Annotated in this window: 46 protein-coding genes, 3 tRNA genes and 2 pseudogenes (1 of these 51 running past the window's edge); 11 read left to right on the top strand and 40 right to left on the bottom strand. The window is 71.9% G+C overall.

Annotated features, from left to right (window positions below; all coding sequences use genetic code 11):
• On the top strand, positions 1–158 hold the 3' end of the coding sequence (locus ACFC1R_RS20320; protein WP_375940432.1) for an NAD(P)/FAD-dependent oxidoreductase. The gene continues 910 nt to the left of window position 1, outside the view; only the last 158 of its 1068 coding nucleotides appear in the window; its start codon lies off the left edge, out of view; it ends in the stop codon at positions 156–158.
• Positions 159–253: 95 nt separating this feature from the next.
• Here ACFC1R_RS20320 and lepA read toward each other — a convergent pair whose 3' ends face one another.
• Entirely contained in the window at positions 254–2125 is a 1872-nt protein-coding gene (lepA, locus tag ACFC1R_RS20315; protein WP_375940430.1) for a translation elongation factor 4, read from the bottom strand.
• Between the two features lie 192 nt (positions 2126–2317).
• Here lepA and ACFC1R_RS20310 point away from each other — a divergent pair, with 192 nt between their 5' ends.
• The 3 genes from ACFC1R_RS20310 (at position 2318) to ACFC1R_RS20300 (ending at position 4373) form a co-directional block, all read left to right on the top strand.
• Entirely contained in the window at positions 2318–2623 is a 306-nt protein-coding gene (locus ACFC1R_RS20310; RefSeq protein ID WP_375940429.1) for an antibiotic biosynthesis monooxygenase family protein, read from the top strand.
• A 252-nt stretch (positions 2624–2875) separates the two neighbouring features.
• The gene (gene rpsT, locus ACFC1R_RS20305) at positions 2876–3133 is read left to right on the top strand and encodes a 30S ribosomal protein S20 (protein ID WP_375940427.1); all 258 of its coding nucleotides are present in this window, start codon (positions 2876–2878) and stop codon (positions 3131–3133) included.
• A 646-nt stretch (positions 3134–3779) separates the two neighbouring features.
• A complete protein-coding gene (locus ACFC1R_RS20300) occupies positions 3780–4373 on the top strand; it encodes a hypothetical protein (RefSeq protein ID WP_375940425.1) in 594 nt (197 codons plus the stop codon).
• A 194-nt stretch (positions 4374–4567) separates the two neighbouring features.
• Here ACFC1R_RS20300 and holA read toward each other — a convergent pair whose 3' ends face one another.
• Positions 4568–5563 carry a DNA polymerase III subunit delta gene (holA, locus tag ACFC1R_RS20295; protein ID WP_375940423.1) on the bottom strand — a complete coding sequence of 332 codons (996 nt, stop codon included), beginning with the start codon at positions 5561–5563 and terminating at the stop codon, positions 4568–4570.
• Between the two features lie 75 nt (positions 5564–5638).
• Here holA and ACFC1R_RS20290 point away from each other — a divergent pair, with 75 nt between their 5' ends.
• The gene (locus ACFC1R_RS20290; RefSeq protein WP_082119488.1) at positions 5639–5911 is read left to right on the top strand and encodes a hypothetical protein; all 273 of its coding nucleotides are present in this window, start codon (positions 5639–5641) and stop codon (positions 5909–5911) included.
• 914 nt (positions 5912–6825) lie between these two features.
• Here ACFC1R_RS20290 and ACFC1R_RS20285 read toward each other — a convergent pair.
• The 8 genes and pseudogenes from ACFC1R_RS20285 to ACFC1R_RS20250 all read right to left on the bottom strand — a co-directional run.
• A pseudogene (locus tag ACFC1R_RS20285) lies at positions 6826–8367 on the bottom strand (ComEC/Rec2 family competence protein); the annotation flags it as partial.
• 803 nt (positions 8368–9170) lie between these two features.
• Positions 9171–10079 (bottom strand): ComEA family DNA-binding protein, encoded by a 909-nt coding sequence (locus tag ACFC1R_RS20280; protein WP_375940420.1) that lies wholly within the window; start codon positions 10077–10079, stop codon positions 9171–9173.
• 556 nt (positions 10080–10635) lie between these two features.
• Positions 10636–11481: a DegV family protein gene (locus ACFC1R_RS20275; protein ID WP_375940418.1), complete on the bottom strand. Its 846-nt coding sequence runs from the start codon at positions 11479–11481 to the stop codon at positions 10636–10638.
• 221 nt (positions 11482–11702) lie between these two features.
• A complete protein-coding gene (locus ACFC1R_RS20270) occupies positions 11703–12545 on the bottom strand; it encodes a hypothetical protein (protein ID WP_375940416.1) in 843 nt (280 codons plus the stop codon).
• Between the two features lie 293 nt (positions 12546–12838).
• Positions 12839–15718 carry a leucine--tRNA ligase gene (gene leuS, locus ACFC1R_RS20265; RefSeq protein ID WP_375940414.1) on the bottom strand — a complete coding sequence of 960 codons (2880 nt, stop codon included), beginning with the start codon at positions 15716–15718 and terminating at the stop codon, positions 12839–12841.
• Positions 15719–15945: 227 nt separating this feature from the next.
• The gene (locus ACFC1R_RS20260; protein ID WP_375940412.1) at positions 15946–17244 is read right to left on the bottom strand and encodes a hypothetical protein; all 1299 of its coding nucleotides are present in this window, start codon (positions 17242–17244) and stop codon (positions 15946–15948) included.
• Between the two features lie 138 nt (positions 17245–17382).
• Positions 17383–17455: transfer RNA gene (locus ACFC1R_RS20255), tRNA-Ala, on the bottom strand.
• Between the two features lie 330 nt (positions 17456–17785).
• Complete coding sequence (locus ACFC1R_RS20250; protein WP_375940410.1) at positions 17786–19306, bottom strand: MFS transporter; 1521 nt, start codon at positions 19304–19306, stop codon at positions 17786–17788.
• Between the two features lie 113 nt (positions 19307–19419).
• Between ACFC1R_RS20250 and ACFC1R_RS20245 the strand changes: the two genes are divergently transcribed.
• Positions 19420–20349: a helix-turn-helix transcriptional regulator gene (locus ACFC1R_RS20245; RefSeq protein WP_375940408.1), complete on the top strand. Its 930-nt coding sequence runs from the start codon at positions 19420–19422 to the stop codon at positions 20347–20349.
• 66 nt (positions 20350–20415) lie between these two features.
• Here the strand turns inward: ACFC1R_RS20245 and ACFC1R_RS20240 are convergent.
• The 8 genes from ACFC1R_RS20240 to ACFC1R_RS20205 form a co-directional block, all read right to left on the bottom strand.
• A tRNA-Ala gene (locus ACFC1R_RS20240) sits at positions 20416–20488 on the bottom strand.
• 37 nt (positions 20489–20525) lie between these two features.
• Positions 20526–20598, bottom strand: a tRNA-Ala gene (locus ACFC1R_RS20235).
• A 104-nt stretch (positions 20599–20702) separates the two neighbouring features.
• Complete coding sequence (locus ACFC1R_RS20230) at positions 20703–21350, bottom strand: histidine phosphatase family protein (protein WP_375940477.1); 648 nt, start codon at positions 21348–21350, stop codon at positions 20703–20705.
• A complete protein-coding gene (rsfS, locus tag ACFC1R_RS20225) occupies positions 21347–21784 on the bottom strand; it encodes a ribosome silencing factor (RefSeq protein ID WP_045302086.1) in 438 nt (145 codons plus the stop codon). Before rsfS ends, ACFC1R_RS20230 begins: the two co-directional genes overlap by 4 nt.
• A 99-nt stretch (positions 21785–21883) precedes the next feature.
• A complete protein-coding gene (locus ACFC1R_RS20220) occupies positions 21884–23608 on the bottom strand; it encodes a LytR C-terminal domain-containing protein (RefSeq protein ID WP_375940406.1) in 1725 nt (574 codons plus the stop codon).
• A 16-nt stretch (positions 23609–23624) separates the two neighbouring features.
• Positions 23625–24254 carry a nicotinate-nucleotide adenylyltransferase gene (gene nadD / locus ACFC1R_RS20215; RefSeq protein ID WP_375940404.1) on the bottom strand — a complete coding sequence of 210 codons (630 nt, stop codon included), beginning with the start codon at positions 24252–24254 and terminating at the stop codon, positions 23625–23627.
• Between the two features lie 129 nt (positions 24255–24383).
• On the bottom strand, positions 24384–24530 hold the full coding sequence (locus tag ACFC1R_RS20210; protein ID WP_375940402.1) for a hypothetical protein: 147 nt from the start codon (positions 24528–24530) through the stop codon (positions 24384–24386).
• A 146-nt stretch (positions 24531–24676) separates the two neighbouring features.
• Positions 24677–24826, bottom strand: coding sequence for a hypothetical protein (locus ACFC1R_RS20205; RefSeq protein WP_197084725.1), 150 nt, complete (start codon positions 24824–24826; stop codon positions 24677–24679).
• 194 nt (positions 24827–25020) lie between these two features.
• Between ACFC1R_RS20205 and ACFC1R_RS20200 the strand changes: the two genes are divergently transcribed.
• Positions 25021–26061 (top strand): M48 family metallopeptidase, encoded by a 1041-nt coding sequence (locus ACFC1R_RS20200; protein ID WP_375940400.1) that lies wholly within the window; start codon positions 25021–25023, stop codon positions 26059–26061.
• A 248-nt stretch (positions 26062–26309) separates the two neighbouring features.
• On the opposite strand, the gene ACFC1R_RS20195 is transcribed toward ACFC1R_RS20200, so the two are convergent.
• The 20 genes from ACFC1R_RS20195 to ACFC1R_RS20100 all read right to left on the bottom strand — a co-directional run bounded on the left by ACFC1R_RS20195 (position 26310) and on the right by ACFC1R_RS20100 (position 50636).
• On the bottom strand, positions 26310–27371 hold the full coding sequence (locus tag ACFC1R_RS20195) for a hypothetical protein (RefSeq protein WP_375940398.1): 1062 nt from the start codon (positions 27369–27371) through the stop codon (positions 26310–26312).
• 69 nt (positions 27372–27440) lie between these two features.
• Complete coding sequence (locus tag ACFC1R_RS20190) at positions 27441–28067, bottom strand: hypothetical protein (RefSeq protein ID WP_375940396.1); 627 nt, start codon at positions 28065–28067, stop codon at positions 27441–27443.
• A gap of 72 nt (positions 28068–28139) precedes the next feature.
• Entirely contained in the window at positions 28140–29456 is a 1317-nt protein-coding gene (locus ACFC1R_RS20185) for a glutamate-5-semialdehyde dehydrogenase (protein ID WP_375940394.1), read from the bottom strand.
• A gap of 261 nt (positions 29457–29717) precedes the next feature.
• Positions 29718–30239, bottom strand: a complete 522-nt coding sequence (locus ACFC1R_RS20180) for a hypothetical protein (protein WP_375940392.1) — start codon at positions 30237–30239, stop codon at positions 29718–29720.
• An 86-nt stretch (positions 30240–30325) separates the two neighbouring features.
• The gene (proB, locus tag ACFC1R_RS20175; protein ID WP_375940388.1) at positions 30326–31462 is read right to left on the bottom strand and encodes a glutamate 5-kinase; all 1137 of its coding nucleotides are present in this window, start codon (positions 31460–31462) and stop codon (positions 30326–30328) included.
• Between the two features lie 133 nt (positions 31463–31595).
• Positions 31596–33068 (bottom strand): GTPase ObgE, encoded by a 1473-nt coding sequence (obgE, locus tag ACFC1R_RS20170; RefSeq protein ID WP_375940386.1) that lies wholly within the window; start codon positions 33066–33068, stop codon positions 31596–31598.
• A gap of 113 nt (positions 33069–33181) precedes the next feature.
• Positions 33182–33439, bottom strand: a complete 258-nt coding sequence (rpmA, locus tag ACFC1R_RS20165) for a 50S ribosomal protein L27 (RefSeq protein ID WP_375940384.1) — start codon at positions 33437–33439, stop codon at positions 33182–33184.
• Positions 33440–33451: 12 nt separating this feature from the next.
• Positions 33452–33769, bottom strand: coding sequence for a 50S ribosomal protein L21 (gene rplU / locus ACFC1R_RS20160; RefSeq protein ID WP_375940382.1), 318 nt, complete (start codon positions 33767–33769; stop codon positions 33452–33454).
• 227 nt (positions 33770–33996) lie between these two features.
• Positions 33997–37632 carry a ribonuclease E/G gene (locus ACFC1R_RS20155; protein WP_375940380.1) on the bottom strand — a complete coding sequence of 1212 codons (3636 nt, stop codon included), beginning with the start codon at positions 37630–37632 and terminating at the stop codon, positions 33997–33999.
• 479 nt (positions 37633–38111) lie between these two features.
• Entirely contained in the window at positions 38112–38876 is a 765-nt protein-coding gene (locus ACFC1R_RS20150; RefSeq protein WP_375940476.1) for a TIGR03936 family radical SAM-associated protein, read from the bottom strand.
• A 150-nt stretch (positions 38877–39026) separates the two neighbouring features.
• Positions 39027–39638 (bottom strand): hypothetical protein, encoded by a 612-nt coding sequence (locus ACFC1R_RS20145; RefSeq protein ID WP_375940378.1) that lies wholly within the window; start codon positions 39636–39638, stop codon positions 39027–39029.
• Positions 39639–39747: 109 nt separating this feature from the next.
• Complete coding sequence (locus ACFC1R_RS20140) at positions 39748–41676, bottom strand: TIGR03960 family B12-binding radical SAM protein (RefSeq protein WP_375940376.1); 1929 nt, start codon at positions 41674–41676, stop codon at positions 39748–39750.
• Between the two features lie 140 nt (positions 41677–41816).
• Positions 41817–43016: a rod shape-determining protein RodA gene (gene rodA, locus ACFC1R_RS20135; protein WP_375940374.1), complete on the bottom strand. Its 1200-nt coding sequence runs from the start codon at positions 43014–43016 to the stop codon at positions 41817–41819.
• Complete coding sequence (mrdA, locus tag ACFC1R_RS20130; RefSeq protein ID WP_375940373.1) at positions 43013–45238, bottom strand: penicillin-binding protein 2; 2226 nt, start codon at positions 45236–45238, stop codon at positions 43013–43015. The genes rodA and mrdA overlap by 4 nt, the downstream gene beginning before the upstream one ends.
• Before the next feature lie 13 nt (positions 45239–45251).
• A complete protein-coding gene (gene mreD, locus ACFC1R_RS20125; RefSeq protein ID WP_375940371.1) occupies positions 45252–45890 on the bottom strand; it encodes a rod shape-determining protein MreD in 639 nt (212 codons plus the stop codon).
• 3 nt (positions 45891–45893) lie between these two features.
• Positions 45894–46955 carry a rod shape-determining protein MreC gene (gene mreC, locus ACFC1R_RS20120; protein WP_375940369.1) on the bottom strand — a complete coding sequence of 354 codons (1062 nt, stop codon included), beginning with the start codon at positions 46953–46955 and terminating at the stop codon, positions 45894–45896.
• A gap of 96 nt (positions 46956–47051) precedes the next feature.
• Positions 47052–48077, bottom strand: a complete 1026-nt coding sequence (locus ACFC1R_RS20115) for a rod shape-determining protein (protein WP_045306348.1) — start codon at positions 48075–48077, stop codon at positions 47052–47054.
• Positions 48078–48413: 336 nt separating this feature from the next.
• Positions 48414–48827 carry a nucleoside-diphosphate kinase gene (gene ndk, locus ACFC1R_RS20110; RefSeq protein WP_375940367.1) on the bottom strand — a complete coding sequence of 138 codons (414 nt, stop codon included), beginning with the start codon at positions 48825–48827 and terminating at the stop codon, positions 48414–48416.
• Between the two features lie 103 nt (positions 48828–48930).
• Positions 48931–49269 (bottom strand): DUF4233 domain-containing protein, encoded by a 339-nt coding sequence (locus ACFC1R_RS20105; protein ID WP_045306052.1) that lies wholly within the window; start codon positions 49267–49269, stop codon positions 48931–48933.
• Between the two features lie 2 nt (positions 49270–49271).
• Positions 49272–50636 carry a bifunctional folylpolyglutamate synthase/dihydrofolate synthase gene (locus ACFC1R_RS20100; RefSeq protein ID WP_375940474.1) on the bottom strand — a complete coding sequence of 455 codons (1365 nt, stop codon included), beginning with the start codon at positions 50634–50636 and terminating at the stop codon, positions 49272–49274.
• Between the two features lie 449 nt (positions 50637–51085).
• Here ACFC1R_RS20100 and ACFC1R_RS20095 point away from each other — a divergent pair.
• The 3 genes and pseudogenes from ACFC1R_RS20095 to ACFC1R_RS20085 form a co-directional block, all read left to right on the top strand.
• Positions 51086–51310 (top strand): annotated as a pseudogene (locus ACFC1R_RS20095) (glycosyl transferase); the annotation flags it as partial.
• A 44-nt stretch (positions 51311–51354) separates the two neighbouring features.
• On the top strand, positions 51355–51810 hold the full coding sequence (locus ACFC1R_RS20090) for a hypothetical protein (protein ID WP_375940480.1): 456 nt from the start codon (positions 51355–51357) through the stop codon (positions 51808–51810).
• A gap of 19 nt (positions 51811–51829) precedes the next feature.
• Positions 51830–52429 carry a UDP-N-acetylglucosamine 2-epimerase gene (locus ACFC1R_RS20085; RefSeq protein ID WP_375940365.1) on the top strand — a complete coding sequence of 200 codons (600 nt, stop codon included), beginning with the start codon at positions 51830–51832 and terminating at the stop codon, positions 52427–52429.
• Between the two features lie 241 nt (positions 52430–52670).
• On the opposite strand, the gene ACFC1R_RS20080 is transcribed toward ACFC1R_RS20085, so the two are convergent.
• Together ACFC1R_RS20080 and ACFC1R_RS20075 are read right to left on the bottom strand one after the other, a co-directional pair.
• On the bottom strand, positions 52671–53204 hold the full coding sequence (locus ACFC1R_RS20080; RefSeq protein ID WP_375940363.1) for a hypothetical protein: 534 nt from the start codon (positions 53202–53204) through the stop codon (positions 52671–52673).
• 515 nt (positions 53205–53719) lie between these two features.
• Entirely contained in the window at positions 53720–56359 is a 2640-nt protein-coding gene (locus ACFC1R_RS20075) for a valine--tRNA ligase (RefSeq protein ID WP_375940361.1), read from the bottom strand.
• A gap of 179 nt (positions 56360–56538) precedes the next feature.
• On the opposite strand from ACFC1R_RS20075, the gene ACFC1R_RS20070 reads away from it, so the two are divergent.
• Positions 56539–57423, top strand: a complete 885-nt coding sequence (locus tag ACFC1R_RS20070; protein WP_375940359.1) for a hypothetical protein — start codon at positions 56539–56541, stop codon at positions 57421–57423.
• Positions 57424–57671 lie beyond the last annotated feature (248 nt).

Genomic DNA, 57671 nt, shown 5'->3' with positions numbered 1-57671 from the left:
ACCGCTACGCCGCGCAGTGCCTCAGCCTCGGCCGCCGGGACGGGCTGCTCCAGCTGATCCACCCGGACGACTCGATGCGGCCGACCGTCCTCACCGGGACGGCGGGCCGACTGGCCAAGGCCGCGATCGCCGGCGGGGTGCTCGCCACCGTGCGGTGACGTTCCGCGCGGCGGCGGTACGAGGGTGACGGGTGCGGGGCGGCGGGTACGCCGACGGGCCCGGAGCCGGTGCTCCGGGCCCGCCCGCGGTGGTGCTACTTCTTCTCGGTCTTCGGGGCGTCCGCGTCGGTGGACAGCGCGGCGATGAAGGCCTCCTGCGGGACCTCCACGCGGCCGACCATCTTCATCCGCTTCTTGCCCTCCTTCTGCTTCTCCAGCAGCTTCCGCTTACGGGAGATGTCACCGCCGTAGCACTTGGCGAGGACGTCCTTGCGGATCGCGCGGACGGTCTCACGGGCGATGACCCGCGAGCCGATGGCAGCCTGGATCGGCACCTCGAACTGCTGGCGCGGGATCAGCTTCTGGAGCTTCCCGGCCATCATCACGCCGTAGTTGTACGCCTTGTCCTTGTGCACGATCGCGGAGAACGCGTCCACCGCGTCACCGTGCAGCAGGATGTCGACCTTGACCAGGTTGGCGCTCTGCTCGCCGATGGGCTCGTAGTCGAAGGAGCCGTAGCCGCGGGTCTTGGACTTCAGCTGGTCGAAGAAGTCGAAGACGATCTCGGCGAGCGGCAGGGTGTAGCGCAGCTCGACGCGGTCCTCGGAGAGGTAGTCCATGCCCTGCAGGTTGCCGCGGCGGGCCTGGCAGAGCTCCATGATCGCGCCGACGAACTCGTTCGGGGCCAGGATGGTGCCGCGCACGATCGGCTCGTACACCTCGGCGATCTTGCCGGACGGGAACTCGCTCGGGTTGGTGACGGTGTGCTCGCTGCCGTCCTCCATGACCACCCGGTAGATGACGTTCGGTGCGGTGGAGATCAGGTCGAGGTTGAACTCGCGCTCCAGGCGCTCCCGGATGATCTCCAGGTGCAGCAGGCCGAGGAAGCCGCAGCGGTAGCCGAAGCCGAGCGCGACCGAGGTCTCCGGCTCGTAGACCAGCGCGGCGTCGTTGAGGCGCAGCTTGTCCAGGGCGTCGCGCAGCAGCGGGTAGTCGGAGCCGTCCAGCGGGTAGAGGCCGGAGAACACCATCGGGCGCGGGTCCTTGTAGCCGCCCAGCGGCTCGGTCGCACCCTTGTGCATCGAGGTGATCGTGTCACCGACCTTGGACTGCCGGACGTCCTTCACACCGGTGATGATGTAGCCGACCTCGCCGACGCCGAGCCCCTCGGCCACCTTCGGCTCCGGCGAGATGACGCCGATCTCCAGCAGCTCGTGGGTGGCGCCGGTGGACATCATCGCGATCCGCTCACGCTTGGTGAGCTGGCCGTCCACCACACGGACGTAGGTGACCACGCCGCGGTAGGAGTCGTAGACCGAGTCGAAGATCATCGCGCGGGCCGGGGCGTCCTTGACGCCGACCGGGGCCGGGATCCGGTCGACCACGTGGTCGAGCAGGTCCTCGACGCCGAGACCGGTCTTGGCGCTGACCTTGAGGACGTCCTCCGGGTCGCAGCCGATGATGTGCGCGATCTCGGCGGCGTACTTCTCGGGCTGGGCGGCCGGCAGGTCGATCTTGTTGAGGACCGGGATGATCGTGAGGTCGTTCTCCAGCGCCAGGTAGAGGTTGGCGAGGGTCTGCGCCTCGATGCCCTGGGCCGCGTCCACGACCAGGATGGTGCCCTCGCAGGCGGCGAGGGAGCGGGACACCTCGTACGTGAAGTCCACGTGGCCCGGGGTGTCGATCATGTTGAGGATGTGCGTCCTGCCCGCGTTCTCACCGGTCCGCGGCGCCCACGGGAGGCGGACCGCCTGCGACTTGATGGTGATGCCGCGCTCGCGCTCGATGTCCATCCGGTCGAGGTACTGGGCACGCATCTGGCGCGGGTCCACCACACCGGTGATCTGCAGCATCCGGTCGGCGAGCGTGGACTTGCCGTGGTCGATGTGGGCGATGATGCAGAAGTTGCGGATCACCGCCGGGTCGGTCCGGCTGGGCTCTGGCACATTGCTGGGGGTCGCGGGCACCTTGGTCCGATTCTCCGTTGGTCCGGGGGCCGGGGTGTCCGGGTCATCGCTGACCGGCTTCCCGGGGACCGGACGGTCTCGTCCGATCGAAATGGTTCCATCCATCTTCCCACGACGCCGGACCTGTGCGCCGTCCAGCTCTTCCCCCGAACTCTTCCGTGGAGGGCTCGGCGTGGGGAAGGATCGGTGCCCATGATCCTGGAGAGTGCGCTGCTGGATGTCACACCCGGCCGCGAGGAGGAGTTCCTCGCGGCGTTTGCCCAGGCCAGGCCGCTGATCGCGGCCCAACGGGGCTTCCGCACACTGGAACTGCGGCGCTGCCTGGACGAGGGGCGCGGCTCGCGCTTCCTGCTCCAGGTCGGGTGGGAGACCCTGGCCGACCACACCGAGGGCTTCCGGGGATCACCGGAGTACCGGGAGTGGCGGGCCCTGCTGCACCACTTCTACGCGCCGTTCCCCGAGGTCGAGCACTACGGGGAGCCGCTGGTCACCGCGTGAGCCGCGGACCGGGCCGAAGCCGCGAGGGCCGGTGGGGCCGGCCGGTGGGGCCGGCCGGTGGGGCCGACCGGCAGGGCCGGTGGGGCCGGCCGGTGATACCTGTGGGGCCCGTGCCGAGGTGGTCGGTTTGGGCTGCTACGGACGCCCCTGGTAGCGTAGGGCGCTGCACCTGGCCTCGGCATGCCCTCTCAGCAGACCGAGGAGCACCGGGTGCGCACCCGAGACCGATCCATCACAGACTGAGGCTCCTTCGTGGCGAACATCAAGTCCCAGATCAAGCGCAACAAGACCAACGAGAAGGCGCGCCTGCGCAACAAGGCCGTCAAGTCCTCGCTGAAGACCGCTCTGCGCAAGGCCCGTGAGGCCGCTGCCGCCGGTGAGACCGAGAAGGCCGTCGAGCTCGCTCGCGCCGCCTCCAAGGCCCTCGACAAGGCCGCGAGCAAGGGCATCATCCACAAGAACCAGGCTGCCAACAAGAAGTCCGCGATCAGCAAGCGCGTCGCTGCCTGATTCGACTCCGGGCCCGGCCCGGAGCGGTCGGTGTGAACCCGCGGCCCTCTACCCGCTTCCCACCCGACCACCTCTCTCAGCTCGCAGACCGGCCCTCTACCCGGTGCACTGAGACGCAAGACTCCGTACCGCACGCGGCCTGCGTTCGCCACGCGGGTGCGGTACCAGCAGCAGAACCGACAGGCGCCACAGTCCAGCCCTCACCGGGCGACTGTGGCGCCTGTCGGCGTTTCCGGCCCGGCATCCTGCGGATCGGACATCGGGGCAGCGGGGCCTTGGGGTAGCGGGCACCGGGGCCTTGGGGCGACTGGCTCCGGTGCCTTCGGACACGAGGGCGCCGGATCCCGGATCGTCGAGGTGGCGTCGAAACGCGCCCGGCGGTCACTCCATGCGGTCGGCCGATCACCGATATCGTTCGGTGGACCGACCACGCAGCACACCTCTGGGGGCGCGTCCGATGTCATCGCCGACCGATGCCGGGCCCGGATACGGTTCCGGATACGGCTACCCGGGATCCCCGGCCCCCTGCGCGCCGCCGCCGGCCGGCCTGTCCCCGTCACCTCCGACGCCCGTTCCCGCGCCGCCCCTCGGACAGCGGCCACGCCGGGCGCTGTGGTGGGGCCTGGCGGGCACGCTGGTGGCCTCGGTGGTGTGGGCGACGGCGGTGGTCACCGTGCCGGGCCTGGTGAGCGGCAGGGGAACCGGACCGCTGAACCCGGGCGGCTACCGCGTGGTGGGTGATCTCTGCGAGACGGCCCGGCTGAGCCGCTTCAGTCGGCTCTACCCGGCCCAGTCCGGCACGCCGTACCACTACTCGACCCGGCACTCGGCTCTCGACGACATGTACTGCAGCAAGTACGTGAAGAAGACCGACAGGGACGGCGAGTACTCCTCGCTCTTCTTGGAGGCGCAACTGCACAAGGTGACCGATCCCCGCCCGGAGTTCGCGGCCCAGCGGGCCGGCCTGGGACAGCGCCGGTACCGGATCGTCGGGGTGCCCAACCTGGGCCAGGAGGCGTACGTCGGCTTCCTGGACGACCCCGCCAGCACCGACCGGTCCTGGCACTACCTCACCCAGGTGCTGTACGTGCGCGACGGCGCACTGACGTACTGCCTAAGCTGGTCGGGCTCGTACCAGGCGGGCAGGACGCCTCCGCCGGACCAGGACAGCATCAGGCAGGCACTGCTAATGGACAGCCGGGACGTGCTCAGGGCCATCGGCGGAGCCGCCGGAGCCTGACCGACCGCTCGGCCGCTCGGCCGCTCAGCTCTCCTCGGCGCCTCGGTCCGGACGGGCCCGCTCGGCCTGGAACAGCCCGTTCGCTCGGGGCAGGGCGCCGGGCGGCGAGCAGGGGCGGCCGGGTGCTCTGTACGGGCGGGAGCTCAGTACGGCCAGGCTTTCAGTACGGGCGGGTACTCAGTACGGGCGGGTGTTCAGTACGGACGGGCGCCGGAGCGGGCGGCGCGGGCCACCGCGACCACAGCGCGCTCCAGCGCGTACGCCGGGTCGTCCGAGCCGCCCTTGACCGCCGCATCGGCCTTGGCAATCGCCGTCAACGCCGTGGCGACCGCGTCGCCCGTCCAGCCGCGCATCTGCTGACGGACCCGCTCGACCTTCCACGGCGGCATGCCCAACTCCCGGGCCAGATCGGCCGGGCGCATGTTCCGGCCGGTCGTCGCCAACCGGCCGATACTGCGAACACCCGAGGCCAGGGCGTACGTGATACCGGTGGGCGGCTGGCCTACCGCCAGCGCCCAACGGAGCCGTTCCAGTGCTTCGGCCGCCCGGCCGGTGACGGCGAGGTCCGCGACCTCGAAGCCCGTCGCCTCGGCCCGGCCGCTGTAGTAACGGGCCACCACCGTCTCGTCGATGGTGCCCTCGACATCGGCGGTGAGCTGACTGCACGCGGCGGCCAGCTCGCGCAGATCGCTGCCGAGCGAATCCAGCAGGGCCTGACACGCCTCCGGCGATGCCGAGCGGCCCAGGGTGCGGAACTCGCCACGGATGAAGGCCAGCTTGTCACCGGCCTTGGTCAGTTTGGCGCACTGCACCTCACGGCCACCGGCCTTGCGGCCCGCGTCCAGCAGGCCCTTGCCCTTCGCGCCACCGGCGTGCACCAGCACCAGGATCACCTCGTCGGCGGGCGCCTCGATGTACGCCTTGACCTCCTTCACCGAGTCGGCGGAGAGATCCTGCGCGGCCCGGACCACGATGACCTTCCGCTCGGCGAAGAGCGAGGGTGTGGTCAACTCGGCCAGACCGCCGGGCTGGAGAGCACCAGGAGCCAGGTCGCGCACGTCGGTGTCCGGATCGGCCGCCTTGGCAGCGGCCACCACCTGGGCCACCACACGGTCGAGCAGCAGCTCCTCCTGGCCGACCGCAAGGGTCAGCGGGGCGAGCAGATCGTCGGGTGCACTCTTCCTGGCCATCGTTACCAGGATCGCACGCTGTACCGACAACAACGTCCGGACCCGCTCTCCCCAGCAAGCCACGGGATCTGCACAATGGTGCGGGTGACCACGAACTTCACCCGTCAACTCCTCGTTCTTCCCGACCGCGACGCCGCCGACGAGGTGGCCGAGGAGCTCTCCGCCCGCTGGCCCGACCTGGGCGAACTCGAAGTAGTCCGGGACTCGCTGGCCGGCGAGGACGACGCCGAGGACGCCCAGTGGCTGGTCGTCGTGGACCCGCCGGAGGAGACCGGCTGGACCCCTGAGCTGCTCTCCGCCCTGGACACCCTCGCCGCCGACCAGGACGGCTGGCGCGAGGAAGGCTGACCCGAAGGCCCGCGAGGGCAGGCGGGAGCACCCGTACGGAGTCGCCGGTACGGAGTCGCCGGTACGGAATCGCCGGTGCACAGGACCTCGGTGCGCAGGAAGGCGGTGCACCACTGTCGACACACAGCGGCGGTGCACGGCTGCCGACACACGTCGGGCTGACACGGCCTCATTCCAGCGCCCCCGCATCCCGCTGCCGGAGCGGTCGACGCCCCGCAGTCCAGGGGGCGTTGCCCGGTCCGGCGGAACGTTGTCCATCTTGTCCGACGGGCGCTGTGCCGGGGGTTGAGAGCTCCCGGTACGGCGCCTTTGAACCAGGGCGGCGGAGCTCGCGCCAGGGACACCTGGCGACGGTGATGCGTCGCCGCCCCGAGAGCGGCAGAGGTGCCGAGAATCGCGATGTCGCCAACCTGATCGGTGCGCAGGACCGTTGAGCCGAGGGAACGCAACCGGGCGACGGTCCGGGGTGCCGGATGCCCGTACGGGTTGTCGCTCCCGCAGGAGATGAGCGCGAGGCGGGGGTGCAGGGCTGCGGTGAACTCCCAGTCCTGGTGGCCCGAACCGTGGTGGGCGACCTTGAGGACATCCACCCGAGGCGGCGTCAGCCGAGTGCGCAGAGCGGCCTGGGCCGGGGGCTCCAGATCGCCCAGCAGGGCGATCCGCAGAGCGCCGTTGGAGGGACCGACCGATGCCAGCAGGGCGATGCTGGCGTTGTTCGCTCCCGGGGTGGCGGGGCCGAGAGTGCCATCGGGCCACAGGACGTCCCAGGAGAGTTCGGGCCCTGCGGAACGGTGTTCACCACGCTGGGCGCGTTGGACCGGCAGACCGGCGGCCGCCGCCCAGGCGAGCACCCGGGAGTACTCCCCCACCGGCGTGTCCAGGGTGGTGACTTGGAGCGCCCCCACCCGGCGGCCACGCAGCACCCCGGGCAGCCCCTCCGCGTGGTCCGCGTGGAAGTGGCTCAGTACCAGCAGCGGAATCCGCGTGATGCCGAGGTCGCGCAGGCAGCTGTCGGCGGCGTGCGGGTCGGGCCCGGTGTCCACCACGATCGCGCTGTCCGGTGTCTCGTCGCCGGTTGAGCGAATGGGCAGAACGGTCATGTCCCCCTGTCCGATGTCGCACATGACGAGCTGCCACCCCTTGGGCGGCCAACCCGTGGCGATCCTGGTGAGCAGCGGCGGGCGCAACAGGACGAGCAGCAGGATCAGACCGAGGACTGCCGCCAGCCCGGCTCTGACGCGGTGCCCGGCGGACCGGGACTGTCGAGTACCGGTGGCCGGAGCCGGTGCATGCGGTGGCAGAACCGCGGCTCGGGCTGCCCCCGGGAGCCGGGTGCGGGTGAGCGGGGCGGCCCGGAAACCGGCGGGGAGCAGGAAGGGCCGGGCCGCCCAGACGAGGGCGAGCGTCGCAACGGCAAGCAGGGCAGCCCCGAACGCACCTTCGGGCCAGGCGAGTTGAGCACCCGGGACGGCGGCCCCCGACCGGGCGACGCCCGCCAGCCAGCCGACGGGGAGCGCAGCCAGATCCGCCAGGAAACGGGCTGCCGCGTGGGAGACCGGGTCGGCCACGAGGGCGGCGAACCCGAGCAGCGTGGTCGGTACGACGGCGGGCTCGGCCAGCAGGTTGCAGGGGAGCGCGACCAGGCTGACCCGGGGCGCCAACAGGATCGTGACGGGCGCGCAGAGTGCCTGGGCTGCGGCCGTGGCGGCGACGGCGGTGGCCAGGTGATGCGGCCAGCGCCGTTCGACCAGCGCCGCCGTCCAGCGCGGGCCCAGGGTGAGCAGGCCGGTGGTGGCGAGCACCGACAGGACGAACCCGTAGGAGCGGGCGAGGTAGGGGTCGAGGAGGACCAGGGCGAGTACGGCTGCGGACAGTGCCGGGAGCGCCCGTCGTGGCCGCCCGGTGCCGAGGGCGAGCAGCCCGACCAACCCCGTGGCGGCGGCCCGGAGCACGCTGGGATCCGGCCGGCAGACCGTCACGAACGCCAGCGTGAGCCCGGTGCCGAGCACGGCGGTGGTGCGCAGCGGTAGGCCGATGCGGCCGGCCAGCCCGCCGCGTCCGGGTGTGCCGGCCTGACCGGGCACGCCGACCAGGACGGCCAGCACGATCATCAGGTTCGCGCCGCTGACGGCGGTCAGATGGCCGAGGTCTGTGGCGTGGAAGGCCTCGTCCAGGTCGTCGGGAATCCGGGAGGTGTCGCCGACGACGAGTCCGGGCAGCAGACCTCCGATGTCGGCGGGCAGGTGCTCGCAGGCGGCGCGGAGGCCGGAGCGCAGTCGGCTGGCCAGCCGCTGCGGCAGGCTCGGCGGGGCGAGCAGGGTCGGTCGGCCGCGCGCCAGCAGGACAGCGGCGGTGGTCTGGACGTCTTCGTGCGCGGGGAGCACGCGTACGTCCGTGCGCAGCCGGGTGGAGGGGATCAGATCGCGCCAGCCGTCGGCGTCCTGGGCGCGGATCATGACGGTTACGGGAGTCCGGGTTCGGACGGTGCGGGAAGCGGGGGTCTGTGCCGTGCCGGAGGGTGCGGGCGCGGAGCCGGTCCGGGCATCGGCCGGTCTCACGGGCTGCGGGAGGGTGACGCTGTCGACGATGGCGTCCACGGTCACCAGGAACTGGCCCGGGGCAGTGCCACGTGCATGGGAGGTGTGCCCCCTGGGATCTCCCGCGATGGTGAGGCTGACGGTCAGTTCCGGTGACGGCCCCGCCTTCGGGGCCCCCGGGTTGCCCGACGGGACTGCGGGAGCGGCGGATCCGGCGACGCCGCCGGGGTCAGCGGGATCAGTGGGGTCAGTGGGATCAGTGGGGTCAGTGGGGTCGACGGAGTCAGGACCGTCGACGGGGGCGGAGGTCTGCGGGTGGGCGAGACCGGGCAGCGGGCCCCGGTGGAGGTCGGCCGTGTGCAGCAGGGTGGTGACCGTCCCGGCGGCTGCGGTGAGCAGGACGGCGGCCAGCAGGACGGACGTGCGCCGGTGCCGCCCGGCCGGCCGCACGAGGAGCAACAGCGCGGTGGCCGCCGCGAGCCCGGCGAGGGGCAGGCACAGTGGTCGGTACTCCGGAGCCAGACCGAGGACGGTGAAAGCAGCTGCCCAGGCCGCGAGAGCCGGAAGGATGAGCCGGAACTCGGCCGGTTCGGGGCAGACGGATGAGCGGGAGAGCCCCGAGGCCTCGGACAGGGTGATCGTGGCGCACCTCCTTCGGACGTTCTGCGGGCGGTAGCCGTCTACAGCGGCGGACGGTTGACGGATGGACCGCTGACCGGGTGTCAGAGCGTGAGCAGGGCGCGGAGCTCGCCGAACTTGCGGGCGCCGATGCCGCTGACCTGTCGGAGCTGGTCGAGCGAGCGGAATCCACCGTGCTCCTGGCGGAAGTGGACGATCCGCTCGGCCAGCGTCGGGCCGATTCCGGGCAGCGCGTCGAGCTGCTCGATGGTGGCCTGGTTCAGGCTGAGCGGTCCCTTCGGGCCGCCGGCAGCAGCGGCAGGAGGCTGCCCGGCCGGTGCACCGACCACGATCTGCTCGCCGTCGGTCAGCAGCCGGGCGAGGTTGAGACCGGTGGTGTCGGTCTCGGGGAGCGGGCCGCCTGCGGAACTCACGGCGTCGGAGACCCGCGAACCGCTGGGCAGCGTACGCAACCCGGGATGCCGGACCTTTCCGGCCACCTCCACGACCACCACTGCGCCCGAGGGCCCCGCACCCGACGCCCCCGCAGCGGACGACGTCGGCGGATCGGCACCACTGTGTGCCGCCGCAGGACTTGCGACGGGCACGGCGGCCGGGATCGACACCGGCTCCGGCCGCCCGAGCCAGAAGTGCTGCACGGCGTAGCCGACAGCGAGCAGGAGCAGCACGGTCAACCCGAGCACCGCCCGCCGGTCGAGTGCCAGGCCGGGGTGGAGCGCCGGCAGCCGTACCCGTCGGCGCCGCAGCCCGGTTGGCCTGGCGGTCGCATCGGGGGGCGACGGTAGCCGGTCGACGGCTGCCGACGCCCTGTCGGTCCGGTCCGGGGCGTCCGGTTCAGCCTCCAGCCGTTCGTCGGTCGCGTAGGCCGCGGACGGCCCTGCGGGCGGGCCCGCCGCAGCACGCTCGTACAACCGCAGCAGTGACGTGGGGCTCCGCTCACGCAGTACGGGATCGGATGACGGCGCCCGCCCGGAGACCGGAGTGACCTGCACCTTCGGCACCCCGGGCGGCCGCCCCGGCTCCGATCGCTCGTCCGGCCCGTCCGAACCCGAGTCCAAATCCGGGCCCGAGTCGGAATCCGGACCCGAGTCGGAATCCGAATCCGAATCCGAATCCGAATCCGCTGACAGCTCGTCCGGCTCCAGGAGCCTGCTCGACTCGAGCAACTCCTCCGGCGGTAGCGGCTCGGGGGTGCCGAATGCTTCCGACGGCTTCGGCGGCTCCTGTGGGCCGGGCGGAGAGCCGGGCCGAGGCGGCGAGAGCGTCCTCCTGGTACCGCGAGCGCCCGATGGGCGGTGGCGCCCGGCCGGGGCCGGCTGCTGCGGCTGCTGGTCGGTCAGGAACAGGTTGGCCATCCGGTCCCGGACGGCTTCGGCGGTCTCACGGCGGCGGGCGGCGCCCGGTGTCATCGTCCTCATGCCGAGGACGGTACGAGCAGATCCGCACCCCGCCCCGAATCCGTCGAATCCCTGTGGACAACTCGGGGTTGTGGATAACTCCGGTCGCCCGAACGAGTGAGTTTCAAACGGGACAGGGCACCTGGACGCCTCAGCGCGGCGAGATCACGACCGCGAGCAGCCCAGGGCCGACATGTGCGCCGATCACCGCGCCGACCTCGCACACGTAAAGGTTCCTGAGGCCGGGGATCCGCTCCCGCAGACGTTCGGCCAGCGGTTCCGCGCGTTCCTCGGCGGCCAGGTGGTGTACGGCGATGTCGACCTCAGCGGTCCCCGCTTGCTCGACCGCGAGCTCCTCCAGCCTGGCGATCGCCCGGGAGGCGGTGCGGACCTTCTCCAGCGGCTCGATCCGGCCACCGGACAGGTGCAGCAGCGGCTTCACCGCGAGCGCCGAGCCGAGCAACGCCCGCGCGGCACCGATCCGGCCTCCGCGCCGGAGGTACTCGAGGGTGTCCACGTAGAAGAAGCTGCTGGTCGTCGCGGCACGGGCGGTGGCGGCGGCAACCGTCTCGTCCAGGCCCTGACCTGCCTCCAGGGCCTGGGCGGCGGCCAGCACGGTATGACCGAGGGCCATGCCGACCACACGGCTGTCGACGACCCGGACCGGGATCCCGGCCTCGGTGGCGGCGAGCCGGGCGGCCTCGTAGGTACCGGAGAGCTCCCCCGAGATGTGCACCGAGACGACCCCGGAGGCACCCTCCTCGGCGGCGGCGCGGTAGGCAGCGGCGAAGGTCTCCGGACTGGGGCGGGAGGTGGTGACCCTGCGCTTGGCGCGCAGCGCCTCGGCGACGTCCTTCGGGGAGATCTCCACGCCCTCAGCCAGCACCTCGTCGCCCACGGCGACGCTGAGTGGGACCACCACGATCCGATGCCGGTCGATGGCTTCCTGCGGCAGATAGGCCGTCGAGTCGGTGACGAGTGCGAGACGGTCGGGCATGAGCCGGAGGTTACTCCCCGTCCGGCGCAGAAGACAGCGCCACCACCTGCGAACGCCCTGCATGGACCGGGCAAGGACCGACCACTCGGCTCACCCCGCAGCCGGGCAGCGGCGCGGGCCACGCCACCCACACGCCCCGCCCCACCCCACCCGCACGACCCGACAGGGGGTCGGGCACACGGCCGACCCGTGCCCCGGCGGCGGCCAAACGGAGGCCGGGCTCAGCCGACGGACGGGTTCCCGGCCGAAGGACCGGCCGAAGGACCGGCCGAAGGCTTGCGCAGCCGCTGGGCAAGCCGGGCGAGTGGTTCGGCGGCAAGCCCGAGCACGTCCTCGGCGCTCTGCTGACGCCCTGCGCCCAACCCCTTGCGCTCCGCGCCGGCCCCCTTCTGCCCCTGTGCGGAGGACGTGAACCCCGTACCCCCGGCCCCAGCCGAAACCGAGCCGTCGCCACCACCGGCACCGAAACCCGCACCCGCAGCACCAGCCGGCTCCCAGTGTCGCAACGACCCTGCCTCGGCCTCACACGCCTCGCTGAGCCGCGCCAGCTCGTCGTCCGCGAAGCGGTGCATCCGGTCCTGCGCGGCCCAGCGCATCGACTCCGCAGAGTGGGTGATCCGCTCGGCCCGCTCGGTCAGTTCGGGCAGCTTGGTCGCGACCCGTCCCTGGTCGGGCTCGCGCTCCAGGATCCGCAACTCACCGTCCAGCTCGACCGCGTGCGCGTCGAGCCTGGTCAGCAGCTGGAGGGCTTCGGCGAGTTGGCCGTCCTCGGGCAGACCGGCCTCCAACACCCTGCGGGTGCCCTCGAGCGAGGTCCGCAGTGAGAGGCGGACTGCGGAGATCCTGCCCACGGGACCGGGTTTGGTGAAGGTCTTGGCCTTCAGCGCGGCGTTCTCGACGGCGCGACGGGCGTTCGCCTCGTGCTCGCCGACCTTCGCCGCCACCCGCCTGGTGGCCTTCACCGCCCCGACGACCAACATGGCCAAGGCGGCCACCACGAAGAGCAGAACCATGCCGAACACCATGCCGATCGCGTCCATCACCAGCCACCTTCCGCCACCCACCAGGGGCTTCCACGGTAGCCGCACCCACATCCGCAGGTCTTCGCAGAACGGACATCCCGACCGAGATCAGGGAACCTTCAGGGACATCCCCCAAGGCAACGACGGCCCTCCCCCGAGAAGGCGGAACGCGGACCACAGCACGGAGAACGCAGAGCACACGCGGACGGAGCGCGGGCAGGGCAACCGCCGGAACGCTCACGGAGCGCGAAGGGAGCAGGAGGGCAGCGAGAAGGGTGGCCCTCCCCCGGAAACCAAGCACCCGGGGAGGGCCACCCTTCGAAGAACCGAACCCGTCAGCCCGTGACGATGTTCACCAGCTTCGGCGCCCGCGCGATGACCTTGCGCACGGCCGCGTCACCGATCGCCGCCACGACGGCCGGGTCGGCCAGCGCCAGCGCCTCCAGCTCGGCGTCGGAGATCGACGGCGCGACCTCCAGCCGGGCCTTGACCTTGCCCTTGATCTGGACGACACAGGTGACCGTCTCGTCCACCACGTACGCCGGGTCGGCGACCGGGTAGTCGGCGTAGGCCAGCGAGCCGTTGTGGCCCAGCCTGCGCCACAGCTCCTCGGCGATGTGCGGGGCCAGCGGGGCGACCAGCAGCACGATCTGCTCGGCCACCTCTCGGGGCGTGGAACCGCGCTTCACCAGGAAGTTGTTCAGCTCGATCGCCTTGGCGACCGCGGTGTTGAAGCGCAGGTCGGCCATGTCGCCGCGGATGCCGTCGATCGCCTTGTGCAGCGCGCGCAGGGTGGCCTCGTCGGCGGGCTCGTCCGTCACCACCAGCTCGCCGGTGGTCTCGGAGACGATGTTGCGCCACAGCCGCTGCAGGAAGCGGTACGAGCCCACCACGGCCCGGGTGTCCCACGGGCGGGAGACGTCCAGCGGGCCCATCGACATCTCGTACAGGCGCAGCGTGTCGGCACCGTACTCGTCGGCGATCTCGTCCGGGGCGACCGCGTTCTTCAGCGACTTGCCCATCTTGCCGGCCTCGCGCTTGACCGGCTCGCCCTGCCAGAAGTACTTGCCGTCGCGCTCCTCGACCTCGGCGGCGGGCACCGGGAAGCCCCGCTCGTCGCGGTAGACGTCGGCGGTGATCATGCCCTGGTTGAACAGCTTGTGGAACGGCTCGACCGAGGAGACGTGGCCCAGGTCGTGCAGCACCTTGTGCCAGAACCGGGCGTACAGCAGGTGCAGCACGGCGTGCTCGGCGCCACCGACGTACAGGTCGGCGCCACCGGCGGGCTTCTCGGCGGTCGCGCCCAGCCAGTACTGCTCGTTGGCCTGGTCGACCACGCGCTCGCCGTTGACCGGGTCGACGTAGCGCAGCTCGTACCAGCAGGAACCGGCCCAGTTGGGCATGGTGTTGGTCTCGCGGCGGTACGTCTTCACGCCGTCGCCCAGGTCCAGCTCGACGTTGACCCAGTCCTCGTTGCGGGACAGCGGGGTCTTCGGCGAGGAGGTGGAGTCGAACGGGTCGTAGGTGTGCGGCGAGTAGTCGTCGACCTCGGGGACCTCGACCGGCAGCATCGACTCGGGCAGCGCGTGCATCACGCCGTCCTCGTCGTAGACGATCGGGAAGGGCTCGCCCCAGTACCGCTGACGGCTGAACAGCCAGTCGCGCAGGCGGTAGTTGACCGTTCCCTCGCCGATGCCCTGCTCGGCCAGCCAGGACGTCACCGTGGCCTTGGCCTCGACGACGCTCAGGCCGTTCAGGGCCAGGCCGTCGTGGGCGGAGTTGACGATGACGGAGTCGTAGGTGTCGAAGGCGTCGTCCCACTCGGCCGGGTTCTCGCCGCGGCCGTCGGTCGGCTCGACCACGCAGCGCATCGGCAGGCCGAAGGCGCGGGCGAAGGCGAAGTCGCGGTGGTCGTGGGCGGGGACGGCCATGATGGCGCCGGTGCCGTAGCCCATCAGCACGTAGTCGGCGATGAAGACCGGCACGTCCTCGCCGCTGACCGGGTTCACCGCGTACGCGCCGGTGAAGACACCGGTCTTGATCTTGGCGTCGACCTGGCGCTCGACGTCGGACTTCGCGGCGGCCTCGGCACGGTAGGCGGCGACGGCCTCGGCGGGGGTCGCGGCGCCTGCGGTCCAGTCCTCGCGGACGCCCTCGGGCCAGGCGGCCGGGACGATCGAGTCGACCAGGCCGTGCTCGGGCGCCAGCACCATGTAGGTGGCGCCGAACAGGGTGTCAGGACGGGTGGTGAAGACGGTGATGGCGTCGCCGTCGACGGCGAAGTCGACCCGGGCACCCTCGCTGCGCCCGATCCAGTTGCGCTGCTGCAGCTTGATGGCCTCGGGCCAGTCCAGCAGGTCCAGGTCCTTGATCAGCCGGTCGGAGTACGCGGTGATCCGCATCATCCACTGGCGCAGGTTGGACTTGAACACCGGGAAGTTGCCGCGCTCGGAGCGGCCGTCCGCGGTGACCTCCTCGTTGGCCAGGACGGTGCCCAGGCCGGGGCACCAGTTGACCGGCACCTCCTTGGAGTACGCCAGGCGGTACTCGCCCAGGACGTCGTCACGCTCGGCACCGGACAGCTCGGACCAGGCACGGCCGCCCGGAACCTCGCGCGAGCCGTCCTCGAACTGCGCGACCAGCTCGGCGATCGGGCGGGCCTTGGCCGCGTCCGCGTCGTACCAGGAGTTGAAGATCTGCAGGAAGATCCACTGGGTCCAGCGGTAGTACTCGGGGTCGATCGTGGAGATCGAGCGGCGCGAGTCGTGGCCCAGGCCCAGGCGGCGCAGCTGCTGGCGCATGTTGGCGATGTTCGCCTCGGTGGACACCCGGGGGTGGGTGCCGGTCTGCACCGCGTACTGCTCGGCGGGCAGGCCGAAGGCGTCGTAGCCCAGGGTGTGCAGCACGTTGTGGCCGGTCATCCGCTGGTAGCGGGCGTACACGTCGGTGGCGATGTAGCCCAGCGGGTGGCCGACGTGCAGACCGGCGCCCGAGGGGTACGGGAACATGTCCATGATGAAGCTGTGCGGCTTCGCGGTGACGTCACCGGCGGTCGGGTCGGCCAGCGCGCCGGCCGGGTTGGGGGCGTTGAACGTGCCCTCCTTCTCCCAGACGTCCTGCCAGCGGGACTCGATCTCCGCGGCCAGGGCCGCGCCGTACCGGAAGGGCTCGCCGGCAGCCTCGACGGCGGCGGAAGCAGGTGTCGTCTCGCTCATGGTCCTTCAAGCTCCATCGATGTCGGTTAGCGAATCGTCAGCCGAGCGGCCACCCGGGAAGCGGGCGGTGCCGTAAAACAAAAAAGCCCCTCGCAGGAGGGGACGCCACGCCGACTCCGGCAACCGCCCGAGGGCTCAGCCGGTCCTGGTCAGCGCGGCCGGCTAAGGAGCAGGCGCACGGTTCGCATGGGCTCAGGGTACCGCACGGTCAAGCGGCGCCCGTCGGGTTATCCGGCCTTGACCGCCGCGTCGAACTCGCGCAGCGCCGCGGCCACCCGTCCGGACTGCATGCCCGCCGCCAGCATCCTCGCCTGGTCGGCGGTCTCCGCGGCGGCGCCGTGCTCGCCGGTCCGCCGGTAGGAGTCGGCCAGCCGGACCATCAGCAGCGCCTTGGTCCTGGCCCGGTCCGGCGCGAGCGCGGCGGTCGCGGCCAGCAGCAGGTGGCGGGCCCGCTCGTGGTCGCCGAGGAAGAGGTAACCCTCCCCCACCATGCCCTCCAGGTCGGCGCGTTCCTGGCGGTGGTCCTCGCCCGTCTCCGCCTCCTCCAGCGCCTGGAAGGCCCGTTCGGCGACCGCCTCGGCGCTGATCTGCTCGCCCTTCTTCCCGTGCGCCCGGGCGATCCGGCCGAGCTGGAGCGCCCGTTCGGCCGGGGTCAGCACCTCGTCGGCGGCGCGCAGCGCGGTGGAGAGCATCGCCACCGGATCCAGGCCCCGCCCGCCGGAGTTGTGGGTGGCCTGTGCGGCCAGGCAGCCCACCACGCTCACGCCCAGTCTGGGGTCGCCGGAGACGTGGGCGGCCCGCAGTGCGGCGACGAAGGCGCGCTGGGCGGCCGCGTCGTTGCCCAGGTCGTAACTGGCCCAGCCGACCAGCCTGGCCAGCCGGCCCGCCACGCCGTACAGGTCCCGGCCGAGCCGCTCGTCGTAGGAGCCGAGTTCCAGCAGCTTGCCCGCCAGCGCCAGTTCGGCCTTGGCGGGGCCGAGGATCAGGCCGCCGCCGTAGGTGCGCTCCAGGCGCTGCTTGCTGTCGTAGGAGATCCGCAGGTCGGCCAGGTGCGCGGGGGCGATCCGCAGGGCGCCCTCGCCGCCGGTGACCTCGGGCGGCGGGGAGGCCCAGTGGCGGGCGGCCTGTTCGAGCTCGGCGCCGCGGAAGAGGTCGGTGAGGCGGACGGGCGTGGTGTCGGCACCGGCCTCGTGCAGGGCGGTCTGGGCGGTGTCCGCGGTCCACGGGTCGGTGAGCAGCCGGGGCGAGAGGATCTTGGCACCGCGCCCGCTGCCCATCCGGCCCCAGAGCTGCTCGTACGTCACCGCGATGCCGACGGCCCGGCTGAGCACCTCGCAGACCGTCTGGTCGTGCGGCGACCTGGGAACCATGCCGCGGTCGCGCCACTTGTAGGGGGCGGTCGAGCTGATCGCCAGTTGGGCGGGGAGGCCGGTGTTGAGCTCGCGGGCGAGGCGCTCGGGGCTCCAGCCGAGCTGGTGGAGTATCCGGGCCAGTTCTTCGTTCCGCTTGCGCGCCAGATCCGCCATGGCACGACCGTAACTGCCGAGCCGGGCAGCCGGGTAGGCCGCTGCGGGCCGAACGCGACGCCGCGGCAAGGGCCTTCGGCCGAGCAAGGACACAACGCGGAAGGCCGCCTCCCGATCCGGGAGGCGGCCTTCCAACTGTGGAGCTACGGGGAATTGAACCCCGGACCTCTTGCATGCCATGCAAGCGCTCTACCAACTGAGCTACAGCCCCTTGTCCTTCTCGTCTCCGGCGGCTCCCTCGCGGTCTCCCTCGGCGACGTGGACAACTGTACACGTTTCTGCGGGCAGTCCCCTAATCCGCTCTTCGGCCCGCCGCCACGGGCTCCGGCGCGCGGGCGGTCACGGACGGTCGCCGGACGGCCACCCCGGAGATCACCATGAAAGCTTCACGGAGGAGCGCCTTCCGCTTACCCGGCCGGTGCCCGTACGCTTCCCGAACCCCCGGCTGCCCCCACACCGGGGGAAGCACCCGGAATGCCGCCGGCCGTCGCTGCTCACCCCCATGGAGCAGCGCCGGCCGGCGTGACGGATCCGCCGCCCGTCAGGCGGCAGCGCGCCGGGTGCGCAGCGAGAAGACCGTGGCCAGCGCGAAGGCGGCCGCGATCGCCGCCGTGGCCACCAGCAGGGCGTGCCCCGAAGTGCCGCGCGAGGACGGGTAGTTGACCTGGTCGAGGAAGACCGTGCCGAGCAGTGCCACCCCGACCACCTGGCCGAGCTGGATCAGCGTCACCATCACCCCGCTGCCGTCGGCGGCGTCCGCCGGGTCGACCCGGCCGAGCGCCCGGGCGAACAGCGGACTGTACGCGCACCCGGCCGCCAGGCCCACGGCCACGAGCACCAGTTCGGCGCCGGGGCCGATCTCGCCACCACCGCGCAGCATCAGTCCGAGGACCAGGTAACAGGGCGCCACCACGGCCAGGGCCAGCGTCGGCAGCGAACGGTGCAGCCGCTGCGGCAGCCGCTGCCAGTGCAGGCTGGAGAGGCCGAAGCCGACCGCGACCGGACCGGAGAGCAGCCCGGCCCGCAACGCGGTGTGGCCGAGACCGGCCTGCTGGTGCAGGGCGAAGGCGAACATGAAGCCGGAGAAGCCCGCCATGATCAGGAAGATCGCCCCGGAGGCCGGGAGCAGCCCGGGGGCGCGCAGCACCCGGGCCGGGATCAGCGGCTGGCCACCACGCGCGGCGATCCGCCACTCGACCAGGCCGAACAGCCCGAACATCAGCACGCTCCCGGCCAGCATCGCCCAGCCCCAGGCGGGCCAGCCCAGCTCGTGCCCGAGCACCAGAGGCACCACCAGCAGCCCGAGCGCCGCCGCCAGCACCAGCAGACCGGCCACGTCGAAGCGGCGGGAGGCGTCCCCCGGGATCACCGGCAGCAGCCGCCGGCTGAAGGCCAGCAGGGCGAGGCCGATCGGCACGTTCACCAGGAACACCGGGCGCCAGCCGCTGCCGAACAGGTCCGCGCTCACCAGCACCCCGCCGACCACCTGCCCGATCGCCATGCCACCCGCCAGCACGGCCGAGTACAGCCCGAGCGCCCGGGCCCTGGCGGCACCGGTGAAGGTCCGCTGGATCAGGCTCATCACCTGAGGCACCATCAGCGCCGCGCCCACTCCCTGGAGCAGGCGGAAACCGATCAGCGCCCCGGTGCCGGGCGCCAGCCCACAGGCGAGCGAGGCGGCGGTGAAGCCGACCAGGCCGTACTGGAACAGCCGGCCGTAGCCGAACCGGGCCCCCAGCCGGGCGCCGGTGATCAGCAGCACCGCGTAGGCGATGGTGTACCCGGCGATCACCAGCTGGAGGGCGGCGCCGGAGGCGTGCAGGTCCGTGCGGATGGTCGGCACGGCGACGTTGACGATGGAGACGTCGAGCAGGGCCATGAACTGGCCGGTCAGGACGAGGGCCAGCAGCAGCCCCGGGCGGACGACGCCGCGCGCGGCCGGACCGGCCGGGGCCGGGCCACCGGCAGGCCGGCCGGTCGGGGACTGCGCTCTCGGGGGCCGCGTGTCCAGGGTCGCGGTCGCGGTCGCGGCGATGGCCGTTCGGGGCTGAAGATCCGTCATGGGTACCAGCCTGCTGGCTTGCGGATACTGGTGGTTAGAGCCTGCTGATCCTGGTATCGGCAGCACCCCCCAACGGGCTGCCGTCCGGTCCGAGGATCCGCCACGATGGGGGAATGACCGTGCTGGACACCCGTACCGAACCCGCCGCCGCCACCGCCTCCGCTGCCGCCAGCCGGGACCAACGCCGTTCCGAGCTGGCCAACTTCCTCAAGGCCTGCCGGGCCCGGGTCAGCCCGGAGGCGGTCGGGCTGCCCGCCGGGGCGCGCCGCCGCACCCCGGGGCTGCGCCGCGAGGAGGTGGCACAGCTCGCCGGTGTCGGGGTGACCTGGTACACCTGGCTGGAGCAGGGGCGGCCGATCAACGCGAGCGAACAGGTGCTGGAGGCGGTGGCCCGCACCCTGCGGCTGGACAGCACCGAACGCGAGCACCTGTTCCGGCTGGCCGGCCTCACCCCGAGCCGCCGGGACGACATGCCCTGCCCGATCCTGGACCCGGTCAGCCAGGTGATCCTGGACGAGCTGAGCCCGCTGCCCGCCGCGATCTGCAACAGCCGCTACGACCTGCTGCGCTTCAACGGCGCGTACGACGCCCTGTTCCCCGGCGCGACCCGCCCGAGCGCACCGCAGGGCCGCCGCAACAGCATGTGGTGCGCCTTCACCGTCCCGGCCTGCTGCAACCCCTTCCTGAACCGGGACGAGGAGCTGCCCCGGATGGTCGGCGTGCTGCGCGGCGCGTACGGGCGCCACGTCGGCGAGCCGGCCTGGGAGGAGTACATCCGGGACCTGGCGGCGGCCAGCCCCGAGTTCCGCGAGCTGTGGGCCCGCCAGGAGGTCGCCCCGCCCCGGACCTCCCGCAAGGTCTTCCGGCACGCCCTGGTCGGCGAGATGTGCTTCCAGGCCTCGTACCTGACCATTCCCGCCGCCCCCGAGGCGTACCTGGTGATCTACACCCCGGAGAGTCCGCGCGACCGCGAGCTGGTGGAGCAGCTCGTGGCGAACCCGAGCGCCCGGGCCACCGACCCCGGCCACGTGCACATCCGCTGAGCGGAGCGGGGCACGAACGCCGAAGGGCGCCCTCCCGAGTGGGAGGGCGCCCTTCGGCGTCTGTTGTGGAGCTACGGGGAATTGAACCCCGGACCTCTTGCATGCCATGCAAGCGCTCTACCAACTGAGCTACAGCCCCGCGGACCGAGCGGCCCTGACGGACCACCGATGCGGAGTGGAGCTACGGGGAATTGAACCCCGGACCTCTTGCATGCCATGCAAGCGCTCTACCAACTGAGCTACAGCCCCTCGGAGGACTTCCCGCCTCCCTGTCGGGCGGCGTTCTTTCCTGCGAACGAGGAAGACTCTAGCTGGTCAGGCCCGGAACTGCGAAATCCCGTCGTACGAGGCCCTCAGGTCTCGTCCCCGATGACCGGCTGCGGGAGGGTTCCCGCGTTGTGCTCCAGCAGCCGCCAGCCGCGCGCGCCCTGGCCCAGCACCGACCAGCAGCAGTTGGAGAGACCGCCGAAGCGCTCCCACTGCGCCGCCTCCATGCCGAGCAGCCGACCGATCATGGTGCGGATGGTGCCGCCGTGGCTGACCACGACCAGCGTGCCGTCCACGGGCAGCTTCTCGACCGCCGCAAGCACCACCGGGACGGAGCGGTCCGCCACCTCGGTGGCCAGCTCCCCGCCGCCGCGCCGGACCGGATCGCCCTTGGCCCACGCCTCGTACTGCTCCGGGAACCGCGCCCGGATCTCGGCGTTGGTCAGACCCTGCCACTCGCCCGCGTACGTCTCCCGCAGACCCTCGTGGTGGTCCACCTCCAGGCCGGTCAGCCCGGCGAGCTCGGCGGCGGTGCGCCGGGCCCGGGTGAGGTCGGAGGAGATCAGCAGGTCGGGACGGAGGCCGGCGAGCAGCTTGGCCGCCCGCTTGGCCTGGAAGATGCCCTGATCAGTCAGGTCGATGTCGGTCGTGCCCTGGAACCTGGACTCCAGGTTCCAGGACGTCTGACCGTGCCGCCAGAGGACGATGCGCGGGCCCCCCGCGGAGCCGCTCAGCGCTCGTCCTCGGCGACGGCGTTGCCCGCGGCGTCGGTGATCACGTTCTCCGGACGGTTCCGGGTGGCCAGCGCGTCGGCGGGCAGCGGCAGCTCGGGGCAGTCCTTCCAGAGCCGGTCCAGCGAGTAGAAGGAGCGCTCCTCGGAGTGCTGGACGTGCACCACGATGTCCAGGTAGTCGAGCAGGATCCAGCGGCCCTCGCGCTCGCCCTCGCGGCGCACCGGCTTGATGTCGAGCTGCTCGCGCAGCTGGTCCTCGATCTCCTCGGCGATGGACTTGACCTGGCGGTCGTTGGAGGCCGACGCGATCAGGAAGGCGTCGGTGATCGACAGCACCTCGCTGACGTCGAAGGCGATGATGTCGTGGGCCAGTTTGTCGGCCGCCGCCTGGGCGGCGACGGTGATCAGTTCCTGGCTCCGGTCAGTGGCAGTCACGGTGTTCTTCCCGCTCGGTGTACACAGATACGGTTTCCAGGATCTCACGAACGCGAGAAGGCCCCGGCGGAGTTTTCCGGGGCCTTCGGTCACGGGTGGCTACTGGTCCTTGCCCGGCTGGTAGTCCTTGCCCAGAACCACCACCAGGTCGGCGTTCTGCGCGTCGGTGGTCTTCTTCACCGCCGCCTCCTTCAACCCGAGCGTGATCGCCAGCGATTTCGCGGCCGCCGCCCTGGAATCGTCGGTGTAGCGGACCTCGCTGAGCGCCTGGGTGCTGTTCGCCTTGCCCCCGCTCGGGATCACGTTCAGACCGGCGTTGGCGACCGCCACCATCGCGGTGTTCGCCGCCTGGTCGCTGCCCGAGGCGTTGACGATGCCGACCCGGGCGGTCCCGCCGCTGCTCTGGGCCTTGTGCACCGTGCCGCCGAGCACCTCCTTGACCTGCGCGCCCGCCGTGGCCTCGTCCAGCGTCCCGTCCGGCTGCACCTTGAGGGTGCTGGTGCCGAAGCTGCCGTCCTGGGCCAGCTTGGCGAGCTGGGCCAGCACCCCGGCCAGCGCCTGCTCGGGCAGCGAGGGGTCGAGCACCGCGTTCATCCGGTGCACGTCGTCCTGCGCCTCGGCCAGATCGGTCGGCATGGTCCGCACCAGAGCGTCCAGCACCTGCCCGAACCGGGCCAGCTGGGCGTCCCGGCCCTCGCCGGGAGCCTGGGTGGTCGCGTACGTGACGGCGGCGTCGCCGTTCAGCGTGACGCCCTTGCCCACCGGGGCGGCCACCTTGCCGTCCGGACCCTTCACCTCGACGTTGGTGTCCACCTTCACACCGCCGAGCTGGGCCACCAGCAGCTTCAGGTAGGGGGTGTCCAGCCGCCAGGTGCCGGCCACGGTCGCTCCGAGCACGGTGCTGAGGCCGTCCCTGGTGCCGGACGCGCCGACCGTGTCCATCGCCTGCCCGAGCGGGGTGGTCGCGGACTCCCCGCTACCGGGCAGCTTGAGGGTGTCCGGCAGCAGCAGGATCGAACCCTTGTGCCCGGACGCGTCGTTGACCAGCAGCGCGCTGCTCACCTTGCCGTTGAGCTCCCGCAGCTGGACCACGTTCACCTGCCGCGGCCCGGCCGCCGCCGCAGCGGTCTTGGGACCGCCCAGCTTGCCGCTCCACCACAGGTAGCCGGCCCCGCCGCCCGCGATCAGGACCAGCACCACCACGGCCGCGATCAGCCGGGTCCGCAGCCTGCGCTTGCGCTCGTCGCGGCGCTCGCTGCGGGACTCGGCGAACTTCAGCCAGTCGATGACGTCCTCGGTCTCCTCCGCCGGTTCGTCGACGAAGGTGAACTCGCCCGTCGCATAGGCGTCGTCCGGCGCCGCCCCGGCCCGCTCGGCCTGCGGCTTCACCACCGGCTGCACGGGCTGCTGCACGGGCCGCCGGGCCTGCGGCGGGACCGGCGCCGCAACCGGCTCCGCGGGACGCGGCGGCGCGGCGACCGGCTGAACGATCGGCTGGGCCACCGGCTGCTGCTGGTAGTAGTACTCCTGCGGCTGCTGCTGGTACGGCTGCTGGGGCTGCCCGTACGGGTCGTGCACCGGCTGCTGCTGGTAGTAGTACTCCTGCGGCTGCGGCTCGTACGGCTGCTGGGGCTGCTGGGGCTGCTGGTAGCCCTGGTACTGCTCCTGGGCGTACCCCTGCTGCTGCCCGTACCCGTACTGGTCGTGCCCCTGGCCCTGCCGGCCCTGGCCCTGGCCGTGCACCGGCTGCCCGTACCCGTCGTAGCCCGGCTGCTGGTACCAGCCGCCGTCCTCCGGTCCCCTGCGGTCTGCCGTTCCGGTCACGCGGCCCCTCCCGGGATCAAGGCTGCTGGGCCGGCGCGTACAGCGCCCGCTTGTGGATGTAACGGACCACGCCGTCCGGGACGAGGTACCAGACCGGCTCGCCCTTGGCGACCCGTATCCGGCAGTCCGTGGAGGAGATGGCCAGCGCGGGCACCTCCACCAGGGAGACCCCGCCCACCGGAAGCCCGGCGTCCGACAGAGTGTGCCCCGGCCGGGTGCATCCGATGAAGTGGGCGAGCTCGAAGAGCTCCTCCGAATCGCGCCAGGAGAGGATCTGGGCGAGTGCGTCGGCGCCGGTGATGAAGAACAGCTCGGCGTCCGGGTGCAGGGCGTGCAGGTCCCGCAGGGTGTCCACGGTGTAGGTGGGGCCCTGGCGGTCGATGTCGATCCGGCTGACCGAGAACTGGGGGTTCTCCGCGGTGGCGATGACCGTCATCAGGTAGCGGTCCTCGGCGGAGGTCACCTCGCGGTGGCTCTTCTGCCACGGCTGTCCGGTCGGCACGAAGATCACCTCATCGAGGTGGAACGCGCTCGCCACCTCGCTGGCGGCGACCAGGTGCCCGTGGTGGATCGGGTCGAAGGTGCCGCCCATCACGCCGAGGCGCTTCTTCATCAGTCCGCCGGGGGTCTCGGCCTGCTGTCCCATGCCGCCACACCTTACGCGACGCTCGTTACCGCCGGATACGCGCGGATATCCGCAGATATCGGGGCAACGGCGAGGAGCGCCCGGCGGCCGCCGGGCGCTCCTCGTCACCGATCAGTGGGACCGCGCTGCTCAGCGGTCGCGGTTGAAACGCGTGGTCACGTAGAGCAGCAGCAGGAGGATCAGGAAGGCGCAGCCGCCGGTCACCAGCGGGTTGAGGCTCTCGTGGTTGCCACCCTCGGCGATCCGGGATACGGCGGGCAGAACGTTATTGCTCATGGTCGGCGGACCTTCTCGGCTCGGTGAGGGACCAGGACGCGGGCCGGTGGCCTGCGTCCCTATCGTACGGGTGGCCTTACGGCAACCGCTCGGCGGCCCACCGCGTCTGACCCCTCGTAGGCGCCCGCCGACGGCCGGTCGCCGTCTCAGTCGTTGCGGAAGGCCCGCGCCATGATCCAGACCAGCAGTCCGACGCCCACGAACGACGCCACCAGGACGATCCGCAGGAACAGCCCGGGGCCCGCTTCGCTGGAGATCGGCCCGGCCAGCTGCGTCAGGCTCTCGACAGGGGACATGTGGGCTCCTCAGGGCAGGGGGCGGTCCCGCGGGACCTCCGGTAGAGCCAGCGTAGACCCGCACACGCGGACGGCGAACGGGACCCCCGGCGTACCGTGGGCGGCGGGGACGAGTACGGACGAACGGGCGTTGTAGCCAACAGCAGCGGGGGCCGGACGGGAACCGGTGCCGGCATCGACCAGGAGGTACTCACATGACCGACATGACCAAGCCGAACACGCCGAGCCGCCGCCGCGAGCGCTTCCCCGGGATCTCCACCCGGGCCTGGGAGCACCCGGCCGACCGTTCCGCCCTGGTCGCCCTGCGCAAGCTCTCCGGCTTCGACGAGGTCCTCAAGAAGCTGGCCGGCCTGGTCTCCGAGCGCAGCATCCGCCTGATGTTCCTGGCCACCGCGGTGCGGACCGGCGAGCGGCAGTTCCCCGAGCTGCACGCCATGGTCCGCGACGCGGCGTACGTCCTGGACCTGGATCGGGTGCCCGACCTGTACGTGACCCAGGACCCCGCGGTGAACGCCATGTGCATCGGCCTGGACACCCCGATCATCGTGGTGACCAGCGGCCTGGTCGAGCTGCTCGACGAGGAGGAGCTGCGGGCCGTGATCGGCCACGAGGTCGGCCACGCGATGTCCGGCCACGCGGTCTACCGGACGATGCTGCTGGTCCTCACCAACATCGCCACCAGGATCGCCTGGCTCCCGCTCGGCAACCTGGCCATCACCGCCGTGATCACCGCGCTCAAGGAGTGGTTCCGCAAGGCGGAGCTCTCCTGCGACCGGGCCGGACTCCTGGCCGGCCAGGACCTCCAGGCCTCCATGCGCGGCCTGATGAAGCTGGCCGGCGGCCACAACCTGGCCGAGATGAACGTGGACGCCTTCCTGGAGCAGGCCGACGAGTACGAGAGGGCCGGCGACCTGCGCGACGGCGTGCTCAAGCTGCTCCAGGTGCTGCCGCAGACCCACCCCTTCGCGGTGGTCCGGGTGGCCAAGCTGAAGAAGTGGGCGGAGAGCGATGAGTACCGCTCGATCCTGGCCGGCGCCTACCCGCGCCGCGAGGACGACCCGGACGCCTCGGTCGGCGAGCAGTGGAAGGCCGCCGCGGACTCGTACTCCAAGAGCGTCAAGGAGAGCAAGGATCCGTTGATGGGCCTGCTCCGCGACGTGGCGGGCGGCGTCGGCAACGTCGGCGGAAAGCTCCGCGACACCTTCACCGGCGGCCGCAACTCCGACCAGGACTGACACCGGCAGGACACGACCGGGCGGCCTCCCGGGGGCACGGGGAGGTACTTGACCGACCACGTGCGCACCCGCCCCCGGTCGGGCTGCGCCCTCGACTCCGGGCCCTGCACCGCCGGGACCGGGGCCGGGGGCGCAGCGGTCGGTGAACGGCGGTCAGCGGTCAGGGCCCTGTGGTCAGGGCCCTGTGGTCAGGGCCCTGTGGTCAGCTGCCGGTGCCCGATGGCGGGATCCGGTGGCGGGGCCGGGCGTCAGTGCTCGGCGGTGATCGGCGCGAGCGCCCCGCACAGCTGCCAGGCCGGCACCGAGTGGTCCGCCGGGTTCACCGCGGGCGGCGCGCCGGCCGACTGCCCGGCCAGCAGCGGCTGCAGGTGGTCGGCCAGCTGCACCCCGCACGCCGTGGGCCCGGCCTGCAGGACCGAGTCGACCAGCCGCACCCTGGCCGCGCCGATGTCCGTGTGGTCGAACTCGAACCGCAGCTCGCGGCGGACGCTGAACAGGCTCACCGGCGCGGAGGTGTCCGTCCCGGCGGTCCGCAGGGCGTAGACGAAGGTGTGGTCGGTGTCGATCTCCAGCGTCCCGCTGTCCGCCTCGGTGACCTTCATGCTGCCGGCGACCTTGACCGAGTCGACGGCCAGCGCCACCCCGGCCGGGTCGAAGCGGACCAGCCAGCCGGTGGCGGCGTGGTGCTGGTCGTCGCCCGGCGAGCTCAGGCTCTGGTCGTACTGCGCCTGCTCGCCGGGTGTCACCAGGGCGCGGACCGCCCCCGTCTCCGCCTGCACCAGGGTGGCGGGGTCCATCGAGGATGCGACCAGGAAGTGCTGGACGGTGTCCAGCGCCCGGGTGACCTCGACCCTGGTGAAATGGGCTGTGGCCGCGCCGGCCGGGGTGCCGAGCCCGGCCGCGCCGTCTCCGTAGCCGGAGGGCAGCCCGGCGAACGGGTTCTTCGGGTCCGCCACCGCGGCGACCGGCGAACTCGGGCTGAGTGCGATCGCACTGACGGTCAGTTGGTTGCCGGTCGGCTGGACCCCCAGCCGGCGCGGCGAGCTCACACCGAAGTAGACGGCCGCTGCGAAGGCCATCACGACGAGCAGCAGCAGCGCCACCGCCTGCCGGGGCAGCGAACCGATCTGTCCGAAACCGAACCTCGGCCGCACTCCGCGCGAGTAACCGCCGAGCCGTTCGCTGGCCGACAGCTCCTGGATCCGGGCAGCCCGGACGAACGACTCGTCGAACACGACGGACCGGTACTCGTCCTCGTTTCCGGAACCTCCGTCGGGCGTACCCTCCGGAGGTTCGCGCGGGTCACCCATAACACCAGAGTAAGACCGGGATGCGACCCGCTTCGAGGGCTGGGACGCAACTTCCCCGGGCGCTGCCCGTCACCCGGTCTGCAACGCCATCGGCGGGGAGCCCACCGGGGCACTCGACGTCGCACCGGGATCGGCTCCCCCGGGGGCGGCCGCACCGGTCTCCGGACGGCTCGTGCCGGTCTCGGGGCGTCGGGGCGAGTCGGCAGCCCCACCGGCACCCCGGTAGATCGCGGCGACCGCCACGGCCGCCACACCGACCACCATCACCACCGCGAGCACCCAGGCCACCGGACGGTGCCAGCGCTGCTGCGCGACGTACCGGCCACGGGCGGGCCGACCGGGGTCGTACCCGAAGGCCCGGGTCTGGCGGCGCCAGCGGGCGGCCCGCCCGGCCCGCCCCGGGGCTGACCAGGGGTCAGGGTAGAGGCGGTCGTCGTCCAGACTGCTCGGGTGCGGGCGCAGCTCCAGTGGGAGCCCCTCCCCGCTGACGGTCGGCTCGTAGCCCCGGCCGAGCAGGCCGGTGTCCGGCTCGAACCTCGCCTCGGCGGCGGCGAGCTGGCGTTCCCTGGCGCTCGGCTCGTGCACGGCGGCGGACCGGACGAAAGCCTCGTCGAGTACCACGGTGGCGAACTCGTCGTCCGCACCACCGTGGTCGGCGCCGTCGGGGTACGGTGAGCCCCCCACATCCTCAGCCACGGACTCAGGGTATTACCGGGCGCGCCGTTTGTCTGTGGCTCCCGTCAGTTGGGCTCGGACGAACCGCCGGGCTCAGCCCTCGGCGGAGCCCACGGTCTGCGTCCGCTCGCCGCGCACGTGCCCGTCACCAGTGACGATGTACTTGGTCGAGGTCAGCTCCGGCAGACCCATCGGGCCCCGGGCGTGCAGCTTCTGGGTGGAGATGCCGATCTCCGCACCGAAACCGAACTCACTCCCGTCGGTGAACCGGGTGGAGGCGTTGACGGCCACCGTGGTCGAGTCCACCAGCTGGGTGAAGCGGCGGGCGGCCGCCTGCGAGGTGGTCACGATCGCCTCGGTGTGCCCGGAGGACCAGCGGCGGATGTGGTCCACCGCGGCGTCCAGCGAGGGCACGACGGCGGCGGCGAGGTCGTAGGAGAGGTACTCCGTCTCCCAGTCCTCCTCGGTCGCCGGGACGACGGTGGCCCGGCCGCCCTCGGCCGCCTTCAGCACCGCCTCGTCGCCGTGCACGGTGACCCCGGCCCCGGCCAGGGCGTCGAGGGCGAGGGGCAGGAAGACGTCCGCGATGTCCTGGTGGACCAGCAGGGTCTCCGCGCTGTTGCAGACGCTGACCCGCTGGGCCTTGGAGTTGAGCAGGATGCCGACGGCCATCGCCAGGTCGGCCCCGGCGTCCACGTAGACGTGGCAGTTGCCGGTCCCGGTCTCGATCACCGGCACGGTGGAGCCCTCCACCACGGTGCGGATCAGCGAGGCGCCGCCGCGCGGGATCAGCACGTCGACCAGGCCGCGGGCGCGCATCAGCTCCTGGACCGAGTCCCGGCTCTCGCCCGGGACCAGCTGGATCACGTCCGCGGGCAGCCCGGCGGCGGCCGCGGCGTCCCGCAGCACCGCGACCAGTGCGGTGTTCGAGCGGTAGGCGGAGGCCGAGCCGCGCAGCAGTACGGCGTTGCCGGACTTCAGGCAGAGCGCGGCGGCGTCCACGGTGACGTTCGGCCGGGCCTCGTAGATGATGCCGACCACACCGAGCGGCACCCGGACCTGCCGGACGTCGAGGCCGTTGGGCAGGGTGTAGCCGCGCACCACCTCGCCCACCGGGTCGGGCAGGCCGATCACGCTCCGCACGTCGGCGGCGATCGCGGCGATCCGCTCCTCGGTCAGCGTCAGCCGGTCGATCACCGACTCGGCGGTGCCCGCCTCCCGGGCGCGGGCGACGTCCTCGGCATTGGCCGCGGTGATCTCGGCGCTCCGGGCCACCAGCGCATCGGCGATCGCCGACAGCGCGGCGTCCTTCGCCCGGCGCGGCAGCGGAGCGAGCACGGCGGCCGCCGCACGGGCTCGGCGCGCAACGGCGAGGACGGGACTGTCGGTGGTGGCGTGGTCGCTGCTCATGCGAGAAAGGGTAGCGACTGCGCGGGCCCGACCCGATCCGTGTGCCGACCGCTGAGACGGCCGGCCGCAGCCGGGCGACCCCTCGGCACCGCCGGGCGTCCCCCTTGGGCGGGGAGCCACGCGGAGCGGAAGGTCCTCACCCCGGCTGGCCCTGCGGAGCGGGCAGCCCGGCCCCGGCCCGGGAACGCCGGGCCGCCCGCTCTCCGGGCCCGGCCTGCCCGCGCGGCTCCCCGCGCCCCGGGCGCTGCCGCCGGCCACCGCTCAGTACGGGTGCACCCCGCCCAGCTGCGGTGGTGGATCGCCGAAGCCCTCCGCCACCCGCTTGTGGTAGGTGGGCCGGTCCACGACCTCCAGGCCGACGATCTCCCACGGCGGTAAGTTCGCCGAGACCTTGTGCTCGCCCCACAGCCGCAGGGCGATCGCCGCCGCGTCGTGCAGGTCCCGGGCCTGCTCCCAGTAGCGGATCTCGGCGTGGTCGGCCGCGTAGCGGGCCGTCAGGAAGAAGGAGTGGTCGTGCGCCAGTCGTTCGAGCGCCACCCGCAGCTCGGCCAGCGGTGTGACCTGCCCGGCCACGCTGAGCACCACGTGCCAGAGTCTGGCCTGCTCCGCCTCGAGGCGCTCTCCGGCGCCCGCCTTCCGGCTCAACTCCCTTACGGTGTCGGGTCGTTCCTCCACCGGACCACCCTCGGTCCGGCCGCCCGCGATGCTGGTCAGCCTCCGCTGGGGCGTCTCTTCGGGCAGCGCTCCGCGCGTGCGTCCCACCGACGGCCTCCTGTTCGGCATCGTGTCCGGGCCGACCGCGCCGACCGCGTGCGGCCCTCCCCCTGGCAGGAGCCGCCCCTGGGCCGCACGCAGGCCCCCACGGGCGGTCAGCCGCGCAGGATGACCAGGTCGTCGCGGTGGATGACCTCACGCTCATAGGCGGCGCCGAGCTCCTGGGCCAGTTCCCGGGTGGACCGGCCGAGCAGACGGGGCAACTCCCTCGCATCAAAGTTGACCAGCCCACGGGCGACGATGTGGCCGTTTTCGCCAAGAAGGTCCACCGGATCACCGGCAGTGAAGTCCCCGTCCACCCGGGTGACCCCCGCCGGCAGCAGCGACTTCCCGCCCGAGACCACGGCCTCGACCGCCCCGGCGTCCAGCTGCAGGGCGCCCCGGGGGGTACTGGCGTGCTCCAGCCAGAGCAGCCGGTCGGCGGAACGGCTGCCGGTACGCAGGAAGAGGGTGCCGGTGGGACGGCCGGCCAGCGCGTCGGCGGCCTGGCTGGCGGCGGTGAGCACCACCGGGATGCCCGCGCCGGTGGCGATCCTGGCGGCCTCCACCTTGGTGACCATGCCCCCGGTGCCGACGCCGGCCTTGCCCGCGGTGCCGATCTCGACGCCGTCCAGGTCGTGCGGGCCGCCGACCTCGGCGATCCGGCTGGTGCCGGGCTTGCTGGGGTCCCCGTCGTAGAGGCCGTCGACGTCGGAGAGCAGGACCAGCAGGTCGGCCCGGACCAGGTGGGCGACCAGCGCGGCCAGCCGGTCGTTGTCACCGAACTTGATTTCGGCGGTGGCCACGGTGTCGTTCTCGTTGACGATCGGCATCGCGCCCATCGCCAGCAGCTGATCCAGGGTCCGGTACGCGTTGCGGTAGTGCGCCCGCCGACTCGCGTCCTCGGCGGTCAGCAGCACCTGGCCGACCCGCACGCCGTACCGGGCGAAGGACGCGGTGTAGCGGGCCACCAGCAGGCCCTGGCCGACACTGGCGGCCGCCTGCTGGCGGGCCAGGTCCTTGGGCCGCTTCTCCAGGCCGAGCGGGGACAGCCCGGCGGCGATCGCCCCCGAGGAGACCAGCACGATCTCCGGTGCGTCCGGGCCGGTACGGGCCTTGGCCAGGGCGTCCACCAGTGCGTCGACCCGGTCGGCGTCCAGGCCGCCGGCCGCGGTGGTGAGCGAGGAGGAGCCGACCTTGACCACGATCCGCCGTGCGGTCAGGACCTCCTGACGCAGTGTCGAAACGGTCATCACTTGCCTCCGCTGGTGCATGCGGCGGGCCCGCCGCCGGATCGTAATGTACGCGATCCGGCAGCGGGCCCGTAACGTCACTCAGCCCGTGGACCAGGCAGGCCCGAGGCGTGGACTCACCCGAGGAGCGGACTCAGTAGTCCTCGTCGCCCTCGATGGCCTGGCGGCTGTTGGAGAGCGCCTCGAAGGCCAGGTACTCCTCCTCGGCCGCGTCCCGGCCCTTCTGCTTCTCGCGGCGGCGGTCGACGGCCGGGCGCTGGGTCTCGAAGCGGTGGTCCTCGCCACGGCGGCCGAGCATCTCGGCACCGGCGGCCATGGTCGGCTCCCAGTCGAAGACCACGGCGTTCTCGTCGGGGCCGATGATGACGGTGTCGCCCTCCTTGGCACCGACCTTCCACAGCTCCTGCTCGACACCGAGCCGGGCCAGGCGGTCGGCGAGGTAGCCGACGGCCTCGTCGTTGGAGAAGTCGGTCTGGCGGACCCAGCGCTCCGGCTTGACGCCGCGCACCCGGTAGGCGCCCTCCTCCTCGAGGACGGTGAAGCCGGCGTCGTCCACGGCCGCCGGCCGCAGCACGATCCGGGTGGCCTCCTCGATCGGCTTGGCGGCACGGGCCTCGGCGACGATCTGCGCCATCGCGAAGCTCAGCTCGCGCAGACCCTTGCGGGAGGCGGCGGACACCTCGAAGACCCGGTAGCCGCGCTCCTCCAGGGAGGCGCGGGTCAGGTCGGCGATGTCCTGGCCGTCCGGGACGTCGATCTTGTTGAGCGCGACCAGGCGCGGCCGGTCCTCCAGACCGCCGTACTGGGACAGCTCGTCCTCGATGGTCTCCAGGTCGGTGAGCGGGTCGCGGCCCGGCTCCAGGGTGGCGCAGTCGAGCACGTGGACCAGCACCGAACAGCGCTCGACGTGCCGCAGGAACTCCAGGCCCAGGCCCCTGCCCTGGCTGGCACCCGGGATCAGGCCGGGGACGTCGGCGACGGTGTAGACCGTCTCACCGGCGGTGACCACGCCGAGGTTGGGGACCAGGGTGGTGAACGGGTAGTCCGCGATCTTCGGCTTGGCGGCCGAGAGCACCGAGATCAGCGAGGACTTGCCTGCGCTCGGGTAGCCGACCAGCGCCACGTCGGCGACGGACTTGAGCTCCATGACGATGTCGCGGGACTCGCCGGGCTCGCCGAGCAGCGCGAAGCCCGGGGCCTTGCGGCGGGCGGAGGCCAGCGCGGAGTTGCCCAGGCCGCCCCGGCCACCGGCGGCGGCGACGAAGCTGGTGCCGTGACCGACCAGGTCGGCCAGCACGTTGCCCTGCTTGTCCAGCACCACGGTGCCGTCCGGCACGGGCAGCACCAGGTCCTCGCCGGTGGCACCGGTGCGGTGGCCGCCCGCGCCCGGCTTGCCGTTGGTGGCCTTGCGCTTGGGCGAGTGGTGGTACTCGAGCAGGGTGGTGATGTTGGCGTCGACGGTGAGGATGACGCTGCCGCCCTCACCACCGTTGCCGCCGTCGGGCCCGCCGAGCGGCTTGAACTTCTCCCGGTGCACGGAGGCGCAGCCGTGGCCCCCGTTACCCGCGGCGACGTACAGCTCGACGCGGTCCACGAAGGTGGTCATTGGTGTGCCTCCAGTGCGAGATAAGAAAAGGTGTCCTGCGATAAAGCATGAAGGGTGGACCGGAACATTCCGGTCCACCCCTCACAGAGAGTCTTGACGCAGTGTCAGAGAACTCAGGCCTCGACGGCCACGATGTTCACGACACGACGGCCACGACGGTTGCCGAACTGCACGGCGCCGTCGGTCAGCGCGAACAGGGTGTCGTCGCCACCACGGCCGACGTTGGCACCCGGGTGGAAGTGGGTGCCGCGCTGGCGGACGATGATCTCGCCGGCGCTGACGACCTGGCCGCCGAAGCGCTTCACGCCGAGGCGCTGGGCGTTCGAGTCACGGCCGTTACGGGTAGAGCTTGCGCCCTTCTTGTGTGCCATCTCGCTATCCCCTTACTTGCTGACGGAGTCGATGCTCGTGATGCGCACAGCGGTGTGCTGCTGGCGGTGACCCTGACGACGGCGGTAGCCGGTCTTGTTCTTGTAGCGCAGGATGACGAGCTTCTCACCCTTGGTCTGGTCGACGACCTCGGCGTGGGCCTTCACGCCGCCGAGCACCCACGGGTCGGAGGTGACGGAGTCACCGTCGACGACCAGGATGGTCGAGAGCTCCACCGAGTCACCCGGCTTGGCGTCGATGCGGTCAATCTCCAGCACGTCGCCGACGGCGACCTTGTGCTGGCGGCCGCCGGCGCGAACGATCGCGTACATGCGGTACCTGCTTTCCATACTCGGTGCGGAACTCTCGATGCCAGCCGCCTGGGTACGGACACAGGGGCCTCTCCCGGCCCTCCTGGCGGAGGTTCGGGAGGTGATGTGCTCGGGAGCATGGCGTTAGACACGCCGAGGGTCAAGAATACGGACCAGCCGCCACAGGGGCAAACCGGACCCCGTACGTGCCCGGGGGCGGGCCGAAGCGCCGCCCCCGGGCAGTGGGCTCACTCAGCCGCGCCATCACTCTCGGCGGCTGCCGCCTTCTTGGCCGCCGCGCTGGTCCGCTTGGTCGCGGTCTTGCGGGCGGTGGTCTTCTTCGCCGCCGCCGTGGTCTTGGCGGCGGTGGTCTTCTTCGCTGCGGTCTTCGTGGTCTTCTTCGCGGCCGTCTTGCGGACGGCGCGCTTCTTCGGCGCGGGTGCCTCGACCTCGGCCTCGACCTCGGTCTCGGCAGCGGCCGGGGTCTCGGCAGCGGCCTCAGCCTCGACCGGAAGCTCGGCCGGGACCTCGGCGGCGGCCTCGACCGCGGGAGCGGCCTCCTCCACCACGGCCTCGACCGGGACCTCGGGTGCGGCCTCGGCGGCAGCGGGTGCCTCGGCGACCTCGGCAGTCCCGGCGGCCTCAGGAGCCTCGGGAGCCTCGACGACGTCGCCCTTGATGGCAGCCTCGGCCGCGGCGAAGGCGGCCTCGACCGCAGCCTCGGCACGAGCCTGCAGCACCACGATCTCCGCCTCGCCCGGCGTACCGGCCGGGGCCGTCGCCTTGCGCACCGCACGGCGGCGGGGACGGGCGGCCGGAGCCGCGGCCGGGGCGGCCGGGATCTCGACCAGGCTCGGCTTGGCCTCGGCCTCCACCGGCGCCGGGACGACGATCTCCAGCTGCTCGGCGGCCTCCTCGACCGCGACCGGCTGCTCGGCCTCGGCCACGACGGCCTCGACGGCCTCAGCGGCCTCGACCGCCTGGAGCTCGGCCTGCGCCTCCTCCTGCCCGGCGCCGCCCTTGCCCCGGCGACGGCGCTTGCCGGCGCCCGGGAGGGCCTCGCCGGTCACGGCGGCAGCGCCGCCGCCGCCGTGGGTGTGCGGCTGATCCATGTGGACGATCACGCCGCGGCCGTTGCAGTGCACGCAGGACTCGGAGAAGGACTCCAGCAGGCCCTGGCCGACCCGCTTGCGGGTCATCTGCACCAGGCCCAGCGAGGTGACCTCGGCCACCTGGTGCTTGGTCCGGTCCCGGCCCAGGCACTCCAGCAGACGGCGCAGCACCAGGTCGCGGTTGGACTCCAGCACCATGTCGATGAAGTCGATCACGATGATGCCGCCGAGGTCGCGGAGCCGCAGCTGCCGGACGATCTCCTCGGCCGCCTCGATGTTGTTCCGGGTGACGGTCTCTTCGAGGTTGCCGCCCTGACCGACGAACTTGCCGGTGTTGACGTCGATGACGACCATCGCCTCGGTCCGGTCGATCACCAGCGAACCGCCGCTGGGCAGCCAGACCTTGCGGTCCAGCGCCTTCATCAGCTGCTCGTCGATCCGGTACGTGGCGAACACGTCCACGTCGGACGTCCACTTCTGGAGCCGCTCGGTGAGGTCCGGGGCCACGTGGGAGACGTACTCGTGGATGGTGTTCCAGGCGTCGCCGCCGCTGACGATGACCTTGGTGAAGTCCTCGTTGAAGATGTCGCGGACGACCCGGACGGTCATGTCCGGCTCGCCGTAGAGCAGCGCCGGGGCGTTGCCGGTGGCGGCCTTCTTCTGGATCTCCTCCCACTGCGCCTGCAGGCGCTGCACGTCACGCGTGAGCTCGTCCTCGCTGGCGCCCTCGGCGGCGGTGCGCACGATGACACCGGCGTCGTCCGGGACGATCTTCTTGAGGATCTGCTTCAGACGGGCGCGCTCGTTCTCCGGCAGCTTGCGGCTGATACCGGTCATCGAGCCCTCGGGCACGTAGACCAGGTAGCGGCCGGGCAGCGAGATCTGGCTGGTCAGGCGGGCGCCCTTGTGGCCGATCGGGTCCTTGGAGACCTGCACCAGCACGGACTGGCCGGACTTCAGCACGGACTCGATCCGGCGCGGGCCGCCGTGGCCGCCCAGCGCGCCGAAGTTGACCTCACCGGCGTAGAGCACCGCGTTGCGGCCCTTGCCGATGTCGACGAAGGCGGCCTCCATCGACGGCAGCACGTTCTGGACCTTGCCCAGGTACACGTTGCCGACGTACGAGGTGGCCTGCTCCTTGTTGACGTAGTGCTCGACGAGCACGCCGTCCTCCAGGACGCCGATCTGGGTCCGCTGGCCGTTCTGGCGCACCACCATGACGCGCTCGACCGACTCCCGGCGGGCCAGGAACTCGGCCTCGGTGATGATCGGCACCCGGCGGCGGCCCAGCTCGCGGCCCTCGCGGCGGCGCTGCTTCTTGGCCTCCAGGCGGGTGGAGCCCTTGATGGACTGCACCTCGTCCGGGTCGAAGGAGGGCTCGGTCGAGCGGCGGCGCGGCTCGCGCACCTTGACCACGGTACGGACGCCGTCCTCGGTGGTCTCGGCGGCGATCTCGACGCCCGCCTCACCGGTCCGGCGACGGCGGCGACGACGACGGCGCGAGGAGCTCAGGCCCGCGGCCAGGTCGTCCTCGTCCTCCTCCTCCGCCTCGGCGGCAGCCTCCTCCTCGACGGGCTGCTCGGCCTCGGCCTGTGCCGACTCGGCCTCGAACTCCTCGGCCTCGCCACGGCGGCGGCGACGGCCGCCCCGGCGGCGACGGCGGGACGGACGGTCGTCCTCCCACTCGCCCTCGGCCTCGGGACCTGCGGCGACGGCGGCCTCCTCGGCCGGCTCCTCGACCGCGACCGGCTCGGCCTTGGCGACCGGTTCCGGCTTGGCGACCGGTTCCGGCTTCGCGACCGGCTCGGGCTTCGCGGCGGCGCGGGCAGCAGGGCGGCCGGCCCGGGCCGGGGTGCTCACCCGGACGGGCGTGCGGACGCGACGGCGACGGCCGACACCGCTGTACTCGAACTCGTCGTCGTGCGGCTCCTCGGCCTCGACGGCCGGCGGAGCAGCCGGGGCCGCGGCCTGCACGGGGGCCGGGGCCGGGGCCTGAGCGGGAGCCGGGGTGGTGAACGGCGCCGGCTCCTGGAAGACCGGGGCCTGGAAGATCGCGGTGGACGGGCGCACGGCGCGACGACGGGCCCGGGGGGCGGACGTCGGCTCCTCAGCCATCGGCTCGGCCTTCGGCGCCTCGACCGGAGCCGGGGCCGCCACGACGACGGCGGTGGGGGCCTCGGCGGCCTCCTCCGGCTGCTCCTCGGTCTCCTCGACGGCGACCGGCGCGGGCTCGACCACCCGGCGGGCGCGACGACGGCGCGCGGGCGCGGCGGCCGCCTCCTCGGCGGCGGGCGCCTCGGCGGGCGCGGGGGTCTCCGGAACGCTCACGACGACCTCGGCGGCCTCGGGGGCACCGGCCGGGGACTCGACGCGCTTACGGGTACGGCGGGCCCGCACCGGCTTCTCGGCCACCGGCTCGGCGGCGGGCGCCTCGGCGGGCGCGGGGGTCTCCGGAACGCTCACGACGACCTCGGCGGCCTCGGGGGCACCGGCCGGGGACTCGACGCGCTTACGGGTACGGCGGGCCCGCACCGGCTTCTCGGCCACCGGCTCGGCGGCGGGCGCCTCGGCGGGCGCGGGGGTCTCCCCGGCCGACGGCTGGGTGGGCGTCTCGGCCGGCAGCACGGTCTCGGCGGTCTCGGCGGCCGCGCCCTGCGGCGCACCGGCCGGGCGGGACACCGCCCGGCGACGGCGGCGCGGAGGTGCGGCGGAGCCGTCGGCCTCGGCACTGCCCGGTGCGGCAGACTGCTGCGGTTCGGTGTTATCGAGCATGCGGGTGGATCTCCCGTCAGGCCCCCGGGCTCCGCTTCCGGGCACGGCGCGGCACCGCTCTTCCGGTCGGCCGCGGTAATGGCGGGCCGACTTCCACGGTGTCGCCGTACGGACACGGAGCCGCACAGGGGCTCGTAGTCTCGCTCGGCGCCCCGCACGTTGCGGGGTGTCGAAAGTCTTCTGGTCTGACCAGTCTTCTCAGGTTGTCCAGGCAGCCGGTCCGCTCTCCCCCAGCCTGGTGGGCTGGGCGGGGGTCCCCCGGCCGAAGGCTGGGGTGTGCCCCCTGCCCGGTGACGGGCAAGGACGGCGGACCCTCGGGCCCGCCGACCATCGGGGTCGGCAGGCCGCAAGGAGCTGGCCTGCGTGCGACGACGCTCGCTCCCCTGGGGAGCCGCGGGGGCCAGGAGAACCTCGGCCCGGATTCCGGGCCCCGTTCCCCTCCCGCTAGGCGGACGCAGGTGCGCGCGGCCCGGCAGCCGCTACAGGCCGGCCGGGGCCGCTGCGCGGTCGAGCGCCAGCGGGTCGGTCACCGTGCCGGTCTCCTCGTCGAGCGGCCCCTGCGCCAGCCTGGTCACCTCAGCGGGGACCGGCGGCGCCAGGTCGGCCGTCGCACGAAGACCGGACAAAACGTCGTCGGGTCGTACGGCGGGTGTGGCGTGTCGTACTACCAGCCGCAGTATCGCACAGGGATTGCCCGTACGAACATCGCCGGTGCGGTCCGTGGCGGTGTCGTTACCGTCGTCGACCTGCGCGGGGAGGAGTTCCAGGGCGGCGACCGCACCGCGCGCGTCGAAGACCCGGACCCCGTTCTTGGTGAGCCGCTGGACCTCGACCTGCTCGGCGGCCAGGAAGACCGCGACCGCGCGGGCCGCCTCCTCCGCGGCGACGCCGGCCAGCCGGACCTGCCACTCGGATGCTTCCAGACGCTCCACGAAGTTCGAGGTGCGGACCTCGACGGCGTCGATGATGTCCAGGCCTGCCGGCAACGAATCGTCCAGTTGCGCGCGCAGCGCCTGGGGGTCGCGGGCCTCGGCGAGGCCGATCTCCAGGTACTCGGCCTCGCTAGCCACCCCGGTCGGCGCGGCGTTCGCGTACGAGACCTTCGGGTGCGGGGTGAAGCCCGCCGAGTAGGCCATCGGAACCGACGAGCGGCGCAGCGCCCGCTCGAACGCCCGCTGGAAGTCGCGGTGGCTGGTGAAGCGCAGACGGCCGCGCTTTGTGTAGCGGAGACGGATGCGCTGCACCGTCGGCGCGGGCGGCGGACCGTCGGGCGTGCGGCGTGCCAGGGTCACTCAGTCCTTAGTCAGTTTCCCCATCCGGCGTTGTCCGGCCGGACTCTGTCAGGACAAGGGTACGCGCCCGCGACACGCCCACTCGCCCCCGCTCGGGGCGGATCAGCCCAGCAGGGCCCGACGGACCTCGTGCAGCACCCGCCGCACCTCCGCCTTCACCGGCCACCACAGCTCACGCCGCACCCAGCGGCACGGCCGCACCACCAGGAACCCCCACACCCGCCCGGCCACGCCCCAGGCCCAGGCCACCGCCCGCCCGAACTCCCGCAGCACCGGGAACAGCAGCACCCGCCACAGCCAGGCGACCGGGAGGGCCACCAGGTACCGCAGCAGCCAGGCCACCGCCCGCCCGACCGGCGTCAGCACGTACCGCCACAGCAGCTGCAACGGCAGCACGAGCAGGTGGGTCACCAGCCAGACGAAGCCCCGCAGGAGCGGGACCAGGACCCACTCGGCCAGCAGGCCGCCGAGCGGTGCGAGCACCGTCCGCCACAGCCACACCGCGGGCACGACGAACAGCACCCGGCCGACCGGCGCCAGCACGTACCGCCACAGCATCTCGAACGGCCACACGAACACCGCGTGCAGCACGGTCCCCACGAACCGCCCCACCGCGGCGGCGATCTCCCAGAGGAACCGCAACGGCACCACGACCACCAGCGCGATCGCCCGGGCCGCCCCGGTCAGGCACCCCGCGGGCTGCTGATCCCCCACTACCGTCTCCCCGTCAGTCGTACGTCGTGACGGCCCGTCGGCCGTCGGACAAGCCGGAACGCCCCGGGCCGGTGAGACCGGTCCGGGGCGTTCCGACGGATGTGACCCGCTACTGGTTGACCACCGTCAGCGGCAGCAGCTTCTTGCCCGTGGGGCCGATCTGGATGGCCGTGTCCATCTGCGGGCAGACGCCGCAGTCGAAGCACGGGGTCCAGCGGCAGTCCTCGACCTCGACCTCTTCCAGGGCGTCCTGCCAGTCCTCCCAGAGCCAGTCCTTGTCGAGGCCGCTGTCCAGGTGGTCCCAGGGCAGCACCTCCTCGTAGGAGCGCTCACGGGTGGTGTACCACTCGACGTCGACGCCGGTACCGGCCAGGCCCGTCTCGGCGCCCTTCATCCAGCGGTCGTACGAGAAGTGCTCGCGCCAGCCGTCGAAGCGGCCGCCGTCCTCGTAGACCGCGCGGATGATCTTTCCGGTGCGGCGGTCGCCACGCGAGAGCAGGCCCTCGACGATGCCGGGCTTGCCGTCGTGGTAGCGGAAACCGATGTTCTTGCCGTACTTGCGGTCCTGGCGGATCGCGTCACGCAGCTTGCCCAGGCGGGCGTCCGTGGCCTCGGCGGAGAGCTGCGGAGCCCACTGGAAGGGGGTGTGCGGCTTGGGCACGAACCCGCCGATGGAGACCGTGCAGCGGATGTCGTTCTGGCCGGTGACCTCGCGGCCCTTCTGGATGACGTTCTTCGCCATCTCGGCGATCTGCAGCACGTCCTCGTCGGTCTCGGTGGGGAGACCGACCATGAAGTACAGCTTCACCTGGCGCCAGCCGTTGCCGTAGGCCGCGGCGACGGTGCGGATCAGGTCCTCCTCCGACACCATCTTGTTGATGACCTTGCGGATGCGCTCGCTGCCGCCCTCGGGGGCGAAGGTGAGGCCGGAGCGGCGACCGTTGCGGGTCAGCTCGTTGGCGAGGTCGATGTTGAAGGCGTCGACCCGGGTCGAGGGCAGCGAGAGGCCGATCTTGTCCTCGGTGTAGCGGTCGGCCAGGCCCTTGGCGATGTCGCCGATCTCGGTGTGGTCGGCGCTGGAGAGCGAGAGCAGACCCACCTCCTCGAAGCCGGTGGCCTTCAGTCCGCGCTCGACCATCTCGCCGATGCCGGTGATGCTTCGCTCCCGCACGGGGCGCGTGATCATGCCGGCCTGGCAGAAGCGGCACCCTCGGGTGCAGCCTCGGAAGATCTCGACGGACATCCGCTCGTGCACGGTCTCGGCGAGCGGGACCAGCGGCTGCTTGGGGTACGGCCACTCGTCCAGGTCCATGACGGTGTGCTTGGAGACGCGCCACGGCACACCGGGAGCGTTCGGCACGACCCGGGCGATCCGGCCGTCGGCCAGGTACTCGACGTCGTAGAAGCGCGGGACGTAGACACCACCGGTCCTGGCGAGGCGCAGCAGCAGCTCGTCACGGCCGCCGGGCTGCCCCTCGGCCTTCCAGGCGCGGATGATCTCGGTGATGTCGAGAACGGCCTGCTCGCCGTCGCCGATCACCGCGCAGTCGATGAAGTCCGCGATCGGCTCGGGGTTGAAGGCCGCGTGGCCGCCGGCGAGGACGATCGGGTCGTCGATCGTCCGGTCCTTCGCCTCCAGCGGAATGCCCGCGAGGTCGAGCGCGGCCAGCATGTTGGTGTAGCCGAGCTCGGTGGAGAAGGACAGCCCGAAGACGTCGAAGGCGCGGACCGGGCGGTGGGCGTCGACCGTGAACTGCGGCACGCCGTGCTCGCGCATCAGCGCTTCCAGGTCGGGCCAGACGCTGTAGGTGCGCTCCGCCAGCACGCCCTCGCGCTCGTTGAGCACCTCGTAGAGGATCATGACGCCCTGGTTGGGCAGACCGACCTCGTACGCGTCGGGGTACATCAGCGCCCAGCGGACGTCGCAGGCGTCCCAGTCCTTCACGGTCGAGTTGAGCTCGCCGCCGACGTACTGGATCGGCTTCTGGACGTGCGGGAGGAGGGCTTCCAACTGGGGGAAGACCGACTCGGCAGTCATGTACTGGCCTTTACGGAGAAAACAAGCTGACCCTCAAGAGTAGCCGAAGCGCCCGAGGGTCCCGGACCGCGCGAAGGGACCCCCGGTTGCGGGCAACCGAGGGTCCCGGACGACGTCCCGCAGAACGGGGCGGTACCCGCTCAGATCCCTATCGGGCGCTGGGAGCGGACGGACTGCAACAGCCCGATCGCGATCCAGACGGCGAACATCGAGGATCCGCCGTAGGAGACGAAGGGCAGCGGGATGCCGGCGACCGGCATGATGCCGAGGTTCATCCCGATGTTCTCGAAGGCCTGGAAGGCGAACCAGCTGATCACCCCGGCGCAGACCACCGTGCCGAACAGGTCGGTGGCCTGCCGGGCGATCCGGCAGGCGCGCCAGAGCACCACGCCGAGCAGTCCGATCAGGGCGATGCCGCCGACGAAGCCGAGCTCCTCCCCCGCGACCGAGAAGACGAAGTCGGTCTGCTGCTCGGGGACGAACTGCCCTATCGTCTGGGTGCCGTGGAACAGTCCCATCCCGGTCAGCCCGCCGGAGCCGATGGCGATCCTGGCCTGGGCGGTGTTGTAGCCGACACCGGAGGGGTCGAGCGCGGGGTTGGCGAAGGCGGCGAAGCGGTCGATCTGGTACTTGCTGAGGATGCCGAGCTGCCAGACCGCGACCGATCCCGCCGTACCGGCCACCAGCAGGCCGAAGACCCAGCGGTTGGCGGCCCCGGAGGCCAGCAGGATGCCCAGGATGATGACGGCCATCACCATCACCGAGCCGACGTCGGGCATCAGCAGCACGATCCCTATCGGGACTCCGGCCAGCCCCAGCGCCTGGAGGACGCTGCGGTCCGAGGGCACCTCCCGCTCGCCCGCGTCCACCTGGGCGGAGAGCAGCAGCGCCATGCCGAGCACGATGCCCAGCTTGGCGAACTCGGCGGGCTGGATGGAGAAGCCGCCGCCGAACTGGATCCAGGAGTGCGCGCCGTTGATGGTGGAGCCGAGCGGGCTGAGCACCGCCACCAGCATCAGCAGCACGGCGACGTAGACGACGGGGACCGCGGTACGGACCCGGCGGTTCCCTATGGTGATCACCGTGCCGCAGAGCACCAAGCCGATCAGCAGGTTGGTGAGGTGCCGGTAGAGGAAGTACTGCGGATCACCGTGGGTGAGCGAGTCCCGGCCCCGGGTGGCCGACCAGACCAGCAGCGAACTGCCCAGCGAGAGCGCCAGCGCGGCCAGGATCATTATCCAGTCGAGCCGCCGCAGCGGGGAGTCCTTGGCCAGCACCCGGGCCAGCGGGCGGCGCTGCGGCGACAGCCGGATCGGGCGGTACGAACCGTACGAGGTCATGCCCGTCCCCTTCCGGTGGAGCGGGTGGGTTCGAGCGCGGCGGGCACCGCGTCGACCGGGGCCTGGGCACCGGCCGGCGGGGTCGGGTCCAGGAAGGAGGACCCGGCCGGGTACGAGGCCTGCTGGATGATGGCGGTGCCGTCCGGGTTGAACTTCGGCAGCTCGGCCTGCGGCTTGGGCAGCAGGGCCTTGGAGTTGTCGATGCCGCCCTTGTCGTCCACGCCGTACAGCGCCTGGTAGATCCGTCGTACCGCGTCACCGGAACCACCGGAGCCGGTACCGCCCTGGCTTATCGTCATCACGACCGCGTAGTCCTTGCTGTACGTGGTCAGCCAGGAGGTGGTCTGCTTGCCGGCGACCTCGGCGGTACCGGTCTTGGCGTGCAGCTCGATCGCGCCCTGCGGCCAGCCCGCGCCGGTGAACTTCCAGGCCGCAGTACCGCTGGTGATGACGCCCGCGGTGGCCTGGTCGATGTAGCTCAGCAGCTTGCCGTCGTCGGGCAGCTTGCCGTCGACGTGCGGGGCGATCTCGCGCACCGGCTTGCCGTCCGGGCTGACCACGGCCTTGCCGACGGTCGGCCGGTAGAGCGTGCCGCCGTTGGCGAGCGCGGAGTAGATCCGGGCCATCTGCAGCGGGGTGACCAGGGTGTCGCCCTGGCCGATCGCGAAGTTGACCGAGTCACCGGCGCGCATCACGTTGCCGTCCACGCAGTTCTCGCGGGCGATCTCGTCGGCGTACTCGTGGCCGCCCTTGGCCGCCTGGGCGCACCAGGCGTCCTTGTTGGCGTCGTAGAAGGACTGCTTCCACTGGCGGTCCGGCACCCGGCCGGGCACCTCACCGGGCAGGTCGACACCGGTCTTGGCGCCCAGGCCGAACTGGTGGGCCGTCTTGAAGAACCAGTCGGCGGGGTCCTTCTTCGGCTTGATGCCGCCGTCCTTCATCCACTGGTCGTAGGCCAGACCGTAGAAGACGGTGTCGCAGGAGACCTCCAGGGCCCGCTCCAGCGAGATGTCACCGAAGCTCTCGCTCTCGAAGTTCTTGAACTCCCGGCCGCCGATGGTCAGGCTCTTCGGGCAGGCGTAGCGGCCGTCGAGCGAGTAGCCGGCCTGGACGGCCGCGGTGGTGGAGATGACCTTGAAGGTGGAGCCGGGGGCCGACTGACCCTGTATGGCCCGGTTGATCAGCGGGTAGTTGGAGTCCTTGCCGGTCAGGTTCTGGTAGTCCTTGGCGGAGATGCCGCCGACCCAGAGGTTGGGGTCGAAGGTCGGTGCGCTGGCCATCGCGACGATCCGGCCGGTGTGCACGTCCATCACCAGGGCGGCACCCGAGTCCGCCACGAAGTTCTTCTGGGTCTCCTTGTCGTACGTCTTGCGGGCGTCGGTCATGGCCTGCGCCAGCTGGTCCTCGACCACCTTCTGGACCCGGGCGTCGATGCTGGTGACCAGGTTGTTGCCGGGCTGGGCCGGGGTGCGCCCGGCGCTGCCGATGACCCGGCCGAGGTTGTCGACCTCCAGCTTGTCGACCCCGGTGGTGCCGCGCAGGTCGTCGTCGTAGACCGACTCGAGACCGGCCCGGCCGATCTGGTCGGAGGGCTGACGGCGGTCACGCCCGGTCTTGTCGGCGCTCTTGGTGACCTCGTCGTCCGTCACCGGGGAGAGGTAGCCGAGCACCTGGGCGGCGTTGGCGCCCTCGACGCCGGTGTAGCGGCGCAGCGCGGTGGACTGGGCGGTGATGCCGGGGAAGTCCTCTCGGCGCTCCATTATCTGCATCGCCTGCTGGGTGGTGGCCTGCTGGGTCACCGGGATCGGCTGGTAGGGCGAGCCGTTCCAGCAGGGCTGCGGGGTCTTGGCGTCGCAGAGCCTGACCTTGTTCTCGACGTCCTTGACCGGCATGCCGAGCACCTCGGCGAGCCGGCCGAGGGCGGCCTTTCCGCGGTCCTTCTGCTGGAGCAGGGCGGTACGGCTGACCGAGACCACCAGCTTGGTCTCGTTCCCGGCGAGGATACGCCCGGAGGCGTCCAGGATCTCCCCGCGCACGGCGGGTTCGACCACCTCACGGATGTGGTTGCCCTGGGCCTTGGCCGCGTACTCGCTGCCGTTGCGGACCTGCAGGTACCACAGGCGTCCGCCGAGGGTGGCGAGCAGGGACAGCACCAGGACCTGCAGGACGACCAGACGGATCGTCACCCGGCGGGTGCGGCCGGTCTCCGGAATGTTGCTCAACGGTGGTCGCTCCTCACGGGCGCTTGGCGAGGCCGGGCAGGCGCTTCTTCTTGTACGCGGGCATCGGCGAGGACTCCCGGGTGGTCCGGTAGCGGGCCAGGCTGCCCAGACCCGAGCGGTTGCCGTCCTCGGACTCGACCACCGTGCGCTCGCCGTCGAAGCGGCGGGCCAGCAGCATCACGGCCGGCACCACGAAGGGGGCCAGCAGCACGTCGTACAGCAGGGCGCTGAGCACCAGTCCGGTGATGCCGACATGACGGGCGGCGGTGTCCCCGACCAGGGCGCCGACCAGGGCGTACAGCAGGGTCGAGAGCACCGCGGCGCCCGCGACCACGAGCAGTGCGCTGACTGCCGAGCGCTGGCGGCCGCCCTCGGGGCGGAGCAGCCCGGCGGCGTACCCCATCAGGCAGAGCACCAGGGCGTAGCGGCCCATGGCGTGGTCCGAGGGTGGTGCGACGTCGGCGAGCAGCCCGGCGGCGAAGCCGACCAGGCAGCCGCCGGTCGGCCCGTAGACCAGGGCCAGGCCGACCACCATCAGCAGCAGCAGATCCGGTGTGGCGCCCGGGAGTTGGAGCCGCCCGAGGATGCTGACCTGGATCACCAGGCCGAGCACCAGCAGGACGGCGGAGAGCAGGATGCGGCTGGGGCGCATGGGTCAGTTCCCCCCTGAGGGACTGGGGTTCGCCGCGGCGGTGCCGGCCCCGGCACCGGTGGGTGCGGGGCTCGCACCGGAGGCACCGGGCGCGGCGGACGAGGTGGCCGCCGCGGAGGCGCCGGGGGCAGCGGACGAGGTGGCCGCTGCGGAGGCGGCGGGGGCGGCGGACGACGGGGTGGGTGCCGCGGTCGGAGTCGGGGCCGGGGACGGCGGCAGTACGGCGTCGCGCGGGTCGGTGCGCGGCGGGACCACCACGACACCGACCAGGTCGAGCCTGGTGAACTGGACGTACGGCTCGACCAGGATGGTCTTGGTGAGCTCGCCAGGGGTCGCCTCGACCTCGACCACGGTGCCGACCGGCACGCCGGGGACGAACGGGCGGCCGCCCTGCGAGCCGAAGGTGACCACCCGGTCGCCGTCCTTGACCTGGGCCCGGCCGTTCAGCAGCGAGATCCGCATCGGCCCGGTGCCCTGCCCGTTGGCGAAGCCGATCTCGTCGCTGCCCTCCAGCCGGGTGCCGGCGGTGAAGCCGGGGTCGGAGGCGAGCAGCACGGTGGCGGTGGTCGGGCCGACGGTGGTGACCCGGCCGACCAGGCCCTGGCCGTTGATCACCGTCATGTCGCGGGTCAGACCGTCCTCGGTGCCCGCGTCGATGGTGATGGTCCAGGAGAAGCCCTGGGCGGCACCGATCGCGATCACCTGGGCGGCCTTGATGGTGTAGCCGCCCGCCCCGGCGGTGCGGAGCATGTCGTCGAGCTGCTTGGTGCGTCCTGCGGCCGTGTCAGAGGACGCCAGGCGCTGGCGCAAGTCGGTGTTCTCGCGGGTGATCTGGTCGAGCCGCTGCTGGTGGGTGCCGGCGTCGCGGATCGCCCGTACCGTGCCCGCGACCGGGTCGACGGCACCGGAGGCGGCCCGCTCGACCGGCCCGAGGACGCTTGCGGCGGCACGCCGGGCACCACCCAGGGGAGAGCTCTCACCGCCCCTGATGTCCACGGTGATCAGCGCGAAGGCGACGGCGACCAGCAGGATGAGCAGTAGCCGGCTCTCTCGGGTGTCCCTCACGGCGGTGGAGCTGCCCCTTCAGTTCCTGACCCCGTCCCGCGCCGTGCGGCGCGGGACGAGGACCGTTCAGTTGAAAGACTGTCAGATGCGGGTGGCTCAGCGGCGCGGCTGCGCGTCGAGCACCTGCTGGAGCGCCTCGAACTCCTCGACGCACTTGCCGGAGCCGAGCGCGACGGAGTCCAGCGGGTTCTCCGCGATGTGGATCGGCATACCGGTCTCGCGGCGCAGCCGCTCGTCCAGGCCGCGCAGCAGGGCACCGCCGCCGGTGAGCACGATGCCACGGTCCATCACATCGCCGGCCAGCTCGGGCGGGCACTGGTCGAGCGTGGTCTTGACGGCGTCGATGATGGAGTTCACCGGCTCGTCGATGGCCTCGCGGACCTCGGCGGCGGAGATCACCACGGTCTTCGGCAGACCGCTGACCAGGTCGCGGCCGCGGATCTCGGCGTGCTCATCCTTCTCACCCTCCAGCGCGAAGGCGGAGCCGATGCTCATCTTGATCTGCTCGGCGCTGCGCTCACCGAGCAGGAGGCTGTACTCCTTCTTGATGTGCTGAACGATCGCGTTGTCCAGTTCGTCACCGGCCACCCGGATGGACTGGGCGGTGACGATGCCGCCGAGCGAGATCACGGCGACCTCGGTGGTGCCGCCGCCGATGTCCACCACCATGTTGCCGGTGGGCTCGTGGACCGGCAGACCCGCGCCGATCGCCGCCGCCATCGGCTCCTCGATGATGTGCACCTGGCGCGCGCCCGCCTGGGAGCTGGCCTCGATCACGGCGCGGCGCTCGACTCCGGTGATGCCGGAGGGCACGCAGACCACGACCCGGGGCCGGGCCAGGTAGCGGCGGCGGTGGATCTTGAGGATGAAGTAGCGGAGCATCCGCTCGGTGATCTCGAAGTCGGCGATCACGCCGTCCTTGAGCGGGCGGATGGCGACGATGTTGCCGGGGGTGCGGCCGATCATCTTCTTCGCCTCGGAGCCGACCGCCAGGATCCCGCCGGTGTTGGTGTTGACCGCGACGACGGACGGTTCGTTGAGGACGATCCCCTTGCCCCTGACGTACACCAGCGTGTTGGCAGTACCAAGGTCGATCGCCATGTCACGGCCGATGAACGACAGATTGTTGGCCATGGGGTGTGAAGTGCCTTCCCGAACTCGGAGTCAGATGGCGGGGAGTGGGCCGGCGGTCGTGCTCGCCCACGGCGAAGGGGCGGACTTCGGCTGAGCAGCCGCACCGGGCCCATGAGTTGTGTCCATCGTAGCCACGCCGGTCAGCACGAGCGGCGAGTAAGGTCCGCCGCCCATTCTCCGGGGACTCGATGGCTTCTTCCTGGATTGGGACGCCGTGTCGAGGTCCGGAGTTCCGTTATTTGAGGATGAAAAGTTGAGATTCACCTGGTCGGGCCAGATCGGCCTGCAACCGGCCCGACCAGGGCATCTCGACCGGAGTGCGGGTCAGGCGTGCGCGGGGAAGAAGATCTTGATCTCGCGCTCGGCGGACTCCGGGGAGTCGGAGGCGTGGATCAGGTTCTCGCGGGTGATCGTCGCGTAGTCGCCGCGGATGGTGCCGGCACCGGCCTGCAGCGGGTCGGTCGCGCCGGCCAGCATGCGGATGCCCGGGACGACGTTCTCGCCCTCGACGATCAGGGCGATCGACGGGCCCGAGGTCATGAACTCGAGCAGCGGCTCGTAGAACGGGCGGCCGACGTGCTCCGCGTAGTGCTGCTCCAGCGTCGCCCGGTCGAAGGTGCGCAGTTCGACGGCGGCGAGCCGCCAGTCGGCCTTGCGCTCGATACGGCTGATGATCTCGCCGGCCAGGCCGCGCTTGACGGCGTCGGGCTTCAGCAGGACGAGAGTGCGCTGGGACACGGTGCGGCTCCTGGGGAATCGGTAGGGCATGGTGTATGCGGCCTTGCCCAGAGATTACCTCGGGTGAGCAGCCCGCCCTCCCGGCCGGGCTGCTCTCACCAGGTCAGACAGCTGCCGCGGCCGCACGGGCCGCCTTGATCTCGTCGATCTTCCGGCCGTAGTGCACCGAGCACCACCACAGGCCCGCGAAGACCACGCCCAGGCCGAACATGGTCGGCAGGACGAAGCCGCTGGCGATCAGGCCGAGCTGGAGCGCCCAGCCGACGGCGACCGCGCCGGGCCGGGTGATCGCGCCGCAGAGCAGGATGCACAGCAGCATCGCGATCCCGCTGACCGTCCAGATGGTGGCCGTGGAGACGTCGCTGAGCTGCATGGCCACCAGACCGGCGAACATCACCAGCAGCGCCTCGCCGATCAGGGTCGAGGAGCACAGGGTCCGCATGACTACTTCCTCCCGAGCAGCAGGCGGGCCTCGCCCACCGTGATGACCGAACCGGTGACCAGGACGCCGGCGCCACCGAGGTCCTCCTCCTCCGCAAGGGTGACGGCCGCCTCGATGGCGTCGTCCAGGCGCGGTTCGACCTGGACCCGGTCCTCGCCGAAGATCTCCACGGCCAGTGCGGCCAGCTCGTCCACCGGCATCGCCCGGTGGGTGGAGTTCTGGGTGATGACCACCTCGGCCAGGATCGGCTCGAAGACCTCCAGCAGGCCGGGGACGTCCTTGTCGCCGCTGGTGGCGATCACTCCGACCAGCTTGCTGAAGCCGAAGGACTCGCCGATCGCGGCGACGGTCGCCTGGGCGCCGTGCGGGTTGTGCGCGGCGTCCAGGATCACGGTGGGGCTGCGGCGGACGACCTCCAGGCGGCCCGGCGAGCGAACGCCGGAGAACGCCTGGCGCACCTTGTCCGGGTCCAGGTTGCCGCCGCGCGCGCCGCCGACGCCGAAGAACGCCTCGACCGCCGCCAGCGCCAGGACCGCGTTGTGCGCCTGGTGGGCGCCGTGCAGCGGGAGGAAGATCTCCTCGTACTCGTAGCCGCCGAGCCCGCGCAGCGTCACCATCTGCCCGCCGACCGCGACCTCACGGCGGATCACGCCGAACTCCATGCCCTCGCGGGCCACCGTGGCATCCACCTCGACGGCCCGCTTGAGGATGTTCTGGGCGGCGTCCAGCGGCTGCTGGGCGACTACGGCGAGGGCGCCCTGCTTGATGATCCCGGACTTCTCGACCGCGATCTCGCCCGTGGTCTCGCCGAGCTTGTCGGTGTGGTCGAGACCGATCGGAGTGATCACCGAGACGGCGGCGTCGATCACGTTGGTGGCGTCCCAGGAGCCGCCCATCCCGACCTCGACGATGGCCACGTCCACCGGGGCGTCGGCGAAGGCCGCGTACGCCATGCCGGTCAGCACCTCGAAGAAGGACATCGCCACCGGCTGCTGGGCGTCGACCATCTGCACGTAGGGCTCGATGTCCCGGTAGGCCTCGACGAACTTCTCGACCGAGATGGGGGTGCCGTCCAGGCTGATCCGCTCGGTGACGGACTCCACGTGCGGGCTGGTGTAGCGGCCGGTGCGCAGCTCGAAGCCGTTCAGCAGCTGCTCGATCATCCGGGCGGTGGAGGTCTTGCCGTTGGTGCCGGTGATGTGGATCGAGGGGTAGGAGCGCTGGGGCTGGCCGAGGATGTCCATCAGGGCCTCGATCCGGTCGAGCGAGGGCTCCAGCTTGTTCTCCGGCCAGCGCTTGGCCAGCTCGGCCTCCACCTCGCGCAGCCCGGTCACCGGGTCGCCGGGGTCGCTGCTGGTGGGGCGGATCGTGTACGGGTTCTGCTCGGCCTTGTCGCTCACGCCCTCAGTCTACGGAGCGGCGGTCACCGGTCGGAGCAGGCCGTCCCGGGCAAGGGTCATCACTTCGCCAAGACACAGTAAAAACGATCATTTAGCATGGATTCGTTGCCAAATGTCGCTATTTGTCGTTGATTCGAAGCTCGCGGAACCGGTTCAGTGCACCACTTCTTCCTCGCCCATGAGGTGGCAGTCCTCACGGTGGGGCAGCTGGTGTCACTGGCACGCTCGCCTACGTGCTGTTCGTCTTCGGCCGCTTCCTGCTGTACTGGGCCGGCTCCGCGCGCGCCTTCCGCCACGACGGGCCCGCCGGGCCCGGCGACCGGTGACCGCTGCCCGGCCGGGGCAGGTTCGCCAACGGCTTCGCGCGCTCACTGGTGCGGGTGCAGGACATCGAGTTCCAGGCGGGCAACGCGGCGATGCAGTTGCTGCGCCGCCGCACCGGCAGCGTCGGTCTCGGCGGCAACGGCCAGTTCGTCCGGCTCACCGCACTCGACGAGCTCGGCCGGGGCACCGGCGCCCCCCGGCCCGAGCGGGCACTGCTGGAGGACTACGAGTCCGGACTCGAACTGCGGCTGGCCGGCTACCGGTTGACCCACGTGCAGGAGACCCGGGTCTCCCGGGAGGGCCTGGTCTCCGTCCGGCGTTTCCTCACCCAGCGCACCCGCTGGGCCCAGGGCAACGTGCAGTGCCTGCGCTACACACCCCGCGTGCTGCGCTCGCCGCACACACCCTCGCGGGCAAGGCCGAGGTGCTGTACACCTTCCTGCAGCCGGTGGTCTGCGTCCTGCTGGTCCTGCTCACCCCGGTCTCGCTGGGCACCTCGCTGGCCACCCGGATCTTCTACCCGCAGGACGCCGCCGCCTTCGAGCAGCGCTTCGGCCTGCTGATGCTCGTCGCCTTCGTGATCGCTGCGCTGCCGCTGGTGCGCTGGGGCCCGGTCTACCGCACGTCGGTCCGTCCCGAACGGAGCCGGCTGACCAGCCTGCTCTGGGGCCTGCTGCTCTGGCTCTACACCTACCACCTCTTCGTGGTCGCCGTCCGGGCCGCGGTGCGACTGCTGCTCGGCCGCAACGGCTGGGCCAAGACCCGGCGGAACGCCGAACTCACCGCCGTCGGCGACCCCACCGCGCTCGAAGCCTGACCAGTCCCACGGAGAGACGATGTCCCTGCACCACCTTCCCCGCCGCCCCGGCACGGCCGGCATCGCGGTCGTTCTCGGCACCCGCCCCGAACTGGTCGAGCTCGCCCCGCTGATCCACGAACTCGGCCCCGCCGCCCGCCTGGTACACACCGGCCAGCACTGGGACGAGGCGATGTCCGGCCGCTTCCTGCGTGAACTCGACCTGCCCGAGCCCGAGTTGCTCACCGGAGTGGGCGGCAGGCCGCGCGCCGGACAGATCGCCGCCGCGCTCGACCAGCTGGACACGGCCTTCGCCGCCGACTTCCTCGGACTGGCCCGGCATGCCGCGCTGCTGATCTCCGACTCGGGCGGGGTGCAGGAGGAGTGCACGGTGCTCGGGCGTCCGCTGCTGGTGGTTCGGCGCTCCACCGAACGGCCCGAGGCGATCGACGCGGGGTTCGCCGCACTGGTCCAGCCGGGCCCCGAACTCGGCACCGTCGCCGGGGAGTGGCTCCTCGACGTCCCGCAGCGCCTCCTCCGGCTCGCCGGCACTCCCAGCCCGTACGGCGACGGCCTGGCCTCGGCCCGGATCGCCCGGCTCACCGCGGCCCTGGCCGGGTCCACCGCTCTGGCGGCCTGACGCCGCGCCGGAAGCCGGGCAGTGCCCCGGGCGCCCCGGCCGTCGGCGGACTCTCCCGCTGCGACCCTCGGCAGCCCGCCGGCCTCGACCGGCGGCCACCTCGGCCCCGGCCGGGCTCGGCGGCGCGATGGCCCCGCCCGCCAACAGGGCTGCCGGGACCGGCGACAGGACCGCCGGCGCCGTCGGCGGCCGGCTGCCCGCCCTGCCGTGACCGGGGTGACGACCCGGCCCCAAGGGCCGGTCAGGACTGCCGGGCCTCCGGGATGCCGGCGGGCCGGCCGGTCCGGTCGCTGTGCCGCGACCGCAGTTCTGCCACCACCTCCTCGGCCTCCCCCTCCGGCAGCAGCGGCAGCATCATCGCGACCGCCTGCACCAGGCCGCCCAGCAGGTAGGTGGTGTCGGCCGTGGAGGCCACCAGTGCCCGCACCGTCGCGACGTCACCCGCACCGACCGCCTCGACCAGCCGGGCCGCGTCCGCCCCGCTCTCGTCCACCGCGACCGCGCCGGTGTCCAGCGGCGCCCGCCGGGCCAGCGCCCGCAGCACCCGGTCGCCCACCACCGGCGCATACGCCTTGCGGACCGCCTCGGCGGCGATCCACACCAGCAGGGAGGTCACCTCGCGCTCGGCGCCCTCCTCCAGCAGGCAGTCCAGCTCGTGGTCGAAAGCCAGCTGATTGCCGTGCCGGAAGGCGAGCAACAGGGTCGCCGCACGGGACTTGGCCGCCTCGACCTCCTCCACAGGCAGCTCGTCGGCCAACTCCTCGGTCACCGCCACGCCGTGCCCTCCCGTCCGTCGCAACACCCGCTGCTGAACTCCTGCTCACCGTACACAGTGCACCTGCAAAATTCGGTGAACTCGCGCGGGTAACGGGCGCGGACGACTGCCGGACTTCCACCGGAAGGCAATAACGGGAATGAAACGGCTATCCCCTCAATTACGGTCGGCGGTCCGCGCGGTGACTCCACGGGTGCGGCCCCGGCAGCTCATCCCGCGCACCGGTGGCCGACCCCCCGTGGGCCGGGGGCCTGCCCACTCTCCCGAGTCGCCGACTCCTGTGCCGCCTCCGACTCTTCGTGCACTTCCGCCTTCGGTGGGACCGTCGGGGAATTCGGCCGAACGGGCTATCAGGAACTGTCGTCGCACTGCCGAATAGTGGCCGGGTCAAATCCCCTAAGCCCACCGGACTTTAGTCCGCCATTTCTTCAACTCCCTCTGCCCGTGAAGCAGTCGAGGGCCGCACCGCCCGCCGGTGAGCGGGTGGTACGGCCCTCGGGAGTGCCGGGTGGGAATCAGCCCTGCGGCAGCGAGGCCAACTGGGCGGTGATCCGGGCGATGTCGGCCTCGGCGGCGGCCTGGCGGGTGCGGATCTTGGCGACCACGTCGTCCGGGGCCTTGGCCAGGAACGCCTCGTTGCCGAGCTTGCCGGAGGTCTGAGCCTTCTCCTTCTCGGCCGCCGCGAGGTCCTTGGTCAGGCGCTTGCGCTCGGCGGCGACGTCGATGGTGCCGGAGAGGTCCAGGGCCACGGTGGCACCGGCGACCGGCAGTGCGGCGGTGGCGTGGAAGCCAGCCTCCGGCTCGGTCAGGCGCAGCAGCGAACGGATCGCGTCCTCGTGCGGGACGAGCACGGTACCGGCCAGCTCCAGCTGGGCCGGGACCCGCTGCCCCGGCTTCAGGCCCTGGTCCGAACGGAACCGGCGGACCTCGGTGACGACCTGCTGCAGGGTGGCGATCTCCGACTCGGCCGCCGCGTCCCGGAAGCCGCTGTCCTTGGGCCACTCGGTGACCACCAGCGACTCGGCGCCGGTGAGCGTGGTCCACAGGGTGTCGGTGACGAACGGGACCACCGGGTGGAGCAGACGCAGCGTGACGTCCAGGACCTCGCCGAGCACCCGGCGCGAGGCATCGGCCTGTGCGCCGCCCTTGGCCAGGGTGGTCTTGGAGAGCTCGACGTACCAGTCGAAGACCTCGTCCCAGGCGAAGTGGAACAGCAGGTCGGCCAGCTTGGCGAACTGGTAGTCGTCGTACAGCGCGTCGGCCTCGGCGACCGTCGCGTTGAGCCGGGAGAGGATCCAGCGGTCGGCGGCCGTCAGCTGCTCGGCGGCGGGCAGCCCGCCCTCGACCGTCGCGCCGTTCATCAGGGCGAAGCGGGTGGCGTTCCAGATCTTGTTGCAGAAGTTGCGCGAGCCCTGGACCCAGTCCTCGCCGATCGGCACGTCAGCGCCGGGGTTGGCGCCGCGGGCCAGGGTGAAGCGGACGGCGTCCGCGCCGTAGGCGTCCATCCAGTCGAGCGGGTCGACGGCGGTGCCGGAGGACTTGGACATCTTCTTGCCGAACTGGTCGCGGACCAGGCCGGTCAGCGCGATGGTGTGGAACGGCGCCTTGCCGTCCATCGCGTACAGGCCGAACATCATCATCCGGGCGACCCAGAAGAAGATGATGTCGTGGCCGGTGAGCAGGACGTCGGTGGCGTAGAACTTCTCCAGGTCCGGGGTCCGCTCCGGCCAGCCCAGCGTGGAGAACGGCCACAGGCCGCTGGAGAACCAGGTGTCCAGGACGTCCGGGTCCTGGTGCCAGCCCTCGCCGGTCGGCGGCTCCTCGTTCGGGCCGACGCAGACGACCTGGCCCTCGGGGCCGTACCAGACCGGGATCCGGTGGCCCCACCAGAGCTGGCGGGAGATGCACCAGTCGTGCATGTTGTCGACCCAGGAGAAGTAGCGGCCCTCCAGCTCCTTCGGGTGGATCTGCACCCGGCCGTCGCGCACCGCGTTGCCGGCCTCGTGGGCGAGCGGCTCGACCTTGACCCACCACTGCAGCGACAGCCGCGGCTCGACCACGGTGTGGCAGCGCGAGCAGTGGCCGACGGCGTGCATGTAGGGGCGCTTCTCATCGACGATCCGCCCCTGCTCGCGCAGGGCGCCGACCACGGCCGAGCGGGCCTCCAGACGGTCCAGGCCGAGGAACGGACCGTGCACGGTGATCACGCCGTGCTCGTCCATGACGGTCATCGACGGCAGGCCGTGGCGCTGGCCGATGGCGAAGTCGTTGGGGTCGTGCGCCGGGGTCACCTTGACGGCGCCGGTGCCGAACTCCGGGTCGACGTGGGTGTCGGCGACGACCGGGATCTCACGGTCCGTCAACGGCAGCTTGACGGTGCGGCCGACCAGGTGCGCGTAGCGCTCGTCCTCCGGGTGGACGGCGATCGCGGTGTCACCCAGCATCGTCTCGGCGCGGGTGGTGGCGACGACGATCGAGTCCTCGCCCTCGCCGTAGCGGATCGAGACCAGCTCGCCGGGGCTGTCCTCGTGCTCGACCTCGATGTCGGAGAGCGCGGTGAGGCAGCGCGGGCACCAGTTGATGATGCGCTCGGCGCGGTAGATCAGACCGTCGTCGAAGAGCTTCTTGAAGATGGTCTGGACGGCCTGCGAGAGGCCCTCGTCCATGGTGAAGCGCTCACGGGACCAGTCGACGCCGTCACCGAGGCGGCGCATCTGGCCGAGGATCCTGCCGCCGTAGTTCTCCTTCCACTCCCAGACCTTCTCGACGAAGGCCTCGCGGCCCAGGTCGTGGCGGGAGAGGTTGGACTCGGCGAGCTGCTGCTCCACCTTGTTCTGGGTGGCGATGCCGGCGTGGTCCATGCCGGGCAGCCAGAGCGTCTCGTAGCCCTGCATGCGCTTGCGGCGGGTCAGCGCGTCCATCAGCGTGTGCTGGAAGGCGTGGCCCAGGTGCAGGGCACCGGTGACGTTCGGCGGCGGGATGACGATGGTGTACGCGGGCTTGTCGCTCTTCGCGTCGGCGGTGAAGTAACCGCGGTCCACCCAGCGCTCGTACAGCTCGCCCTCTACCTCGGCCGGAGCATAGGTCGTCGGAAGGGTGGCTGCGTTGTCCCCGGGGCGGGAGGCGTCGGGGCGCTGGTTCGTCGTGTCGGTCACGACGCACAGTTTACGTATGCCGGGCGGCGCCTTACTAACGCATTGCGGACGGGCCACTCCGACGGGCCGACACTCCGGTACGGTACCGTGCCCGATACTCGTGCACCCGTTTGTACGGGTGACGACGACAGACGTACGCCAGACACAGGCCGCGGACGCGGTGGGGGAGAGCGAAGCCGATGTACGGCCAAGGGCAGCAGTATCCGCAGGGCCAGCCGCAGCAACCGTACGGGCAGCCCCCACAGGGTCAGCCGCCCTACGGCCAGCCGCCGGCGGCGCCCCAGTACGGCGCGCCGCAGCAGCCGCAGTACGGGTACCCGCAGCAGCCGCCCGCGCCGCAGTACGGCGCACCCCAGCCGCCCCAGTACGGCCAGCCGCCGGCAGCGCCCCAGTACGGCGCGCCGCAGCCGCCGTACGGGCAGCAGCCGCCCGCGCCGCGCAAGAGCAACACCGGACTGGTCGTCGGCCTGGTGATCGGCGCCGTGGTGCTGGGCGGCGGCGCCATCGCCGCGGTCGCACTGACGGGTGACAAGGGCGGCACCGGCCCCGGCAGCTCCACGGCGGGCAAGTACAAGCTCGCCGCGCCGGCCAACCTGCCCGGCGGCTACGTGCAGAAGTCGGCCAAGGACCAGCCCGGCAACGCCTCCGGCGTCAGCAACCACGGTGTCACCTCGTACGCGGGCGGTGTGCTCGCCACGTACAGCAAGGGCGCGGACAGCACCGACATGATCACCATCGGTGGCTCCTACGGCACGCTCGACAGCCCGGAGACGTTCATCAACGACGCCGGCAACCAGATCACCACCACCAGCAAGATGACCTGGAAGACGCCGCTGGCCTCGGTCGACGCCCAGGACGGCAAGGACCCGGGCGGCAAGCTCTCCTGCGGTGTCGCCACCTCCAGCGGCTTCGACATCCCGGTCTGCATCTGGGCCAACCACTCGACCGCCGGCTCGGTCACCTTCACCCACATCTCGCTGACCGGTGCCGCCACGCAGCTGTCGCCGTCCGAGGCGGCCGACCAGGCCCGCGCGATCCGCGACGCGATGGTCGTCGCGAAGTAGCACGTCGGCACGGTGCCACGGCCACCGCGGCACCGACTCGAAGGCGACCTCCGCGGGTCCGAGCGGAATCCCCTCGGCGCACCACCACCGGCCGACCGGCCGGACGGTGGTGCGCCGCCGGTGCCGGGGAACTGCGCGACATCCGTGAGGTCACGAAGTGACACCCCGACAGCGAAGGGGCCCCGCCGACCAACTCGGCGGGGCCCCGTAGCTGTCGGGTCTCAGGCGCGATTGTGGCGAAGGGCTCG

It is taken from the genome of Kitasatospora sp. NPDC056138, from assembly GCF_042264695.1.
Classification (GTDB): Bacteria; Actinomycetota; Actinomycetes; order Streptomycetales; family Streptomycetaceae; genus Kitasatospora.
The sequence above is the reverse complement of the archived record's forward strand: the minus strand, read 5'-3'. Positions and strand labels throughout refer to the sequence as shown.

Bases quoted from the DNA above. Each gene is read 5' to 3' on its own strand.
- ACFC1R_RS20195 (WP_375940398.1), bottom strand. From the start codon at position 27,371: ATGGGTGACCCGCGCGAACCTCCGGAGGGTACGCCCGACGGAGGTTCC.
- rodA (WP_375940374.1), bottom strand. From the start codon at position 43,016: ATGACCTCGTACGGTTCGTACCGCCCGATCCGGCTGTCGCCGCAGCGC.
- rplU (WP_375940382.1), bottom strand. From the start codon at position 33,769: ATGTACGCGATCGTTCGCGCCGGCGGCCGCCAGCACAAGGTCGCCGTC.
- mreD (WP_375940371.1), bottom strand. From the start codon at position 45,890: ATGCGCCCCAGCCGCATCCTGCTCTCCGCCGTCCTGCTGGTGCTCGGC.
- ACFC1R_RS20290 (WP_082119488.1), top strand. From the start codon at position 5,639: ATGGTGCGGGTGACCACGAACTTCACCCGTCAACTCCTCGTTCTTCCC.
- holA (WP_375940423.1), bottom strand. From the start codon at position 5,563: ATGGCCAGGAAGAGTGCACCCGACGATCTGCTCGCCCCGCTGACCCTT.
- proB (WP_375940388.1), bottom strand. From the start codon at position 31,462: ATGACCGTTTCGACACTGCGTCAGGAGGTCCTGACCGCACGGCGGATC.
- ACFC1R_RS20250 (WP_375940410.1), bottom strand. From the start codon at position 19,306: ATGACGGATCTTCAGCCCCGAACGGCCATCGCCGCGACCGCGACCGCG.
- ACFC1R_RS20105 (WP_045306052.1), bottom strand. From the start codon at position 49,269: ATGCGGACCCTGTGCTCCTCGACCCTGATCGGCGAGGCGCTGCTGGTG.
- ACFC1R_RS20200 (WP_375940400.1), top strand. From the start codon at position 25,021: ATGACCGACATGACCAAGCCGAACACGCCGAGCCGCCGCCGCGAGCGC.
- ACFC1R_RS20275 (WP_375940418.1), bottom strand. From the start codon at position 11,481: ATGCCCGACCGTCTCGCACTCGTCACCGACTCGACGGCCTATCTGCCG.
- ACFC1R_RS20140 (WP_375940376.1), bottom strand. From the start codon at position 41,676: ATGACTGCCGAGTCGGTCTTCCCCCAGTTGGAAGCCCTCCTCCCGCAC.
- ACFC1R_RS20205 (WP_197084725.1), bottom strand. From the start codon at position 24,826: ATGTCCCCTGTCGAGAGCCTGACGCAGCTGGCCGGGCCGATCTCCAGC.
- rpmA (WP_375940384.1), bottom strand. From the start codon at position 33,439: ATGGCACACAAGAAGGGCGCAAGCTCTACCCGTAACGGCCGTGACTCG.
- ACFC1R_RS20085 (WP_375940365.1), top strand. From the start codon at position 51,830: ATGTCCCTGCACCACCTTCCCCGCCGCCCCGGCACGGCCGGCATCGCG.
- ACFC1R_RS20180 (WP_375940392.1), bottom strand. From the start codon at position 30,239: ATGCCGAACAGGAGGCCGTCGGTGGGACGCACGCGCGGAGCGCTGCCC.
- ACFC1R_RS20260 (WP_375940412.1), bottom strand. From the start codon at position 17,244: ATGGCGGATCTGGCGCGCAAGCGGAACGAAGAACTGGCCCGGATACTC.
- ACFC1R_RS20155 (WP_375940380.1), bottom strand. From the start codon at position 37,632: ATGCTCGATAACACCGAACCGCAGCAGTCTGCCGCACCGGGCAGTGCC.
- ACFC1R_RS20210 (WP_375940402.1), bottom strand. From the start codon at position 24,530: ATGAGCAATAACGTTCTGCCCGCCGTATCCCGGATCGCCGAGGGTGGC.
- ACFC1R_RS20185 (WP_375940394.1), bottom strand. From the start codon at position 29,456: ATGAGCAGCGACCACGCCACCACCGACAGTCCCGTCCTCGCCGTTGCG.
- ACFC1R_RS20310 (WP_375940429.1), top strand. From the start codon at position 2,318: ATGATCCTGGAGAGTGCGCTGCTGGATGTCACACCCGGCCGCGAGGAG.
- ACFC1R_RS20245 (WP_375940408.1), top strand. From the start codon at position 19,420: ATGACCGTGCTGGACACCCGTACCGAACCCGCCGCCGCCACCGCCTCC.
- nadD (WP_375940404.1), bottom strand. From the start codon at position 24,254: ATGGGACAGCAGGCCGAGACCCCCGGCGGACTGATGAAGAAGCGCCTC.
- leuS (WP_375940414.1), bottom strand. From the start codon at position 15,718: ATGAGCGAGACGACACCTGCTTCCGCCGCCGTCGAGGCTGCCGGCGAG.
- obgE (WP_375940386.1), bottom strand. From the start codon at position 33,068: ATGACCACCTTCGTGGACCGCGTCGAGCTGTACGTCGCCGCGGGTAAC.
- ACFC1R_RS20070 (WP_375940359.1), top strand. From the start codon at position 56,539: ATGTACGGCCAAGGGCAGCAGTATCCGCAGGGCCAGCCGCAGCAACCG.